Source organism: Streptomyces sp. 796.1, from assembly GCF_047525675.1.
Taxonomy (GTDB): domain Bacteria; phylum Actinomycetota; class Actinomycetes; order Streptomycetales; family Streptomycetaceae; genus Streptomyces.
The window spans coordinates 40,395-98,055 of the sequence record NZ_JBLIWA010000045.1 but is presented as its reverse complement, the minus strand read 5'-3'; the positions used below and the strand labels follow the sequence as shown (position 1 = coordinate 98,055).

Sequence of the window (57,661 nt, the reverse complement as noted above, 5' to 3'; positions counted from 1 at the left end):
GCCGTGGCCTGGGCGGCCGGGGCCTCCACCGGGGCAGCGGGGGCAGCGGCGGCGGCCGGTGCGGCGGTGCTGTTCGGGGCCGCGGCCGGGGTCGCGGGGCCGGTGGCGTCCGCGGTCTGGTCGGCGCCGTTCAGGTCGGCGCCCGCGGCGGGCGGCCCTGCGGGCCGGGAGGCGGCGCGGCGCCGGCGGCGCGGCGGCAGGGTGCCGCTGGGGCTGTCGCCCAGCGTGCCCTCGGCACCGGCGGTCCGGTGCGATCCCTGCGGGTCGTTGGATTCGTTAGGCTCAATTGGTTCGAGCATGCGGGCGGTTCTCCCGTCGCGCTCCCGGGCGCCGCGCCTGGTTCCGGCCACGGCCCCGCGTGATGTGCGCGGTACCGCCATCCGGGGCGCGGGCGCCGCACGGGAGCTGTTGTCTCGCTCGCCGGGTCCTTCTCTTCGGCACCGGCGAAAGTCTCCTGGTCAGTGCGCCTGCCGCAACCGGGTCGCTGCCCATCTACAGCGGCGCTTCGACGACCGTCCCTAGCTGGGACCCTCCGGCGCTCCCCCGCGAGCGGGCGATACTCCCGGCGTGGCAGTCGTGGCGGCGGCCGTGGGTTGGGCGGCCTTGACTGCCTCGCGGTCGGGCGCGAGCGGATCGGTCACCGTGCCGGACTCCTCGTCCAGCAGCCCCTGCGCCAGCCTGGTCACCGCAGCGGGGACCGGCGGCGCCAGGTCGGCCGTTGCACGGAGACCGGACAGCACGTCGTCGGGTCGCACGGCAGGTGTCACATGCCGAACAACCAGCCGCAGTATCGCACAGCCTTCGACGCCCGGCCTATCGGCCTGACCTGGGAGCGCTTCCAATCCGGCGACCGCTGCACGGGCGTCGAAGGTGCGCAACCCGTTTTTCGTACGGCGTTGCACTTCCACGATCTCGGCCGCCAGGAAGGCGGCCACGGCGTCCGCGGCGACGGTGTGCTCGACTCCGTCGAGCCGCAGTTCCCACACCGATGCCTGCAACCGGTCGGCCAGCCCCGAGGTGGCGGCTTCGACGGCGTCGGTGATGTCGAGGCCGTCCGGCAGGGAGGTGTTGAGCAGCGTCCGCACCTGCTCCGGGTCACGCCGCTCGGCGAGCTGGATCTCCAGGTACTCGGCCTCGCTGCCGGTGCCGGTGGGCGCGGCGTTCGCGTACGACACCTTGGGGTGCGGGGTGAAGCCCGCCGAGTACGCCATGGGGACTTCGGCGCGACGCAGGGCCCGCTCGAAGGCGCGCTGGAAATCGCGGTGGCTGGTGAACCGGAGGCGACCGCGCTTGGTGTAGCGCAGTCGGATGCGCTGCACCGCGGGTGCGGGCGGTGGGCCTTCGGGCTGTCGCTTGCCCAGGGGATGTCTCCTTGCGTCGGGCGGGCCTGAGCGTCAGCCCACGAAGGGGGCCGCACCGGCTGTCGCCTGCCCAGTGTCGTCGGGTCCTGCCCACCCCCGCATCGGCGCGGCGGTCGGCGCGTGGACCTTCTCCCTAGGGTACGCGTCGTACGTCGCCCGGCCTCGCGCCGGGTTCGGCGGGGGGTGTTCCCCGCACCGGGACCGCCTCGCGCGCGGCGGGGCGGGTCATCCGACCGTACGGGCGCGGGCGGCCCCTCGGCCGGGGACGGTCACCGCACGGCGGTCGGGGCGCGGGCGGCCCGGCCCCCGGCCCCGGTGGGCGGCAGCAGCCGGTTGCCGATGGGGGCCGATCCGCATGTCCCGGTCGATGTGGGGACAGACACCCCAGTCGAAACGCGGGGCCGGGCAGCGAGCCCGGCCCCGGTCGCGTCGCGCGCCGCCTACGACGGGGAGTTGCCCCCGACCACGGTCAGCGGCAGCAGCTTCTTGCCCGTCGGGCCGATCTGAATGTCGAGGTCGAGCTGGGGGCACACGCCGCAGTCGAAGCACGGGGTCCAGCGGCAGTCGTCGACCTCGGTCTCGTCCAGCGCGTCCTGCCAGTCCTCCCAGAGCCAGTCCTTGTCCAGGCCGGAGTCCAGGTGGTCCCAGGGCAGCACCTCTTCGTAGGTGCGCTCGCGGGTGGTGTACCAGTCGACGTCCACGCCGAAGGCGGGCAGCGTCGCCTCGGCGCACCGCATCCAGCGCTCGTACGAGAAGTGCTCGCGCCAGCCGTCGAACCGGCCGCCGTCCTCGTACACCGCGCGGATCACCGCGCCCACCCGCCGGTCGCCGCGCGAGAGCAGGCCCTCGACGATGCCGGGCTTGCCGTCGTGGTAGCGGAAGCCGATCGAGCGGCCGTACTTCTTGTCGCCGCGGATCTTGTCGCGCAGCTTCTCCAGGCGGGCGTCGGTCTCCTCGACGGACAGTTGCGGGGCCCACTGGAAGGGGGTGTGCGGCTTGGGCACGAACCCGCCGATGGAGACGGTGCAGCGGATGTCGTTGGACCCCGAGACCTCGCGGCCCTTGGCGATCACATTGACCGCCATGTCGCCGATCTGGAGCACGTCCTCGTCGGTCTCGGTGGGCAGCCCGCACATGAAGTACAGCTTCACCTGCCGCCAGCCGTTGCCGTACGCGGTGGCCACCGTTCGGATCAGGTCCTCTTCCGAGACCATCTTGTTGATGACCTTACGGATGCGCTCCGAGCCGCCCTCGGGGGCGAAGGTCAGGCCGGAGCGGCGGCCGTTGCGGGTGAGCTCGTTGGCCAGGTCGATGTTGAAGGCGTCCACCCGGGTGGAGGGCAGCGAGAGGCCGATCTTGTCCTCTTCGTACCGGTCAGCGAGGCCCTTGGCGATGTCGCCGATCTCGGTGTGGTCGGCCGACGAGAGCGAGAGCAGGCCGACCTCTTCGAAGCCGGTCGCCTTCAGGCCCCGGTCGACCATCTCGCCGATGCCGGTGATGCTGCGCTCGCGCACCGGGCGGGTGATCATGCCGGCCTGGCAGAACCGGCAGCCGCGGGTGCAGCCGCGGAAGATCTCGACCGACATCCGCTCGTGCACCGTCTCGGCCAGCGGGACCAGCGGCTGCTTGGGGTAGGGCCACTCGTCGAGGTCCATCACGGTGTGCTTGGAGACCCGCCACGGCACGCCGGAGCGGTTGGGCACCATGCGGGCGATGCGCCCGTCGGGCAGGTACTCCACGTCGTAGAAGCCCGGCACGTACACGCCGCCGGTCTTGGCGAGGCGCAGCAGCAGCTCCTCGCGGCCCCCGGGGCGGCCCTCGGACTTCCAGGCGCGGATGATTTCGGTGATCTCCAGGACGGCCTGTTCGCCGTCGCCGATGACGGCGCAGTCGATGAAGTCGGCGATCGGCTCCGGGTTGAACGCCGCGTGCCCGCCGGCGACGACGACCGGGTGCTCCTCGGTGCGCCGCGCGGCCTCCAGCGGAATGCCCGCGAGGTCGAGCGCGGTGAGCATGTTGGTGTAGCCGAGCTCGGTGGAGAAGCTCAGCCCGAAGACGTCGAAGGCGGCGACCGGGCGGTGGCTGTCCACGGTGAACTGCGGCACCTTGTGCTCGCGCATCAGCTCTTCGAGGTCGGGCCAGACGCTGTAGGTGCGCTCGGCGAGCACGCCGTCGCGCTCGTTGAGCACCTCGTACAGGATCATGACGCCCTGGTTGGGGAGACCGACCTCATAGGCGTCGGGGTACATGAGCGCCCAGCGGACGTCACACTCGTCCCACTTCTTCACGGTGGAGTTCAGCTCTCCACCCACGTACTGGATCGGCTTCTGCACATGCGGGAGCAGAGCTTCGAGCTGCGGGAAGACCGATTCGGCAGACATACCCGGGAACCTTCGTGAGCTGACGGGGGACACGCCCCTGCGCCGACGACGCGGGACGGGTGACCCTCAAGCCTAACCCGCCGCGCGGCAACGCTTCACCCGGTGATCGTCGGGGCGGGCCGCCGATCGCGACGGCGCAGGTCAGAGCGTTTTGCGCGGGTGCGGGGTGAGGGCGGCGGCCCAGACGTCCGGGAGTTCGCGTTCACGGGCGGCGGCCACGGCCTCCTCGCGGCCGTAGATGAGGCCGAGCGTGAAGGTGGACTCGCCCGCCGCGTGGGCCTGGACGGCGAGGTCGCGCAGGGCGGCGCGGGCCATCACGCTGTCCTGGTGGTCGCCGAGCACCTGCTGTACGCGCTGCATGTGGCGGGCCAGTTCGGCGGCGGCCGGGCCGAGCCCCGCCTCGGCCGCCTCGGCCGCGTACCTGGCCCGCTTGGCGGCCTTGCGTGCCACGTGCAGCGCCTCGTCCCGCGTCGCACCCGCGGGCTCCGCGAGCGCGGCTTCCACCTGGCGGGCGAGCCGGTCCACGTCGCGCAGCACCGCGGCGCGGACCACCTTGCGGGGCGGGCGGGCCGCGGCCTTGAGCAGCAGGGGCCGGCCGGCGGCGGAGAGCGGCTGGTCGTGCGGCGCGTACGGCGGGTGCGGCTGCTCGTCCGGCGCGGGCGTCCGGAAGGCGGCGAGCGCGTCCAGCAGCGCCAGGTAGCGGGGGCCGTCCAGCACCTCCACCACCTGCTGGCGGGAGCTCGCCCGCCGGCCGCTCGACCAGATCGTGAGCCGGGCCCTGACCGGGCCGAGCCGCAGCGGCCCCGGGACCGCGTCGAGGGCGGCGGTCAGCCGCTCCGTGAGCACCTCGCGATCGCGGTCCACGCCGAGCGCGCCGGCGAGCCACTTCAACTCCGCGCCCAGCGGATCGGTCACCGACCGGTCCACCACCGTGCGGTACGAGCGGAAGACGCTGCGCAGGCGGCGGGTGGCGACCCGCATCTGGTGCACGGCGTCCGGGGCTTCGAGCCGTACGGCCGGGTCCAGCGCGACGATCGCCGCGATCTGCCGACGTACGGCGGTGAGCACCACGTCCCCGGCGGTGCGGGCGGCGTGCTCGGGCTTGCTGTTCTTCGGCTTGCTGTTCTTGGGCCCCTTGGCCTTCGGCTTGCTGGCCTTGCGCTTGTCGGGCTTGGCCTTGCTGGTCTTGCGCTCGGCGTCCGGGGGCGGTGCCGGTGTCGTCGGGTCGGCCGCCGTGGCGGGTGCCGTCTCGGTCAGGGCACGGGCCAGTTTGGAACCCGTACGGGCCGGCCGCAGGCCGTGCGCGGCCAGGTGGTGGGCGACGGCGTCGAGCAACGCGGCTTCGCCGGCGGCCAGCTCGACCTCCACCTCCCACCAGTGGACGGCCGCGCCGCCTGCCGCGCGGCGCGCGCTGACCTCGTCGGCGCTGACCTCCGCGAGCCGTGCGCCGGCCGCGTCGAGCAGGTGCCACACGGTGCGCCGGGTGCGGAGTTCGACCAGCGGCAGCAGGTCGGCGGCGCGGGTACGGGAGCGGGCCAGGGCGGCGAGTTCGGCGGGCAGCGCGTCGGCGAGCGGGGCCCGGACCTCGTCCCTGACCAGGTCGCCGGCGCCGCCCGAACGCCGGACGCCGCCCGGCAGCGCCGGGAGCTTGAGGTGCCAGCCGGCGTCGGAACCACCGGTGCGGCGGCGCAGCGTCACGCCGTCCGCGGCGAGCCGCTGGTCGGCCGTGTCGTAGTAGGTGGCGTCCAGTGCGCTGACGCCCTGCTCCGCGACGCGGGCGACGCCCGGCAGTTCGGCGAGGCCGGCCAGCGCCGCGCCGTCGATCGGCGCGGCGCCCGGTGCGGCCTCGTACTTCCGCTCGATCTCTCGCACGGTGTGGGCCATGGGGCGCAATGTACGCCGCAGGGCCTGGTCGGGCGAGCCCGTACGGGCGGCCCCTGTCACGGGGCCGGCGGCACCGCGCGGCCCTGTTCCGCCGCCCCGCTCCCCTCTTCTCCCGTTCTCCTCCCGTTCTCCTCCCGTCGCCGGTGGTGGCCGCGCGAGCGGTCGCCGGGCCCGCGTCGGTACGCGGACCGGGCCTGCGGCGGCGCCTGCCGCGGGGCGCCGCCGAGTGCGCGCCGGGGGTGCTGCCCAAAGCTGCCGCCCGGGGTCAGCGCGCCCCCAGGTGGCGGGCGAAGAAGCCCCGCACCAGATGGCGCAGCAACGGGATGGAGCGGGTCGGCGGGGCGGCGCCGACCAGGGCGTTCCGCTGCGCCTCGGTGATCAGCCCGGCCCGCTGCAACTGGGGCGCCAGCGCCGCGTGGTCGGTGAGCGTGGCGTGGTTGGCGGCGGAGAGTTGGCGCCAGGTGGTGCGGCCCCGCGGGTGGCCGAGCATCGCCGACCAGGAGCGCTCGTACTCGGCGTCGCGGAAGCCGTCGGTGCCCACCAGGAGCAGCGGCCGGTCCACCCCGTAGGCGGCCACCGGGAAGAGCGGCCCCGGGCGGCCCGCGGGGGTGCCCGGGTGGCTCAGATGTCCCTCCAGATTGACCGCTGCCCCGATACGCCGGTCGTCGTAGAGCGCCTGCGCCGCGGTGGTGCCGCCCGCCGAGTGGCCGTAGACGCCCACCCGGTGCGGGTCGATCGCCTGGGCCAGACCTCGGGGCAGGGCGCGCCGCCCCGCGCCCGGGGCGGCCCCGGTCGCCGCCGCCAGCAGCCGGTCCAGGACGAAGCGGACGTCGGCGATCCGTACCGCGATCACGGTCGCGAAGAGCTCCGGATCGGCGCGCGGGTCGCCCCGGAACTCCGTCTCGCGGAGCGTGCCGTCCGGGAACTCCACCTCGCTGGCGTCGCCCGGGTGGTCGATCGTGACCACGATCGACCCGTGGCTGGCCAACTCCTCGGCCAGGCAGGTGCCGAGGGTGCGCGGTTCGCCGCCGCCCGGCGTGTAGAGCAGTACGGGGCGCCGCCGGCCGGCCCTGACCGGCGCGTCCCGGCGGGCGTGGGTGAGGGTGGCGGCCCAGTCCACGCCCGTCGCGGGCAGCAGCCCCGGGTGCAGCCGCGGGGCCCAGTCGGCGAACGACGCCGCCGCCCGCGCCGTCATCTGCGGCACCAGCGGCCGGCCGGCGCCGCCGCGGGCCGGGTACCACACGGTCACCATCACCTCGCGGCGCGTGCCCGGCCGCCACGGGTCGGCACGCTCCGGATCGACCAGGTGCAGCACCCGGGCCCCGATCGGATACGGCCCACTCGGCGCCGGCAGCCGCAGCGTGACGTCGACGCTGCGGGGTGCGTTGTGGGGTGCGCTTCTGGAGGTGCTGCCGGGTGCGGCGCCTGGTGTCGTGCCGGATGCGGTGTTGGGTGCGCTGTCGGGCCTCGCGCCCGGCGCCGCGGTGGGCGCCCCGTACGGGGTCGACGTGCGCGCCGGGCCCGCCCCCGCGCGGTCCGTCGCCGGGCGGGCCGTCGCGGCGCCGGCGCAGGCCAGCACGGCGCCCCAGGCCGCTGCGCCGACCACCGCCCGCCGTGCGATGCGGCCCGGCCGCGGGCCGGCACCCGCACCGGGCGGCCCGACCACCGGCACCCCCTCCGCTCCCCCGGCCCGGGCAGCCCCCGCCCGTGGCCCGCCCCCCTGTCGGTGCACCCCGTTCTCGCCGTAGCCCATGCCCCACGCCCCTTCCACATCCGCGTTCGCGTCCGCACCCGCGTCGACTTCCGCGCCCGCACGGTCCGACCGTGCGACCCGGCGCCCCCGGGTGGGGGCACGCCCGGAATACTGGGCCGGGCGCCGGGGCCCGGACGAGCCTTGCGGTCCCCGTCGAAACGCTGGCGCCAGGGCACCGGGAGGCGTAGTGATCCGCATCCACCTCACCGCGGCCGACCTGGCCCGGGTCCGTTTCGCGCCGCGGCCGGCGCCGCTTCTGGAGCTCAACACGGCGCTGCTGACGCTCGGTCACCCGGGTGGGGCGCTGCGGTACGGGCCCTGGCGGGAGCGGCTGCTGCACCGGTTGCCGCGCGCCGTCGAGCCGCTGCGCGACCTGGTCCCGGCCGGCGTGGCACCGTCCTTCCTCGACGTGTTCAGCGACGACCTGCGCGCCGCGCTCGACGCACCGCGCGCCACCCCCGCGCCCCTGGTCCGCGCCGAACTCGCCCGGGTCTACGCCGCCGCACCGGGCCCGCCCCCGCCCTGGGTGCGCGACCTGCACCGCGGCGACGCAAGCGGCTGGCAGGTGCTGCACCGTGCGCAGCGCGCGGCCTTCGACGCGGTCATCGGGCCGGTGTGGCCGCTGGTGCAGGAGATGCACCGGGCGGAGTTCGCCCGCTACGCGCTGACCGCGGCCGAGGCGGGCGTCGGGGCGGCGCTCACCGCGGCCGTGCCCGGCTCCGTACTGCGCGCGGACACCTGGGAGTTGCCCGCCCCGCACCACCTGGAGCTACGGCCGGCGGGCCGGGGGCTCACGCTCCTGCCGACCTTCCACTGGCCCGGCCACCCGCTCGTCGCCGACCTGCCGGAGCAGGACCGGTCGGAGCAGAACCGGCCGCCGTACGTGACGTACCCGGCGGGCCCCGGCATCCCGCTCACGCCGGCGGCGGCCGACGGCTCCGACACGGCGCTCGCCGCGGTGCTCGGCCGCACCCGGCACCGGGCCCTGCTGTTGCTCGCCGACGACCACACCACCGGTGACCTCGCCCGCCGCCTCGGCGTCGGGGCCGCGACCGCGTCCGCGCACGCGGCGGCGCTCCGCGGCGCCGGCCTGATCAGCACGGTCCGCGCCGGCCGCGCCGTACTCCACCGGCGCACCCCGCTTGGCACCCTGCTGATCGGCCGCCACCAGGGCGGCGGGACGCCACCGCGACCGCTGTCGGCCCACCCCTCGTAGCGCACCCGGCCGCCGGCCGGCCCCACGTCACCGCCCCGGCCCACCGGTCACTGGCGCCCCGGGCCCGCCACCCCACACCCGGCCCGTGCCCCGCCACCGGCCCGCAGGCCCGTGCCCCGCAGCCCCACCGCAGGCCGGCGACCCGCTCGCCCGCCGCCGTCGCTCCGGCCGGCGCCCCGCAGTCCCCGCGCCCGTCAACCCGCCCGCTGGGCGATCAGTACGGCTAGCCCGTCCAGGATGCGGTGGAGGCCGAACTCCCACGCCTGGTCCTGGCCGTGTGAGCGGGCCGCCTCGTCGATGGCCGCGGTGACCGCGGGGAAGCGTTCGCCGTGCTCCTGCATCAACGCACCGAGGATCGCGCCGAGTTGGGCCTCGGGGTTGCCTTCGGGGCCGGCCGCCCGGGACTGCTGGGTGATGCCGCGTACGTGCCCGACCAACAGCACGGCCGCATCCATCCGCTCGGCGCCGCCGAGCCCCGTACCGTCCAGTGCGCTCACTGCGCGCTCCATCCAGGACAGTTCCCCGGGGCCCACCACCCGCGGCCCGACGGTGGCCTCAAGCACCCAGGGGTGCTGCCGGAAGCGGGCGAGCAACGCCTGCGCCCACCGCGCGAGTTGCTCCCGCCAGTCGCCGGCCGGCTCCGCCGGTGCCGGGCAGGGGCCGATGGCGGCGTCGACCATCAACGCGACCAGTTCGGCCCGGCCCGGCACGTACCGGTACAGCGCCATCTTCGTGACACCAAGCCGCCCGGCGACCCGCTGCATGGCGAGGTCTGCCAGCCCGTCCGCGTCGGCGATCTCGATGCCGGCGCGGGCGATGCGCTCCAGGTCGAGGGTGGGGCGCGGGCCCCGCGCGGGCCGCGGGCGCGCCCCCCACAGCAGCCGCACCGTCTCGGCGTACTCGTCCGCCACGCCCGTCTCCCCTTCGTCGCCCTCGCGCCTTGCGGCACCCGTTAACTGCGTCTACGGTACACAGTATTCAACAGCGTCCACCGGACACAGTTGCGCTGCACGGCCCACCGGGGCGGTGATCGCTGGCCTCCCCGCGCCCCGCGCCCGTGCGACCCATGCGGCCCGGCTGGTACCGCCCGTACGCCCCATGCGACCCGCAGCCCGTGCCGCCCCATCCCCGACCCCGCAGCACCCAAGGAGCACCCCGTGCCCACGAACGTCCTCATCTCCGGCGCCAGCATCGCCGGACCCGCGCTCGCCTACTGGCTGGGGCGGCACGGCTTCCGCCCCACCGTCGTCGAACTGGCCCCCGCGCTGCGCACCGGCGGGCAGGCCGTCGACTTCCGCGGCGAGACCCACCTCACCGTCCTGGAGCGCATGGGCCTGCTGCCCGAACTGCGCCGCATCCAGACCGGCGGCACCCCGATGCGCTTCGTGGACGAGGCCGGCCGGCCCCTGCTCGACCTGCCGGCCGAGTTCGCCGGCGGCGCCATCGAGGTACTGCGCGGCGACCTGTCCCGGGTGCTGTACGAGCGCAGCGCTCCGTACACCGAGTACGTCTTCGGCGACTCGATCGCCGCCATCGACGAGAGTGCGGACGGCGTACGGGTGACCTTCGCCAGCGGCGTCGTACGCGACTTCGACCTGGTCATCGGCGCCGACGGGCTGCACTCCCGGGTCCGCAGCCTGGCCTTCGGACCCGAGGAGCGCTACGTCAGCCACCTCGGCTACTACGCCGCCACCTGGCAGTTGCCGCGGCCCGCAGAGCCGGTGCTGACCCGGGGTTCGGTCGGCTACAACGTGCCGGGGCGGCTCGCGTCCGTCGGCCCGGACCACCGGGACCCGGGCCTGGCCGGCGCGTTCTTCGTCTTCGCCGCGCCCGAGTTGGCGTACCACCGGCACGACACGGAGCAGCAGAAGCGGCTGGTCGCCGACGCGTTCGCCGGGCTCGGCTGGGTGGTGCCCGAACTCCTTGACTCGCTGCGCCGGGCGCCCGACCTGTACTTCGACTCGATCAGCCGGGCCGACGTGGACACCTGGTCCGCCGGGCGCGTCTGCCTGGTCGGTGACGCCGCCTGCGGGGCCACGATCGGCGGCATGGGCACCGGCACCGCGCTGGTCGCCGCCTACGTGCTGGCCGGTGAGCTCGCCCGCGCGGCGGGCGACCACCGGACGGCCTTCGCGCGGTACGAGGGCCTGCTGCGGAAGTACGCCACCGGTTGCCAGGTCGGTGGTGACCGCACCGGCAAGTTCCTCGCCCCCGGCACCGCCACGGGGCTACGCCTGCGCAACGCGCTGCTGTCCCGCCCGCTGTTCCTGAACGGCATGCTGAAGCTCGGCGAGAAGGTCAGCAGCACCCTGGCGCTGCCCGACTATCCGGTGCCTGACCACCCGGCGGCCGAGCGCCCGGTGCCCGCGCACCCGGACCCCGACCTGCCGGCGGCCGGCCCCCCGCAGCCCACCCCGCACGCCCCCCGATGACCCGCCGCACGCCCCACAAACGACACGCCCCCACACGCCAACGCCCCGGCGCCCCCTCCCCGCCGAACGCGGGAGGGGCGCCGGGGCGCCGGACGGGTACGGCGGGCCCGCGCGGGCGGGGCGCCGTCAGGCCGATATCGGCCGCTGCACCTTGATCGACTGCAACAGGCCGATCGCTATCCAGGCGGCGAACATCGACGTGCCGCCGTACGAGACGAAGGGCAGTGGCAGCCCGGTGACCGGCATGATGCCGAGCGTCATGCCGATGTTCTCGAAGGACTGGAACGCGAACCAGGCGATGACGCCGGCCGCCACGATCGTGCCGTACAGCTCGGGTGCGTTCCTGGCGATCCGGCAGGCGCGCCACAGCACCACGCCCACCAGCAGGATGATGAGCCCGCCGCCGAGGAAGCCGAGTTCCTCGCCGGCCACCGTGAAGACGAAGTCGGTCTGCTGCTCGGGCACGAACTGACCCGTCGTCTGGCTGCCGTTGAACAGGCCGGCGCCGCGGAGCTGGCCCGAGCCGATCGCGATGCGGGCCTGGTTGGTGTTGTAGCCGACGCCGGCCGGGTCGAGCGCCGGGTTGGCGAACGCCGCGAACCGGTCGATCTGGTACTGGTCCAGGATCTTGAGCTGCCAGATCAGCACGATGCCCAGGATGCCGGTGCCGATGATGCCGGCGATCCAGCGGTTGGACGCGCCGGAGGCCAACAGCACCGCCAGCACGATGACGGCCATCACCATCACCGAACCGAGGTCCGGCATCAGCAGCACGATCGCGATCGGCACGGCCGCGATGCCCAGCGACTGGAGCACCGTGCGGTGGTCCGGGTAGGCGCGGTCCCCCGCGTCCACCTTGGCCGCCAGCAGCATCGCCATCCCCAAGATGATCGTCACCTTGGTGAACTCCGACGGCTGGAGCGAGAAGCCGCCGGGCAGTTGGATCCAGGAGTGCGCGCCGTTGACCGTCGAGCCCAGCGGCGACAGCACCGCGAGCACCAGCACCACCGACAGCACGTACAGCACCGGCACCGCGCCGCGCAGCGTGCGGTGGCCCAGCCAGATGGTGGCGATCATCAGCCCGAGGCCGATGCTGGTGTTCAGGGTGTGCCGGAAGAGGAAGGAGTACTGGTCGCCGCCGGTGAGCTCGGTGCGGTTGCGGGTGGCGGAGTAGACCAGCACGGCACCCATCGCGGACAGCGCGAGCGCCGAGAACATCAGCGTCCAGTCCAGCCGCCGCACGATCGAGTCGCGCGCCGTCAGCTTGCCCCAGGCGCCGGGCTCCGGCGAGAACCTGCGTACGAAGAATCCGTCCGATGCGGTCACTGGCCCCGCCTCCCAGCCGCGGCGAGCGGCAGCGTGCCTGCGGTGGGCGCGGTGACCGGCCGGTCACCGGCGTCCAGGGTGGTCACCGGCGTCCGACCGAGCTCACCCGCGGCGAGCACCGGCGCCTCCTCGGTCGGCTTGGCCTTCTTCGGCGGCTTGATGTGCGGCGCCTCGATCGTGCCGTCCTTCTCGATCTTGGGCAGGGTGCGCTGCGGCGTCGGCAGCAGCGCCTTCTTCTTGTCGATCTCGCCCTTGGCGTCCACGCCGTACAGGGCGCTGTAGATGTTGCGCACGGCAGGCCCGGAGGCGCCGGAGCCGGTGCCGCCCTGGGAGATCGTCATGACGATCGTGTAGTCCTTGGTGTACGAGGCGAACCACGAGGTGGTCTGCTTGCCGTAGACCTCGGCGGTGCCGGTCTTGGCGTGCATCGGGATCTTGTCCTGCGGCCAGCCGCCGAACCGCCAGGCCGCCGAGCCGCCCGTGACCACGCCGGCCAGCGCCGCGTCCACCTTGTCCCGGGTGTCGCCGCGCATCGGCAGCTTGCCGTGCGAGGTCGGCTTGACCTCCTTGACCTGCTTGCCGTCCGGGCTGATCACGGCCTTGCCGACGGTCGGGTCGTAGAGCGTGCCGCCGTTGCTGATGGCGCTGTAGATCGTCGCCATCTGTATCGGCGTCACCAGGGTGTCGCCCTGTCCGATGGAGTAGTTGACGCTGTCACCGGCGCGCATCTTCATGCCCTCGGCGCAGTTCTCGCGGGCGACCCGGGTGGCGTAGTCGTCCTTCTTCGACTTCGCCTGCTTGCACCAGACGTCCTTGTTGGCCTTGTAGTAGTCCTTCTTCCACTGCCGGTCAGGCACCCGCCCGGCGACCTCGCCCGGCAGGTCGATGCCGGTCTCCTCGCCGAGTCCGAACTGGTGGGCCGTCTTGTAGAAGTAGTCGCCCGGCTTCTTCTTCGGGTTGTTCCCGCCGTCCTTCTGCCACTGCTTGTACGCGAGGTCGTAGAAGACGGTGTCGCAGGAGACTTCGAGGGCCCGGCCGAGGTCGATCGGGCCGTACCCCTTGGACTCGAAGTTCTTGAAGACCTGGCCGCCGATGTTGAAGGCGCTACTACAGTCGTACTTGTTGTCGAAGGCGTAGCCGGCGTTGACCGCTGCGGTCGCCGAGATGACCTTGAAGATCGAGCCGGGCGCGGCCTGGCCCTGGATGGCCCGGTTGAGCAGCGGGTAGTTGGAGTCCTTGCCGGTCAGCCGCTGGTAGTCCTTGCCGGAGATGCCACCGACCCAGGCGTTGGGGTCGTACGTCGGGTTGGAGGCCATCGACACGATGCGGCCGGTCTTGGACTCCATCACCACCACGGCGCCCGCGTCCGCCTTGTAGTTCTGGTTGGTGTTGCGGTCGTGCTCCTTGCGCGCGGCCTTCATCGCCGCGTCGAGCTCCTTCTCCGCTATGGCCTGTACGCGGGCGTCGATGCTGGTGACGACGGTCGAGCCGGGCACCGCCGCATCGCTCTTGCCCTTGCCGATGACGCGCCCGAGGTTGTCCACCTCGTACCGGGTGACGCCGGCCTTGCCGCGGAGCTGGCTGTCATAGGTGCGCTCCAGGCCCGAGCGGCCGATCTGGTCGGCGCGCAGCAGCGGCGACTCGCTGTCCTCGGCCTTCTTGATCTCGTCGTCGGTGACCGGCGAGAGGTAGCCGAGCACCTGCGCGGTGTTGGCGTCGCCGGGCGCGGCGTAGCGGCGCACGGCGGTGGGCTCGGCGCTGATGCCGGGGAAGTCCTCGGCCCGCTCGCGGATCTGGAGGGCCTGCTGGGTGGTGGCCTCGTCGGTGATCGGGATGGGCTGGTACGGGGAGCCGTTCCAGCACGGCTGCGGCGTCTTGGCGTCGCACAGCCGCACCTTGTCGGTGACCTCCTTGGGCTCCAGGTCCAGCACCTCGGCCAGCCGGGTGAGCACCGCCTCGCCGTCGTCGGCCATCTTCATCAGCTCGGTGCGGCTGGCGGATACCACCAGCCGGGTCTGGTTGTCGGCCAGCGCCACGCCCCTGGCGTCCAGGATGGAGCCGCGCACGGCGGGCTCGATGACCTGCTGCACGTGGTTGTTGTTGGCCTGGTTGCTGTACTCGTCGCCGTTGCGGATCTGCAAGTACCACAGCCGGCCGCCGAGCGTCAGCAGCAGCGAGAAGACCAGGATCTGAATGGCCACCAGCCGGATCGTGACCCGGGTGGTCCGCCCGGTCTCCGGGATGTTGGTCACCGTCGCCCCCTCGGCGGTCGATGCGAGTGGTCCTGTGGGCCCGGGTACGCGGGGTCCTGTCGGCCCGGGTACGCGGCCCCCGTCGGCGCCTGCCGCCTCACAGCCGCTTGACCCCCTTGAGCTTGATGCGGCCCGGCTTGCTCTTGGCCGGCTTGGCCAGCAGGTCGCTGCGCGGGCTGGCGATCTTTGCCGACTTGCCGAGCCTGATGGACTTGCCGAGCCGGGCGGGCTTGCCGGTCCTGGCCGCCTTGCCCCAGCCGGCGCCGCTGCTGCCGGAGCCGGCCGACAGCCAGCCGAGCGCACCCTCGCCGGCACCGCCGGAGGAGCCGCCGCCGTCGCTGAGCGGGTGGCTCTCGGTGCGCCGGGCCAGCGCCATCACCAGCGGTACGACGAACGGCGCCAGCAGCAGGTCGTAGACGGCCGCGGTGAACAGCAACTTGCCGAGCCCGACCTGACGGGCCGCGTCGTCCCCGACCAGCGCGCCGACCGCCGCGTACAGCAGGGTGGCGCCGATCGCCGCGCCGACCACCACCAGCATCGGTCCGGTGGCCGAGCGCAGTTGGCCCTTCTCGGGCTTGGCGAGACCGGCCAGGTAGCCGATGACGCACAGCACCAGCGCGTACCGGCCGGCGGCGTGGTCCGCCGGTGGGGCGAAGTCGATGAGCAGGCCGGCGCCGAAGCCGATCAGCGCGCCGCCGGTGTGCCCGTAGACCAGCGCGAGACCGAGCACGACCAGCAGCAGCAGATCGGGCACCGCGCCCGGTAGCTGCAACCTGGCCAACACGGTGACCTGCACGATCAGCGCGAAGACCACCAGCAGGATGGAGAGCGAGATGCGTTTCACTGGGCTGCGCCTCCGGGCTTGGTGGTCGCGCTCGGGTTGACCGTGACGGTGACCGTGGGGTTGGGCTTCTTCGCCGGCTTGGGCGGCAGCACCTCGTCGCGCGGGTTGGTGCGCGGCGGCTTGACGACGACGCCGACGATGTCGAGCTTGCTGAAGCCCACGTACGGGCGGACCTGGACGCTGCGGGTCAGGTCGCCGCGCGCGGGGTCGACCCGGACCACCTCACCGACCGGCACGCCGGGCACGAACGGCCGGTCGGCGCGGGAGCCGAAGGTGACCATCCGGTCGCCCTTCTTCACCTTGGCCTTGCCGTTGAGGAGTTGGACGCGCAGCGAGCGGTCGCCCTGTCCGGTGGCGAAGCCGAGCTCGCCGGTCTTCTCCAGCCGGGTGCCGACGGTGAAGTCGGGGTCGTTGGCGAGCAGCACGGTGGAGGTCGAGGGGCCGACCGTGGTGACCCGGCCGACCAGTCCGTCACCGTTGATGACGGTCATGTCGCGGGCGAGGCCGTCGTTGCTGCCGGCGTCGATGGTGACCGTCCAGGAGAAGCCCTGGGCGGCTCCTATCGCGATCACCTCGGCGCCCTTGATGCCGTACTGGCCGCGGCCGGCGGTCTTGAGCAGCTTGTCGAGTTCGGCGACGCGCGCGCGGTTGCGGTCGTCGCTGCCCAGCTTGTGCTTGAGCTCGGCGTTCTCCCGTTCCAGGGTGCTGATGCGGTCGTGTCGCTCGTCGGAGTCCCGTACCGCGGCGATGGCGTTGCCGACCGGGTCGACGGCGGTGGCCACGGTGTCCTCGACCGGGCCGAAGACCGTCTGGGCCGCCGTGCGCGGCTTGTCGAGCGGGGAGTCCTCGCCACCGCGGATGTCCACAGTGATCAGAGCGAACGCGATGGCGACCAGCAGCACTAGTAGCAGCCGGCTCTCTCGGGTGTCCCTCACGTACGGCGGCCGTGCCTTCCTCGTTGGACCGGCCGGTCCAAGGCGGCGGCCGGTCGGGGCGTCCTACCTGGATACGAACGCTGTCCCGGGGGACCGCGTCCAGAGTTTTGGGGGGTCTCCACGCATCCCGTTGCGCGGGAGGCGTGCGCACGGCGCAGGGCGCACCCGGTGCCGGTGATGCGACGCGTGGCGTCCTTCGGGACCCGTGCGACTCATTATGCGGGGGTTCCACCGCGCCGGAACGCGGCTACCCGCGCGGCGGAACCCGTTCACCCGACCGTTGGTTCAGCGGCGCGGCTGGGAGTCGAGGACCTGCTGGAGCGCCTCGAACTCCTCCACGCACTTGCCCGAGCCGAGGGCCACCGAGTCCAGCGGGTCCTCGGCGATGTGGATGGGCATGCCGGTCTCGCGGCGCAGCCGCTCGTCGAGCCCGCGCAGCAGCGCGCCACCGCCGGTGAGCACGATGCCCCGGTCCATCACGTCGCCGGACAGCTCGGGCGGGCACTTGTCGAGCGTGGTCTTCACGGCGTCGACGATCGAGTTGACGGGCTCCTCGATGGCCTTGCGCACCTCGGCCGCGGAGATCACCACCGTCTTGGGCAACCCGCTGACCAGGTCACGGCCGCGGATCTCGGTGTGCTCCTCCTGCTCCGACTCGTACGCCGAACCGATGGTGATCTTGATGTTCTCGGCCGTGCGCTCACCGAGCAGGAGGCTGTACTCCTTCTTGATGTGCTGGATGATCGCGTTGTCGAGCTCGTCGCCGGCCACCCGGATGGACTGCGCCGTGACGATTCCGCCGAGCGAGATGACCGCGACCTCGGTGGTGCCGCCGCCGATGTCCACCACCATGTTGCCGGTGGCCTCGTGCACCGGCAGGCCGGAGCCGATCGCCGCGGCCATCGGCTCCTCGATGATGTGCACCTGGCGGGCACCCGCCTGGGTGGACGCCTCGATCACGGCGCGTCGCTCGACCCCGGTGATGCCGCTGGGCACGCAGACCACGACGCGCGGCCGGGCCAGATAGCGGCGCTTGTGGATCTTCAGAATGAAATAGCGGAGCATCCGCTCGGTGATCTCAAAGTCGGCGATAACGCCGTCCTTCAAGGGGCGTACGGCGACGATGTTCCCCGGCGTACGGCCGATCATCTTCTTCGCTTCGGCACCCACGGCGAGAATGCCGCCCGTGTTGGTGTTGATCGCGACAACAGACGGCTCGTTGAGGACGATCCCGCGGCCTCTGACGTAAACCAGCGTGTTGGCGGTCCCGAGGTCGACAGCCATGTCACGGCCGATGAACGACATGTTGTTCCCCATGAGGATGCGTCTGGCCTTCCCAACTGGAGCGAATGCTTAATTGAGGTCGGCGTGATGAGTGCGCTTACGTGGCGCGGAAGGTTCCATCGTAGTCTCGCCCGCCGCAGTGCGGCGCGAGGGTTCCTCCGCCATTGTCGGCGGAACACCGTCCGCCCCCTCCATAGGGGACGTCGTGTCGCGGCGATGCGTTCCCTCGAACGATGGGCATATTCCAGGGGACAACCGAAAAATACGGCAGCCCCCTGGTCAACCGGGTGCACCCGAGGCCATCAGGTCGTTCGGGTGGAGAAACCGATCAGATATCTGCCGTCTCGTCAGACGAGACCGGGAAAGAAAATCTTCATCTCCCGTTCGGCCGACTCCTCGGAGTCGGAGGCGTGAATGAGGTTCTCGCGGACGATGGTGCCGAAGTCGCCGCGGATGCTGCCGGGCGCGGCGGCGATCGGGTCGGTGGGGCCGGCCAGCGTACGGACGCCCTCGATGACGCGCTCGCCCTGCACGACCAGCGCCACGATCGGGCCGGAGGCCATGAACTCCATCAGCGGCTCGTAGAAGGGCTTGCCCACGTGCTCGGCGTAGTGCTGCTCCAGCACCTCGCGCTCCAGGGTGCGCAGCTCCAGCGCGACGAGCTGCCAGCCCGCCTTGCCCTCGATGCGGCCGAGGATCTCGCCCACCAGACCGCGCCTGACCGCGTCGGGCTTGAGAAGGACGAGGGTGCGCTGGCTCATGATCGCGGCTCCTTGCGGATGTGACGGGGGTTATCGCGCCTGAGGCTACAGGGGCTCCCACCATCGGCCGCACCGGGCCTGTCCATGATCGCTTGACGGTACGGGCCCCGGGGCCGGGGGGCCGTCGCGTGGGGGTCGCTCCGTCGGGGCGGTCCGGCCGGGCGCGTACTGACGGGGCGAGGCCTCCCCGCGTGCGGGCCCGGCCGGCCCCGCACGCGCGGAGGGGGCGCGGCCGTCAGCCGCGCCCCCTCCGTCAGAACCGTTGCCCGGCCCCCGGGCGAGTGCCGCGTGTGGGGCCGGATGCCCCGCCGGACTACGCCGGATCGCGCCGGACTACGCCGGATCGGCCGTCGCCCGACCGCCACCCGCGGCGGTGTCGGCCGCGGCCGGTTCCGCATCGACGGGGGCCGACCGCTGCTGCGGGGGCTCGGCCGCGGCCCCACCCGGGCGGGCGGCGGTCTCGGGCGCGCCGGCCCCGGCTCCCCCGTCCGCGGCACCGGCCGCACCTGCCGCCGCACCCTCCGCGGTCTCGCCCTGCCCACCGTCCGCGGTCTGGGCATCCGTCACGGGCTGGCCCGCCGCTTCCGCCTCCGCCAGTTCGCGGGCGCGCTCGTCCATCGCCGCGAACCGCGCCTTCGCCTCGTCGATGTGCCGGCCGTAGTGGATGGAGGCCCACCACAGACCGGTGAAGGCCAGGCCGAGGAAGAACATCACCGGGACGACGAAGCCGCTCAGCACCAGGCCGATCTGGAGCGCCCAGCCGACCTGGAGCGCCCACGGCCGACTCAGCAGGCCGGAGAGCAGGACGCACAGCACCATGGCGATGCCGCTGACCGTCCACACCGTGCCCATGGACAGGTCGGACAGCTTCATCGCGACCAGGCCGGCGAAGCCGATGACGAAGAACTCGCAGATCAGCGTGGACGCACACAGCGTCCGCAGAGTACGCACGGGTCAGTCCCTTCCCAGCAGCAGTCGGGCCTCGCCGACCGTGATCACCGAGCCGGTGACCAGCACGCCGGCGCCGGAGAACTCGCCCTCCTCCTCGGCGAGGGTCACCGCGACGGTCAGCGCCTCGTCGAGCCGCGGCTCGACCTGCACCCGGTCCGGCCCGAAGACCTCCACCGCGACGGCGGCGAGCGCGTCCACGTCCATCGCCCGCTCGTGCGCGTACCGCGTCACGACGACCTCGGCGAACAGCGGCTCGAACGCCTCAAGCACGCCCCGTACGTCCTTGCCGTCGCTGGTGGCGACCACGCCGATCAGCCGGCTGAAGCCGAACGCTTCGGTGACCGCCTCGGCCGTGGCCTGCGCGCCCGCCGGATTGTGCGCGGCGTCGAGGACCACCGTCGGGCTGCGCCGCATCACCTCAAGCCGGCCCGGCGACGAGACGCCCGCGAAGGCGGCCCGCACCGTGTCCAGGTCCAGCGTCCTGGCGTGCTGCGAGCCGATGCCGAAGAACGCCTCGACGGCGGCGAGCGCCACGGCCGCGTTGTGCGCCATGTGGGCGCCGTGCAGCGGGAGGAAGACGTCCGGGTACTCGCCGCCGAGGCCGCGCAGCGTCAGCAACTGCCCGCCGACCGCCACCTCCCGGCCGAGCACGCCGAACTCCATGCCCTCCCTGGCCACCGTGGCGTCCACCTCGACCGCCCGCTTGAGCAGCACCGACGCGGCCTCGACCGGCTGCTGCGCGAGCACCACGGTGGCGCCGGCGGCACCGTCCGTCGTGTCCAGCGCCTTGATGATGCCGGCCTTCTCGACGGCGATCTCCGCGGGCGTGTTGCCGAGCCGGTCGGTGTGGTCCAGCGAGATCGGGGTGACCACGGCGACCGTCGCGTCGATCACGTTGGTCGCGTCCCAGGTGCCGCCCATGCCGACCTCGACCACCGCGACGTCCACCGGCGCGTCGGCGAACGCCGCGTACGCCATCGCCGTCAGCACCTCGAAGAAGGAGAGCCGGAACTCCTGCTGCGCGTCGGTCATCTCCACGTACGGCTTGATGTCGTGGTAGGTCTCGACGAACCGCTCGGCGGAGATCGGCGCGCCGTCCAGGCTGATCCGCTCGGTGATCGACTGGACGTGCGGGCTGGTGTACCGCCCGGTGCGCAGCTCGAAGGCGCCGAGCAGCGCCTCGATCATGCGGGCGGTGCTGGTCTTGCCGTTGGTGCCGGTGATGTGGATCGCGGGGTAGCTGCGCTGGGGCTCGCCCAGGACGTCGAGCACGGCCCTGATCCGCTCGACCGACGGGTCGAGCTTGGTCTCGCCCCACCGGCTGGCCAGCTCCGTCTCGACCTCGCGCAGCGCGCGGTCGACCTCCGGGTCCTGCGGCCTGGTGGGGACGCCGTCGCCCTGGGGCGGTCCGGCCTGCGTCCGCAGCGTGCGGCTGCCCGCCTCGATCACCGCGAGGTCGGGGTCGCGCTCGGTCTCGGCGTCGATGATCTCGTCGAAGGCGTCGAGCCCGTCAGGCTCGGATTCGTCGTTCGGGGGGCGCTCGCTCACGCCGCCAGTCTACGAGGCGGGTCCGACACCGAGCGCGCGCCCGGCCGCCCGTCGTTTGCACCATTAGCAGCCGTATCATCCCTTTTGAAGGGTTCGGCCATACGGCCCCGTCGGCCGCACGGAACGTCCGCCCGTACGAAGCCGCTGGCCGTACGGAGCCGCTGGCCGTACGCCCCCTCCGGCCGTACGACGCCGCTGGTCCCGTGCCGCCGCCAGTCGTACGAAACCTCCGGGCGTACGGAGTCTCCGTCGGCGGTGCGGGCGCCGGGCAGCAGGGACAGCAGCGGAGCGGGGCCGGCCGGCGGCGCGCGGGCCGCCGGTGGAAGGACCAGGTGAAGGACCAGGTGAGGGCTGGATGACAGGCACCCCGTGCGACGACCGGGCCCGGCTCGTTGCCCTGTTGCACACGCTGCCGCTGGCGGCGGTCCTCGCGGACGTCGACGACCGGGTGGTCGGGGCCAACGAGCGGTTCGTCCGGCTGTTCCACCTGGCGGACCGGGTGGACCTGGCGCCCGGCGCCCCGCTCGGCCCGGTCCACGACGCCGTGGCCGAGCTCTACGCGCCGCCGTACCGCGAGCGGTACGCGCGCCCGCACGCGGAGCCCGAGGCGCCGGCCGGCCCGGCCGGGAGCGAGCCGTCCGCCGACGGGTCCCCGGCCGCCGGCGCGCCCCCCGCGGCCGACCCGCCCCGACCCCTGCACCGGGCCGCCGACATACCGCTCGCCGACGGTAGGACCATCCGCCGCCGGCTGGAGCCGGTCCGACAGCACGGCAGGGTGCTCGGCACGCTGTGGACCGTGCAGGACATCACCGCCAACAAGCGCGCCGAACGCGACCTCGAACGCGACAACCGGGCACTCTCCGAGCTGATCCGGCACCGCAGCGCCTTCGCCGCCTCCGCCTCGCACGAGCTGCGCACCCCGCTCGCGGCCATCCTCAGCTTCTGCGAACTCCTCGCCGACCCGGCGTCCGGCGAGCTGACGGGCGAGCAACAGGAGTTCCTCGCCGCCGTCCGGCGCAACGCCGAGCGGATGCACGCCCAGATAAACGACCTGCTCGCGGCCACCACGAGCAGTTCGGCGCAGCTCCAGATGGAGTACGGCTGGGTGCGGGTGCCGCAGTTGCTCGAACGCGCCGTGCTCGACCGCTCGGCCGCCCTCGCGGAAGCGGCCGTCTTCACCTCGCTGACCTGCACCGACGGCCCCGAGCTATGGGCGGACGAGCACCGGTTGCACGCCGTGCTCGCCAATCTGCTGGAGAACGCCGCCAAGTTCACGCCGCCGGGCGGCAGCGTCAGCCTGACCGCCGCGCCAGGCCCCGCCGGTTGGCGGATCGAGGTGGCCGACACCGGCATCGGCGTGCCCGCTGCGTACCGCGAGGAGGTCTTCACCGGCTTCGTCCGCGCGCCCAACGCCCTGCACGGCGGCTACCCGGGCACCGGGATCGGGCTCGCCGTCAGCCGGGACGTCGTACGGCTGCACGGCGGCACCCTCGCGGTCAGCGGGCAGGAGGGCACGGGCGCCGTCTTCGCGATCCACCTGCCGTACGCCGGCCCACTCGGCATCGGCCATCCCACCGGCGGACCGCCCGGGACCGTGGCGGCGGAGACCGCACGAGGGGGTGCGGCATGACCCGGGTGCTCGTCGTCGAGGACGACGCGGACCTGGCGCTCGCGCTGCGCGTCGTCCTCACCCGGGCCGGCTACACCGTGCTCCAGGCCGCGGACGGCCGCTCCGCGCTGCGGCGGCTCTTCGCCGACCGGCCCGCCCTGCTGATCCTGGACATCGGGCTGCCCGAACTCGACGGCTGGCAGGTGCTCGAACGCACCCGGGACCTCACCGACCTGCCCGTCATCCTGCTCTCCGCGTACGGCAGCGAGGCCGCCCGGGTGCGCGGTCTGCGGGCCGGCGCCGACGACTTCCTGCCCAAGCCGTTCGGCAACGACGAACTGCTGGCCCGCGTCGAGGCGCTGCTGCGCCGCACCACCGCCTCCCGCTGGGCCGGCAGCGGCAGCTACGGCGACCAGCGGCTGCGGCTGGTGCCCGAGCGCAGGTCGGCGGTGTGGCACGGGGTCGAGGTGCGGCTGAGCGACATCGAGTTCCGGCTGCTCCAGACCCTGGTCCGCAGCCGCGGCCGGGTCGTCACCACGGAACAGCTCCTGGACCAGGTGTGGGGCGAACCGGAGGGGCGGGGCCGGGAGCGGGTGAAGTTCGCGGTGATGCGGCTGCGGCGCAAGCTCCAACAGGCCACGCGCCCGGAACCCGGTGCGCCGCGCGGGGCCGCCCGGGACCACGGCGGCCTCCCCCACCCGGGCGGCCCGCCCCCGGCCGCCCCGGACCCCACCGGAATCCCCCACCCCGGCGACCCGGCCCCGGACGCCTCGAACCCCACCCGACTCCCCCACCTCACCGGCGCCAACCACCCCACGGACGCGGACCACTCCAGGGGCGCTAACCACCCCACCGGCGCCGACCACTCCACGGGCGCGAACCGCACCGCCTCCCCCGCCGACCCACTGGAGGCGGTGCGCGGCCTCGGCTACCGCTACCGCGAGCCGGGCGACACGGAGCGCGACCCCACGGGGCCCGGGCGCGGCGCCTGAGCGCGCGGCGGGCACCGGCGGGGCCGCGCCGGAACGGGCGGGGGCAGCACGGGCGCAGCACAGCAGGACCTTCGGATGGGCCGAACGCCCCACCCGCGCCCGGGACCTTCGTCCCGAATCGCGCCCGCCCGGCAACCCGCAACCGAGCAGCAACCGAGTGCCATCCGCCGCGACAACCGGCCCCGCCCACACTCCACGGCTGAACCCGTCCCCGGCCCCCATCTGGAGCAGCCGTGCACTCCCTGCCCGCGCGTGGCGTCGCGATCGTCCTCGGCACCCGCCCCGAGCTCGTCAAGCTCACCGACCTCGTGCGCCTCCTGGGCCCCGCGGCCCACCTGATCCACACCGGCCAGCACTACGACGAGGAGCTCTCGGGCCGCTTCCTGTCCGAACTCGGCCTGCCCGAGCCCACCTTCCTGACCGGCGTCGGCGGGCAGAGCCGCGCCGGCCAGATCTCCGCGGCGCTCGCCCAGCTCGACACGCTCTTCACGGCCGAACCGCCGCACGCGGTCGTCGTCCAGGGCGACACCAACGCGGCACTCGCCGGCGCCCTCGCCGCCAACGCCCACGGCATCCCGCTGCTGCACGTGGAGGCCGGGCTGCGCAGCCACGACCGGAACATGCCGGAGGAGCACAACCGGGTGCTGATCGACCGCATCGCCGACGTGCTGTGCGCGGCGACCCCCGAGAACCGGGCCAACCTGCTGGCCGAGGGCGTGCGCGAGGAGCGGATCGCGGTGACGGGCAACACCGTCGTCGAGGCCGTGCACGCCCAACTCCCGCCCGCCGGCGCCCGTTCCGACCTGCTAACCGCGTACGGGCTGCGCGCGGACGGCTACGTGCTGGCCACCGTGCACCGGCCGGAGAACACCGACGACCCGCACGCGCTGCGCGCCGTCCTCGACCAACTGGGCGCCATCGCCGCCGCCGGCACGCCGGTCCTGCTCCCGCTGCACCCGCGCACCCGGGCCCGCATCGCGGCGGCCGGCCTTGCGGGGCTGCTGACGGGCCTGCGGGTGACCCGCCCGCTCGGGTACGGCGACTTCCTGGCGCTGGCCCGGCACGCCGCACTGATCGTCTCCGACTCCGGCGGCATCCAGGAGGAGGTCACCGTCCTCGGCCGGCCACTGATCGTCGTACGCCGCTCCACCGAACGCCCGGAGGCGATGGTGGACTTCGCCGACCTGGTCGAGCCGGGCCCGGCCATCGGCGAGCTGGCCGCACGGCACCTCGCCGAGTCCGCGCGCGGGCTGCGCCGGCTGGCCACCCTGCCGAGCCCGTTCGGCGACGGCCGCGCCTCCGAGCGCATCGTGCACCTGCTGACGGAGCTCACCGCCCGCACGGAGTTCACCGCAGCGGCCTGACCCGCCCCGCGCAGGGCTCCGCGTACGAGCCGTCACGTACGGGCCACGGCGTACGAACCCGCACGCGCATCCGCCGCCGCGTACGAGCCGTCACGCACGAACCACCGCCCACGGGGCTCCCCGTACGGACCGGCACGTACAGCCGGCACGTACGAACCGACACGCGCGCCCCCACCGCCGCCCACCCACGCGCCCGCGCGCCCGGCCGCCGCTCCGTCCCCGTCGCCGACTGACCAGATAAGGGCCCCATGCACCTCGTGCTCCTCCTCTTCCCCTTCGCGCTGCTGCTCTGTTTCCTCCTCTACTGGGCCGGCGCCCGCCACGCCTACCTGCGGCGGCCGGAGCTGGTGCCCGGCGATCCGGGCGAGTTCGACTGGCACTTCTTCGTGCCCTGCCGCGACGAGGAGGCCGTGGTCGGCACCACCGTCGCGCGACTGCGCGCCGACTTCCCCGAGGCCCACGTCTGGGTGATCGACGACGACAGCGACGACCGCACCGCGGAGATCGTCGCCGGCCTCGCCGACGGCGACGTACGCGTGCACCTGGTGCGCCGCGAGCGCCCCGACGCCAGGCTCGGCAAGGGCGCCGCGCTCAACGCCGCGTACGCCCAGCTCGACGAGTTCCTGCCGGCGGGGGCCGACCGGGCGCGGGTCGTCGTCTGCGTCATCGACGCCGACGGCCATCTCGCGCCGCACGCCCTGGAGCGGGTCTCGGGGCCCGCCGCCTTCGGCGACCCGGAGATCGGCGGCGTGCAGGTCAGCGTGCGGATGCGGAACGTGGACGACCGCCGGCCGCTGCCCGACCACGGCAGGCTGCGCAACGCGCTGGCCAGGCTCCTGGTCCGGGTGCAGGACATGGAGTTCTCGGTGTCCAACGCCGGCATGCAACTGCTGCGGACCCGCACCGGTTCGGTCGGCCTCGGCGGCAACGGCCAGTTCACGCGCCTGACCGCGCTCGACCGGATCGCCGCCGCCGAACGGCGCCCCTGGCAGCGCGGCGCCCTCCTGGAGGACTACGAACTGGGCCTGCACATGATCCTCGGCGGCTACCAGATCACCCACGTCGCCGACACCTGGGTCTCCCAGGAGGGCCTGCCGCACGCCCGCCGGCTGCTCACCCAGCGCACCCGGTGGGCCCAGGGCAACCTCCAGTGCCTGCGGTACGCACCCCGCGTGATCGCCTCCCGGCACTACGGCGCCCGGGGCGTCCTGGAGACGCTGTACACCTTCTTCCAGCCGGTCGCGCACCTGCTCACGCTCGCCCTGTGCCTGCTGCTCGGCGTGTCCGTCGGCCTCGACGTCGCGGGCGGCGCGGGAGCCGGGGCCCTCGCCGGCCTGGTCGCGCTGTGGCCGCTGGCCGCCGGCCTCGCCGCGGTCTCCATCGCCCCGTTCCTGCTGTGGGGCCCGGTCTACCGGCGCGACCGCGCCCCCGACCGCTCCCTGGCGGTGTCGCTGGGCTGGGGACTGGCGCTGTGGCTGTACGCGTACCACCTCTTCCCCGCCTCGGCCCGGGCCCTTGGCCGCATGGTCCGCGGGCGCAGCGGCTGGGCGAAGACCCGCAGGAACGCCGAGGCGGTCACGGCAGGTCCGGTCGCCATCGAGAGCTGAACGGAGCGCGTCCGCGGCCCGCGCAGGCGCGCCCCGGCAACGCGAGGGGCCCCGCACCGTGCTCGGTGCGGGGCCCCTCGGCCATCAGTCCAGATCAGCCCGCCACGGCCGCCCGGTCAACGACCCGGCCGGCCGCGCGCGTGTCACGCTTCCGGCAGCCCCGCGAGTTGGGCGGAGATGCGCTCGATGTCCGCCTCGGCCGTCGCCAGCCGGGTACGGATCTTGTCGACCACCGGCTCCGGCGCCTTGGCGAGGAACGCCTCGTTGCCGAGCTTGGCGGTGGCCGCCGCCTTCTCCTTCTCCGCCGCCGCCAGGTCCTTCGTCAGCCGCTTGCGCTCGGCCGCCACGTCGATGGTGCCCGACAGGTCGAGCGCCACGGTCGCGCCCACGACCGGCAGCGAGGCCGTCGCGGTGAAGCCCTCGCCCTCCGGCTGGAGCCGCAGCAGCGCACGGATGGCGTCCTCGTGCGGGGCGAGCCCGGTGCCCGTCAGGTCCAGCCTGGCCGGCACCTTCTGGCCCGGCTGCAACCCCTGGTCGGCGCGGAACCTGCGGACCTCGGTCACGAGCTCCTGGACCACCGTGATCTCCCGCTCGGCCGCCGCGTCGCGGAAGCCGCTGTCGGTCGGCCACTCGGCGACCACCAGCGACTCACGGCCGGTCAGCGCCGTCCACAGGGTCTCGGTGACGAACGGGACCACCGGGTGCAGCAGCCGCAGCGTCACGTCCAGGACCTCGCCGAGCACCCGCCGGGCGGCGTCCGCGGCCGGGCCGCCGGCCTGGAAGGTGGTCTTGGTCAGCTCCACGTACCAGTCGAAGACCTCGTCCCACGCGAAGTGGAACAGCGCGTCGGAGAGCTTCGCGAACTGGTAGTCCTCGTAGAGCGCGTCCACCTCGGCCACGACCGTGTTCAGCCGGGACAGGATCCACCGGTCGGCGGCCGACAGCTCGTCGGGCGCCGGCAGCGGGCCCTGCACCGTCGCACCGTTCATCAGCGCGAAGCGGGTGGCGTTCCAGATCTTGTTGGCGAAGTTGCGGGAGCCCTGCACCCAGTCCTCGCCGATCGGCACGTCGGTGCCCGGGTTGGCGCCCCTGGCCAGCGTGAAGCGGACCGCGTCGGAGCCGTACCGGTCCATCCAGTCGAGCGGGTTGACCGCGTTCCCGAAGGACTTGGACATCTTCTTGCCGAACTGGTCGCGGACCATGCCGTGCAGCACCACGGTCTGGAACGGCGGGGTGCCGTCCATCGCGTACATGCCGAACATCATCATCCGGACGACCCAGAAGAAGAGGATGTCGTAGCCGGTGACCAGGATCGAGTTGGGATAGAACTTCTCGACGCTCTCGGTCTGCTCCGGCCAGCCCAGGGTGGAGAAGGGCCACAGACCGGAGGAGAACCAGGTGTCCAGGACGTCGGTCTCCTGGTGCCAGCCCGGGCCGGTGGGCGGCTCCTCGTCCGGGCCGACGCAGACCATCTCGCCGCTCGGCCCGTACCAGACCGGGATGCGGTGGCCCCACCAGAGCTGGCGCGAGATGCACCAGTCGTGCAGGTTGTCCACCCAGTCGAAGTATCGCTTGGTCATCTCCTGCGGGTGGATGGTGACCCGGCCGTCACGGACCGCGTCACCCGCCGGCTGCGCCAGCGGGCCGACCTTGACCCACCACTGCATGGACAGCCGCGGCTCGATGGTGGTCTTGCAGCGCGAGCAGTGCCCGACCGAGTGCTTGTACGGGCGCTTCTCGGCGACGATGCGGCCCTCGGCGCGCAGCGCGGCCACGATGGCGCTGCGCGCCTCGAAGCGGTCCAGGCCCTCGAAGGGGCCGTGCGCGGTGATCACGCCGCGCTCGTCCAGGACGGCGAGGGTCGGCAGGTCGTGCCGCTGGCCGATCTCGAAGTCGTTGGGGTCGTGGGCCGGGGTGACCTTGACCGCGCCGGTGCCGAACTCCGGGTCGACGTGCGCGTCGGCGACGATCGGGATGCGGCGGCCGGTGAGCGGCAGCTCGATCTCGGTGCCGACCAGGTGGCGGTAGCGCTCGTCGTCCGGGTGGACGGCGACGGCCGTGTCACCGAGCATCGTCTCGGCCCGGGTGGTGGCCACGACCAGGGACGCCTCGCCCTCGCCGTACCGGATGGAGACCAGCTCGCCGTCGTCCTCCTGGTACTCCACCTCGATGTCCGAGATGGCCGTCAGACAGCGCGGACACCAGTTGATGATCCGCTCGGCGCGGTAGACCAGCTCGTCGTCGTAGAGCTTCTTGAAGATCGTCTGGACGGCGCGGGAGAGCCCCTCGTCCATGGTGAAGCGCTCGCGGGACCAGGCGACGCCGTCGCCGAGCCGGCGCATCTGGCCGGAGATCTGCCCGCCGGACTCGCCCTTCCACTGCCAGACCCGCTCCACGAACGCCTCGCGCCCCAGGTCGTGCCGGGACTTGCCGTCCTTGGCGAGCTCCCGCTCGACGACGTTCTGGGTGGCGATGCCGGCGTGGTCCATGCCCGGCTGCCACAGCGTCTCGAAGCCCTGCATCCGCTTGCGGCGGGTGACGGCGTCGATCAGCGTGTGCTCGAAGGCGTGACCCAGGTGCAGGCTGCCGGTGACGTTGGGCGGCGGGATGACGACCGTGAACGGCGGCTTCTCGCTCGCCGCGTCCGCCTCGAAGTAACCACGCTCTACCCAGCGCTCGTACAGCTCCCCCTCTACCTCGGCCGGCGCGTACTGGGTCGGCAGTTCGGGGGCGGCGCTGTTGTGCCCGTCGTGCGGGCGCTGAGTGTTGTCGGTCACGGGCCGATTCTACGGTCCTGGGGTGCGCCGTTACGAACCCGTTGTTCGCCCCGGCGTGAGGGCACCCCGCGGCGTCCGGGAGGATGCTGGCTGAGGCGCGACTGTCGCGCGTGGCCTTCAACACACCGGGGAGTCGCCCTATGAGCCACCACCAGCCGCAGCCCGGGCCCTACGGCGAGCAGCCAGGACCGCACGGCGCCGGCGGTGGCGGTCCCCACACGCCCAACCCCTATGCGGGCCAACCCGGTTACGGCTACCCGGCCGCCCCCACCCAGCCGGGCCAGCAGACCCCACAGCCCCAGCCCGGCGGCTACGGGACCCCGCCGCCCCAGGCCCAGGCCCAGTCACCGGTCCAGCCCCAGCCGCCGGCCGGCGGCTACGGCACCCCCGCACCACAGCCCCAGCCGGGCGGCTACGGCCAGCCGGCGAACCCGTACGCACAGCCCGCCGCCCAGCCCGGCTACGGCCAGCCCACACCGGCCCAACCCGCCCCGCCCCAGGTCGGCGGCTACGGCACCCCCGCGGCCCCGCAGCCCGGCGGTTACGGGCAGCCAGCCCCGAACCCGTACGCGGCGAGCCAGCAGCCCACCGCGTCCTTCCCGCAGGTGAGCGGCGGCTACGCGCAGCCACAGCCCCAGCCGCACCAGCCGCAGACCGGCTACGGGCAGCAGCCGCAGCCCGCCGGCTACGGGCCCGCCACCACCGGCGGGAGCCCGGGCGGCGGCGGGCGGCGGCTCGGGAAGAAGGGGCTGGTCATCGGTGGGGCGATCGCGGTCGTGGTGGCCGCGGTCGGCGGCTTTCTGCTGTTCGCCGGCGACGACGCGCAGAGGTACGAGCTGACCACGCCGCAGACGGTGGCCAGCGACTACCAGCGCGTCGGCGAGGGCAAGGACGAGAGCAACCTCACCCCGGCCGGCAAGGCGCAGTTGCGCGAGATGCCGGTGGTGGAGGACGCCCATCCGATCTCGGCCAACTACCAGACGCCGGGCCAGAAGAAACTCCAGTTCAGCGGCGTGTGGGGGAAGGTGACCGACCCGGAGCGGGCCGCCGACATCGCCCTTGCCGTGATCACCAAGGCGCTCAGCGAGGACGGCACGGCCGAGACCCTGGGCAGCCCGCAGTCCTTCACGCCCGAGGGCTTCGACGGCGACGTGCTCAAGTGCCAGGAGCTGAAATTCACCTCGCCGAAGGGAGCCATCACGGCCCCCGCCTGCGTCTGGGGTGACGACAGCACGGTCGGCGTGACCGTCATGGCCGACCCGGCCGCCCTGGTCACTGGCACGGGCATGACACTGGACGAGGCGGCGGGCCTGGCCGCCGAGGTACGCAACGACGCCCGGGTGGAACGGGGCTGACCCGCCACCCCACCGCAGGGCGGTCACGGGGCGGCGGCGCGTCGGACCCCGGGGCTGACCCGCCGCCCCGTACCGACCACGAAACGACGCAGTACGAACGAGGGAACCCATGAGCCACCAGCAGCCCGGCCCCTACGGCCACCAGCCACCGCAACCTCCGCCGCCCGGGCCCTACGGCCAGGGCGGCGTGGCTGGCGACCCCGGCTACGGCTACCCGCAGCAGCCGCAGCCCGGCCCGTACGGGCAGCCCCAGCCCGGCTACGGCTATCCACCGCAGCCGGGGCCGTACGGGCAGCCGGGCCCGTACGGACAGCCGGGCCCGCCGGTGCCGCCGCCGGGCGGTGGCAACCGGAACAAGGCGATCGGCCTCGCCGTGGGCGCGGTCGTGGTGGTGGCGGCCGTCGTCGGCGGGATCATCGCCTTCGGCGGCGGGGACAGCGACGACTCGGCCAAGAAGGACCAGAAGAAGGAGTCGGTCGTCGAGAGCGGCGACACCGACAGCGGTGACACCGGCGGCAAGGAGGGCACCACCGACCCCGGCGCGACCGGCGGCACCGACGGCCCGGAGCCCGGCCCCACCCAGCCCGCCACCACCCGCTACCAGCTCACCACGCCGAAGATCCTCGCCAGCACCTACACCCGCAAGGGCGCCGGCGACACGGACGACGGCCTCGGCGAGGGCGAGCAGGAGCCGACCGGCTTCACCACCGAGAAGTCGGTGTCGGCCGACTACGTGGGGACGGGCAAGCAGCAGCTCTCCTTCGGCGGGGCCTACGGCACCTCGACCGACCCCGAGGGCAGCGTCGACTGGGTGCTGCGCCAGATGATCGGTGGGGGTGCCAAGCCGAAGACCGCGGCACAGACCTTCACCCCGGTCGGCTTCGACGGCACCATCCTCAAGTGCCAGTTGCTGGAGTCGACGATCCCGATGCAGGTGTGCTCCTGGGGCGACCCCAGCACCGTCGGCGTGGTGCTGGTGGTGGACCCGCTGACCGTCACCAACCCCGGCGCGATCGACCTGAGCCGCACGGCCGACCTCACGGCCCAGGCGTACAAGGACGCCCGCATCCCACGGTGATCCCGCGGCCCGCCCCGGCGCCGGCGAGCCGCGCGGGGCGGGCCGCGGGCGCACCGGGCGACGCGCCTGACACGACGTCAAACGCGCGGGGCGCCCTGCCTGTTGGCCGGGCGCCCCGCGGTTGCGTGCGATGTCCTGAGGTGCGCTACGCGCTCTTCTCGTGCCGCTCGTCCTTGCCGACGATGCGCGGCTCGCGCGGCACCAGGGTCGGGTTGACGTGCGAGTGGACGACCTCTTCGGTGATGACCACGCGGGCCACGTCCTTGCGCGAGGGCACCTCGTACATCACCGACTGGAGGACCTCCTCCATGATGGCCCGCAGGCCACGGGCGCCGGTGCCGCGCAGGATGGCCTGATCGGCGATGGCCTCCAGGGCCGGGCGGTCGAACTCCAGCTCCACGCCGTCGAGTTCGAACAGCCGCTGGTACTGCTTGACGAGCGCGTTGCGCGGCTCGACCAGGATCTGGAGCAGCGCCTCGCGGTCCAGGTTGTGCACCGAGGTGATGACCGGGAGCCGGCCGATGAACTCGGGGATCATCCCGAACTTCACCAGGTCCTCCGGCATGACCTCCTGGAACTGGTCGCTGGCCTCGATCTCCCGCTTGGAGCGGATGGTGGCGCCGAAGCCGATGCCCTTGGCGCCCGCCCGGGACTCGATGATCTTCTCCAGGCCGGCGAACGCGCCACCCACGATGAACAGCACGTTCGTCGTGTCGATCTGGATGAACTCCTGGTGCGGGTGCTTGCGACCGCCCTGCGGCGGCACGGAGGCGGTGGTGCCCTCCAGGATCTTCAGCAGCGCCTGCTGCACGCCCTCGCCGCTGACGTCGCGGGTGATCGAGGGGTTCTCGCTCTTACGGGCCACCTTGTCGATCTCGTCGATGTAGATGATCCCGGTCTCGGCCTTCTTGACATCGTAGTCAGCGGCCTGGATGAGCTTGAGCAGGATGTTCTCGACGTCCTCGCCCACGTAACCGGCCTCGGTGAGCGCGGTGGCGTCGGCGATGGCGAAGGGCACGTTGAGCATCCGAGCCAGCGTCTGCGCGAGCAGCGTCTTGCCGGAGCCGGTCGGCCCGAGGAGCAGGATGTTGGACTTCGACAGCTCGATGCCGTCGTCCCGACTGCTGGCGGCCTCGCCGGCCTGAACGCGCTTGTAGTGGTTGTAGACCGCCACCGAGAGCGCCTTCTTCGCGGCCTCCTGCCCGACCACGTAGCCCTCAAGGAACTCGTAGATCTCACGGGGCTTGGGAAGCTCCTCCCAACGCACCTCGGAGGTCTCCGCGAGCTCCTCCTCGATGATCTCGTTGCAGAGGTCGATGCACTCGTCGCAGATGTACACACCGGGGCCTGCGATGAGCTTCTTCACCTGCTTCTGGCTCTTCCCGCAGAACGAGCACTTGAGCAGGTCGCCGCCGTCACCGATGCGTGCCACGAGGTGCTTCCCCTTCGCCTGGGATCTGCAACGCTTGCGCAGACCCGGGTGCTTGCCTATCGACGGTACCTTGCCGGGGCCCCCGTTCGGGCCCCCCTTGGCCTGACTCGATCCACGTGGGCGTCGAGTGCCCGCCAAGAGGGGCCGAACCCGGCGCGGCGGATCAAACCGAAACGGAACTCTTGCGGGTCGACACGATCTGGTCCACCAGACCGTACGCCAGCGACTCCTCAGCGGTGAGGATCTTGTCGCGCTCGATGTCGTCGCGGATCTTCTCGATCGGCGTCGTGGAGTGCTTGGCCAGCATCTCTTCGAGCTGCGAACGCATCCGCAGGATCTCGTTGGCCGCGATCTCCAGGTCGGAGACCTGCCCGCGCCCGGTCTCGCTGTACGGCTGGTGGATCAGCACCCGCGCGTTGGGCAGCGCCATCCGCTTGCCGGGCGTGCCGGCCGCGAGCAGCACGGCCGCGGCCGAGGCCGCCTGCCCCATGCAGACCGTCTGGATGTCGGGCTTGACGAACTGCATCGTGTCGTAGATCGCGGTCAGCGCGGTGAACGAGCCGCCGGGCGAGTTGATGTAGATCGAGATGTCGCGGTCGGGGTCCATCGACTCCAGGCACAGGAGCTGCGCCATGACGTCGTTGGCGGAGGCGTCGTCGATCTGGACGCCGAGGAAGATCACCCGCTCCTCGAAGAGCTTGGCGTACGGGTCGTACTCGCGCACGCCCTGCGAGGTGCGCTCCACGAAGCGCGGGACCACGTACCGCGACTCGGCGGTCGGGCCCTGGTACAGACCGCTACCGGCGTTGATGTTCATCTGCGTGTTCACCATCCTGATGGCGTTCGGTGGGCTGCTGGGTGTGGAAGCTCGGGCGCCGCTCAGGCCCCGGTGCCGCCGCCGCCCGGAACGCTCGCGGCGGAGGCCATGACGTCGTCGATCAGGCCGTACTCCTTGGCCTCCTCGGCGGAGAACCAGCGGTCGCGGTCGGAGTCACGGGTGATCTGCTCGACGGTCTGGCCGGTGTGGAAGGCGGTCAGCTCGGCCATCCGCTTCTTGGTGTGCAGCAGCCGCTCGGCGTGGATCTTGATGTCCGAGGCCGAGCCCGCCAGGCCGGCGGAGGGCTGGTGGATCAGGATCTCGGCGTTCGGCAGCGCGAAACGCTTGCCCGGGGTGCCCGCGCTGAGCAGGAACTGCCCCATCGACGCGGCGAGGCCCATGGCGATGGTGACCACGTCGTTCGGGATGAACTGCATGGTGTCGTAGATCGCCATGCCGGCCGAGATGGAACCGCCCGGGCTGTTGATGTAGAGGTTGATGTCCTTTTCCGGGTCCGCGGCGAGCAGGAGTAGCTGCGCGGTGATCTTGTTGGCGATGTCGTCGTCGACCGGCTGGCCGAGGAAGATGATCCGCTCCCCGAGCAACCGGTTGTAGACCTGGTCACCGAGGCCGCCACCGACGGTCGGCTCGCCGGCGGCGGAAGGCATCAGATTCGTCACGTATCCACCTGCTCGTTGATTCGACGGCCGCGAGCCGTCTCAGCGTCTTCGTGCGGGCGCGGGGTGCACGGCGCCGTGGAGCGCCCACCCTGCACGCTCCGGGGCTTCCCGCAGCGCCACCCCTGCCCTCGTACTACCGGACCCTAACGCGCAGGTCGGACAACGCCATCCCGCATCAGGAACTGTTCGCTGTGAGCGCAGGCTAGGGAGCGCTGAGCGGCTCGTGGAGCGCCGATCTGCCGGCGCTGCGGCTGCACGTTCGTCAGGGCGCCGACCGTCCGGCGAACGGGCGCACAGCCGCGCCCGGCGGGCAGCCGCGACCTGACCGTGGCCCCGCACCCCCGGGGGTCGTACGCGCGTACGCCGCGGGCGTACGGGTTCGATGCGGGCGCCTGGCGCCGCGCACCGGGCCGGGACGGGCACGGGCCCGGACGCTGGTGCGTCCGGACCCGTGCCATGCCGTCCCGTGCCGGGATCAGGCCGGGGCTCAGCCCTCGGACTTCTCCTCGGCCTTGGCGTCGTCCTTCGCCTCGGCGGCGTCGGCGGAGTCAGCGGCCTCGGTCGACTCGGCGGCCTCGACCGTCTCGCCGGCCTCGTCCTCCTCCTCGTCCTCCAGGTCCACGACCTCGCCGTTGCTGTCGGTGACCTTGGCGGCCTCGACGACGACCGCGAGCGCCTTGCCGCGGGCGACCTCACCGACGAGCATCGGCACCTGGCCGCCCTCGACGACGGCCTGCGCGAACTGGTCCGGGCTCATGCCGGAGGACTGGGCACGGCGCATCAGGTGCTCGGTCAGCTCTTCCTGGCCGACCTGGAGCTTCTCCTTGTTGACCAGCTCATCAAGGATGAACTGGGTCTTGATGCCCTTCTCCGCCTGCTCCTTGGTCTCGGCGTCGAACTCTTCCTCGGTCTTGCCCTGGATCTCCAGGTACTTCTTGAGGTCGAGGCCCATCTGGCCGAGCTGGTGGCTGACCAGGTTGTGCTTGCGGGTCTCGATCTCGTCCTGGAGGAGCTTCTCCGGGATCGGGATCTCGGCCAGCTCCAGGAGGGCGTCGAGCACCTTCTCCTGGGCCTGGGTGGCCTGGTCGTACTTCTTCATCTGCTCAAGCCGCTTGCGGCTGTCGGCGCGCAGCTCGTCCAGGGTGTCGAACTCGCTCGCGAGCTGGGCGAACTCGTCGTCCAGGGCGGGCAGTTCGCGCGACTTGACCTCGGTGACGTCCACCTTGACCTCGGCCTCCTTGCCCTCGGCGGAGCCGCCCTTGAGCTCGGAGGTGAAGGTGGCGGTCCCGCCGGCGGCCAGGCCGGTCACGGCCTCGTCGATGCCGTCGAGGAGCTGGCCGGAGCCGATGGTGTACGCGACGCCCTGCGCGACGCCGTCCTCCAGCACCTCGCCGTCGACCTTGGCCTCCAGGTCGATGGTGACCGTGTCGCCCTCGGCGGCGGCGCGCTCGACCACGGAGGTGGTGGCGAAGCGGTCGCGGAGCTGCTCGACCGACTTGTCGATGTCCTCTTCGGAGACCTCGACCGCGTCGACGGTGACCTCGATGCCGGAGTAGTCCGGGATCTCGATCTCGGGGCGGACGTCCACCTCGGCGGTGAAGGCCAGCAGCTCGCCGTCCTTCAGCTCGGTGATGTCCACCTCGGGCTGGCCGAGGACGTTGAGCTCACCCTCGTTGACCGCGTCGGTGTAGAACTTCGGGAGCGCGTCGTTGACGGCCTCCTCCAGCACCGCACCGCGGCCGAAGCGCTGGTCGATGACCCGGGCCGGGATCTTGCCCTTGCGGAAGCCCGCCACCGTGACCTGCTGGTTGATCTTCTTGTACGCCGCGTCGAGGCTGGGCTTGAGCTCCTCGAAGGGCACCTCGACAGTGAGCCGAACCCGGGTCGGGTTCAGGGTCTCCACGGCGCTCTTCACGGTTCGGTCTCCTTGGGGCTGACTTCTGGGGGTTTCTGCATCGGGTGCCGCAACTGTTGCTGCACCTGGTGTGCGTGCCTGCGCGCGACCACAGCTTGTGGGGACTGCGGCGACGCTGCGGATCACGCCCCTTGGCGAAGCGGCCCGCCGGGTGACCGGGGGCCGTCCTACCAGGGGATACCAGGGGCGGGCCCATTCCCGTCATCACAGACACAGGCGCGCAGCTTGCATAGTAACCGCAAGCGCGAGCATCCCCCCAACGGGATCATGCCCGTTCACGGCCGCCCCTCCGGCCCCGGGTCGGGCCGCTGGTGGCAGGCGCCCGGTGGGCGGGCCGGGGCCGCGCGGGCCGCCCGCAGGGGCCGGGCGCCGGGCCGCGGGTCACCGCGGCACCTGAACGGTGCCGGTCGATGACGCTGGTGGCTGGTGTTGATGGATGCTGCTGGTCGGGGTGGCCGGATTCGAACCGACGACCTTCCGCTCCCAAAGCGGACGCGCTACCAAGCTGCGCCACACCCCGTCGGTGCGACACGTAGGGTACATGCCGATCGGACTCCTGGCTGCCACTTATTCGCGGACCCGAGAAGAGTGTGCGAAAGCCGGGGCTGACCCGCTACGATGCACCTCGTGCCACGGCCGGACCCGCCGAGGTCCACACAGAGCGGCCCTTACGGCGGCTGGTGTGGGGCGAGGGGGACACGGTCACCCGGCACAGGACGTTCACCTCTCGCAGGTGGCGCGCGGGCGTAGCTCAATGGTAGAGCCCCAGTCTTCCAAACTGGCTACGCGGGTTCGATTCCCGTCGCCCGCTCCACTTCTTCGCCTACGGCCCGGCACGCGGAATCTTCCGCCGCCGGGCCGTCGGCGTTCCTGCCGGCGTTCGCGGGGGTCCGTCGGCGTTCGCACGGGGCGCCGGGACCGGGTCCAGCGGGGTTACGGGCGCACGCGGCCACGGGACGCTGACGCCGCGGCGACACCTTGCCCGTACGCATCGGTACGCGCCCCGCCGCGGCCGGATACGGGCACGGGCGCAGCCACGGGCTCGGACACAGGTGTGGGTGCGGCAACGGGCGGCGACGCGGAGTCCGTTGCCGTGTCCGTTGCTGCGTGCGCTTCCCCTTGTGCGAGCGGCCCCGGGTGTGGAGACTCCAGAGACCTCGCGCCCGGCCCGCGCCAGCCGCCCGGCACGGTTCGCCCACGGACGCCGATCGGTGCTGCCGAGCTGCCCGGCGCCACACCGTGCCGCGACCGGCGCCCACCGGCCACGACCGGCAGCAGCGAACGCCTGCCCAGCACTGGTCAGCGCCGGGCAGGGTCGATCGGAGGGGGCGTCATCGCACGCGTCAGGGCAAGGCGACGCCGTCCAGCGCCGTCACCGCCCCGGCCGTCCGCGCCGCTGCCCCACGGGGCGCCCTGCTGGGCGCGCGGCGGGGCACGGGCGTGCGCCGGTTAGAACTCGATGTCGCTGATGCTGTCGGCGACGTTGTCCAAGAACTCTTGGATGTCCGGGGAGGCATCGGTGGATGCCAGCAGGAATCCGAAGAGGATGGAGACGAGCATGGGGACAGCCTTGATCTTTCCCGCCCTGAAGATAAACACCAAAATTATGCCAACTAGCAGCACAACAGACAGGGAAATAACCACGACTGATCCCTCGCCCTCGGTCGCAACACGTCTCCGGCCCGGGGAGGAGCGCGGCCCCGCACACCCCCACCTGAACCATCGTGCCACCAAGTGAGTGATGGTTGGGGCCAGGTGACGAATCATTGGCCAACCGCGTATGCCGCGCGGAGGGCCCGTCCGGGCGTCGTCACGGTGGCGCGAATCGCTTCCTGGAGTGAGGCGGGGCCCAGTTTTCGGGCGTACCGGGCGGTCCGGCGGGCGTCGACCGGCGGCTCAACGCCGCATAAATTCGGCCGAATCCCCTACGTTGGTGGCCCTTACAAACACATTGCTTCCGGGAACTCTGCATATTTTCGACAGCAGATGCGCCGCCCTCCATGCGGAACATTCACCAAGGAATTCCACGAAAGACGGCACAGCTCTAGATATCCCAGCAAAGACAACAAAATGCCGCGAAAGCCCCTGGGTTGAGGGCGCGGGGAGTGCCGCCCGGGGCGGCCCGCCGGGGCCGGCGGATCCGGCCTGTCCGCTGTTGAACCATGCGCAACGGAAACGAACAGCAAAGTTTTGAACCGTGGGCCGTGGCCACTATGGCGCCTCATCGATCTCGGACTCCCTGCTGAACGGCGCACGGCCGGGGCGCAGGGGCGGGCCGCGTCGCCGGGGGTGCGGCCGGCCGCGCGGTGGCCGCTCCCCGGTGCGCGTTTCCACGACCGTCGTCCAACCACCGGACGCCGAGGCGCGCGACGGCGGCGCGACGAGGGCCGGGAGCCGGCCGCGGAGAACGCGGACGGGATACGCGGGCCCGCGCGGACAGGTGCGGTGACCGCACGGGCCCCTCAGGTGGTCGGATCGGGGAAGCCCAGGAGTTCGCGGGTGCGGGCGTACTTCGCGGTCAGCCGCTCGCGGGTGGCGGGGTCGAGCCTGGCCAGCCGCTCCGGGTCCGCGTTGTGGGCCACGTCGGCCTCCTTGATGAGCAGGGCGCCCGGGGTGGCGCGCAGCCGGGTCGCGTACGCCTCAAGGATCTCCCCCGGGCGCCGGGTCATCGCGTCGACCAGCGCCTTGGTGTGCGGCGTCAGCGGTGCCGTGGCCAGCCAGCCGTCGGGGACGACCCCGTCCTCGACCGCGTCGTGCAGCCAGGCCGCCGCGATCTGTTCGGCGCTGCCGCCGCGGCTGCGCACCCCCTCCGCAACCGCCGCCAGGTGCTCCGCGTACGGGCGGCCCGCCTTGTCGCACTGCCCGGCGTGTGCCTCACGGGCCAGCGCCTCGACCTCCGCCAGCGTCAACACCGACATCGTCAACTCCTCGTTCCTTCGCCCGCTGGGCCCGTACCCGCCTCGCCGCGCCGCGGGCCGTGGACGGCGCGTACCCGGGCGGTGCACGAGGGGTGCACCGCCCGGGTACCCAGTTTCACCGGTGGGCCCCGGGGGGGGCGGCCGGTGGGGCGCTACTGGCGCTGGCCCGCGCCGCTCAGGGCCGTCTGGCGCAGGGCCAGGCGGGCCGGCAGGGCGGTGGAGGCCAGGCCGAGCAGGACGGCGGCGCCGGCGATGGAGGCGTACAGGCCGGCCGGGATGTGCGGGGCCTGGCCGGTGATGCCGTGGGTCATCGGGTTGAGCGTGATCAGCGCGATGGCGGTGCCGATGGCCACGCCGGCGCCGCCGACCAACAGGGCCTCCCAGCGGACCATGCCGAGGATCTGCCGCCGGGTCGAGCCGACCAGGCGCAACATGCCCAACTCCCGGCGCCGGTCCAAGACCGTCATGACGAGGGTGTTGGCGGCGGCGACGGCGGCGAATCCGCCCAGGACGACGGCCATGGTGGTGTTGGCCCAGGCGTTGAGTTCGCTGTCCTTGTCCTGGGCCGCCGCGTACCCGTCGGGGTCGGTGACCTCGCCGAGCGGGGCGAGGGCCGCGGCCACCTTCGCCGGGTCGCCGCCCGGGGCCCGCTTGACCAGGACGTCGCTGTCGAACCCGGAGGTCACGTGCGGGGCGAGCGTCGAGCGCGCCAGGGTGAGCTGGGCCAGCCCGAGGCCCCGCCCGTAGGTGGCGACCACCTCGGGGCGGCTGACCGTGCCGTCGGGCAGCACGATCCGCAGCCGCTCGCCGACCTCGACGCCGGTCGCGTCGGCCAGCAGGTGGTCGACGGCGACGGTGCCGGGGCGGCCGATGGCGGCCTGGTCGCCGCTGCGCAGGTCCAGGTCCTGGACGGCGCGCAGTTGGCTGCCGGTGCCGGAGATCCCCTGGGTGGGGACGTTGATCAACATGCGGCTCTCGCCGGAGCCGGTCTGTACGAGGGCGCCGGTGCGCAGCAGGCCGACGGCGGTGGCCACGCCCGGGGTGCGGGCGGCGCGGGCCGCGGTGCCGGCGGGCAGCCCGTCGGGCGAGCTGATGACGTGGTCGGCGACGACTCCGGCGCGGCGCTGGTCGGATGCCGCGTGCGCCTGGCTGGTGTGCAGGAACACCAGGGTCGAGGAGAAGGCCATGGCCAGCACGATGGGGGTGAGGGCGGAGGCGAGTCGGCGGGAGTTGGCGCGGGTGTTGGCCGCCGCGAGGTGGGCGGCGGGGCCGCCGAGGCGCAGCGGCAACCCGATGAGCCAGGCGCAGAGCCGGGCGATGATCGGCCCGAGCAGGCTGACCGCGAGCATGAAGAGCATGACGACGCCGAGTGCGAGGTTGGCCGCGTCGTCGCCGCTCTCCTCGGCCGCGACGCCGGCCAGCGTGATGGCGCCGACCAGCGCGCCGGCGCCCATGACGGTACGGATGACGCCGGGCTTGAAGCGTTCCACCGCGGCCTCGCTGAGCGCCTGGCCCGGCTTGATCTTCGCGGGGCGGCGGGCCGCGAGCAGCCCGGCGCACACCGCGGCGAGCAGCCCGGCGCCGACCGCGCACAGCAGCGGCAGCCAGGTGACGTGGAGTTGGACGCCGTCGGGGATGGCGCCCTTGTCGCGGAGTTGGTCGAACCACCAGTGCGCCAGGGCGATGCCGGGCAGGCAGCCGAGCGCGCCGGCCAGCGGGGCGACCAGCAGGGCCTCGGTCGCCACCGAGCGGCGCAGTTGCCGCGGGGTGGCGCCGATGGCGCGCAGCAGGGCGAACTCGCGGGAGCGCTGGCTGACGCAGAGCGCCACGGTGCCGGCGGTGGTGAAGATCGCGACGAGCGTGGCGACGCCGCCGAAGCTGCCGCCGACGCCGACGAGGACGTCCTTGGCCCCGGCGACGCCGGGCTCTTCCACACCGCCGCGGTCGTCGCCGGTGTGCACCTTGGCCTTGCCGGCCACGGCCCGCTCGACCTGGTCGGCCAGGTCGCCGGTGCTGGTGCCCGGCTTCGGGAGGACGGCGATCGCGTCGATCTTGCCGGGGTGGCCGGAGAGCGCGTCGGCGCGCTGGTCGGTGAGCCAGGCGGTGGGCGCGTTGACGGCGGCCCTGGCGTGCGGCGCGGCGATGCCGGTAACGCGGACCCGGTGGGCGCCGTCGGCGCTGGTCACGGTGGTGTGGGAGCCGACGGTCAGGCGCGCCGCGCGGGCGGTGGCCGCGTCGAGCACGACCTCGTCCGCGGCGCGCGGGGCGGCGCCGCTGGCGAGCTTGGTGCCGGTGAAGGCGGTGGAGCCCCAGCCGTGCGCGGTGACGGTGCCGGCGGTGGTGCGCAGCGGGTAGCTGAGGTCGGGGATGGCGGCGGCGACGCCGGGGGCCCGGGAGACCTTCGTGACCAGGCGGGCGTCGAGCCGCGCGGTGTCGGGCAGCAGCGTGCCCTCCTGGTCGCCGGCGCCGGTCTCGTAGTGGGCCTTCTGCTCCGCCGCTGCGACCACGGGGGCGTCCGCGTACCGCTGGGGCGGCGCGGCTGCCCGTACGCCGCTCTCCAGCAGGATGCCGCAGGCCGAGACGATCAGGGCGGCCATCATCAGGGCGACGAAGGTGCCGGCGAAGGAGGCGGGCTTGAAGCGGATGGCCGCCCGGGCCAGGCCGTTGGTGAGGGAGCGCGCCATCATGCCACCGCCCCTGCCGTCGCGTGGTGCGGGGCCTTGCGGGTGCGTGCGGTGAGGGAGGTCATCCGGGCGGCGATCTGCTCGGCGCTGGGCCGGGTGAGCTGGTCGGCGATGGCGCCGTCGGCGAGGAAGAGCACGCGGTCGGCGTAGCTGGCGGCGGTCGGGTCGTGGGTGACCATGACGACGGTGGCGGCGAGCGCGTCCACGGCGTGCCGCAGCAGGGCCAGCACCTCGGCCGCGGTGCCGGTGTCCAGGGCGCCGGTCGGCTCGTCGGCGAAGACCACGTCGGGCCGGGTGACCAGGGCGCGGGCGATGGCCACGCGCTGTTGCTGGCCGCCGGAGAGCTGGCCGGGGCGGCGGCCGGCGTGGGCGTCGAGGCCGACCTGGGCGAGCACCTGGGCGGCGGCCGTGCGGTCGGGGCGGCGGCCGGCGAGCCGCATCGGGAGCAGCACGTTCTGTTCGACGGTGAGCGAGGGCAGCAGGTTGAACGCCTGGAAGACGAAGCCGAGGCGGCTCCGGCGCAGCGCGGTGAGCTCGTTCTCCTTCATGCCGGTGATCTCGGTGCCGCCGAGCCGCACCGAGCCTTCGGTGGGCCGGTCGAGTCCGGCGGCGCACTGGAGGAAGGTCGACTTGCCCGATCCGGAGGGGCCCATGACGGCGGTGAAGCTGCCGCGGGGCAGGGCGAGGTCGATGCCGCGCAGGGCGTGCACGGTGCCGGAGCCGCGCCCGTACTGGCGGCGCACGCCGCGCAGTTCGACGGCCCAGTCACCGGTGGGCGCGCCGGGCGCGGCCGGCGGCGGGCCGGCGGGGGCCGGGTGGGTGTGGGGCCGGGGCGGTGCGCCGTACGGGGCGTTGGGTGCGGTGCCGTACGCCGGGCCGGGGCCCGTTCCGTGCGGAGCGGCGTGGGCGGCGCCAGATGCAGCGCCGTACGGGGCGCCGTAGGCCGGCGCAGTGCCGGGGGCGGGTGGGACGGGGCCGGGGGTGGGTCGGCCGGGCGTCGGGTGCCCCGCATCCGGCTTGGTGCGACGCCTGTTCCGCAGCCCCATCGTCTGTCCCGTCCTTCGCTGTTGCGGCGCGTGCACCCGGCGGTGCGCAGCGCCTGTGTCCCGGGTGTGGTCGGCACCCGGCTGACGTGGTCTTTCAACACCTCGAACCTACGGATGGCGGGCACCTCGCGGCCATGGCGGTCACCGGCGGATCGGGGGTGGGGAAAACCCGACGGCCGATGCGGGGGATCGGTCCCGGAGCCGGTTCGGGCGAGGGCGCGTACGTTTGTGGAGTGGGACATTCCGGTCTGACGGCAGGGTCGAATAATCGTTTGGTAAACTAATTACATACGACTTCTTGACTCCCCCTTGACCTCACCGTCGGGCCAACCTCTGGAGGAGCCATCGGACACGCGGACACCCTCATCGCCATGGGCGGGGCGTTCCTCGCCGCCGCGGTGCTCGCCCGCCTGGGCGCGCGCATCGGGCTGCCCACCATTCCCCTGTTCATCCTGGCCGGCATCCTGCTGGGCCCCAACACGCCGGGCATCGTCCTGGTGGAAGACCCGCACGAGTTCGAGATGCTCTCGGCGCTCGGCCTGGTCCTGCTGCTCTTCTACCTCGGTCTTGAGTTCCACATGGACGACCTCAAGACCGGTGGCCGCAAGATGGCCATCGCGGGCGGCGCCTATCTCACGCTGAACGTGGGCGCCGGTCTCGTCTTCGGCTTCGCGCTCGGCTGGGGCACCTCCGAGGCGCTGGTGCTCGCCGGTGTGCTCGGCATCTCCTCGTCGGCGATCGTGACGAAGGTCCTGGTGGACCTCGGGCGGATCGGCAATCCGGAGACCAAGCCGATCCTCGGCATCATCGTGGTCGAGGACATCTTCCTCGCGCTCTACCTGGCGGCGCTCCAGCCCGTGATCTCCGGCGCCGACAGCCTGTCGTCGGCCGCGCTCGACGCGGGCAAGGCGTTCGGCTTCCTGCTGGTGCTCGCCGCGCTGGCGCGCTGGGGCATCGACCTGATCGGCCGGCTCTTCGCCACCCGTGACAACGAGCTGCTGGTGATCTCCTTCCTGGGGGCCGCGGTCTTCGTGGCGGGCGTCTCCGAGTGGTTCGGCGTGGCCGATGCGATCGGCGCGTTCATGGTCGGTCTGATGCTCGGCAGCACCGCGTCCGGCAACCGCATCCGCAAGCTCGTGCACCCGCTGCGCGACGCCTTCGGCGCGATCTTCTTCTTCGCCTTCGGCCTCTCCATCGACCCCGGTGACCTGCCGAAGGTGCTCGGCCCGGTGGCCATCGCGGTGGCCGTGACGATCGTGATGAACGTGGCGGCGGGCCAGGTGGCCGCGCGGCTGTACGGGTTCGGCGCCCAGCCCGCGGCGAACATCTCCACCGCGCTGCTGGCCCGGGGCGAGTTCGCGCTGATCCTCGCGACCATGGCGGCGGGCGCGGGCCTGGACGACCGGCTCTCCCCGTTCATCGCCGGCTACGTGCTGATCCTCGCCGTCCTCAGCCCACTGGCGGCGGCCAACGCGCACCTGCTGGCCCGCTTCCTCCCCGGCGGCGACCGGCCCGAGCCGCCCAAGGCCGGCGCGCTCCAAGGCAAGGGCAAAGGCGCGGGGACCGACCCCGAGTAGGCGGCGACGGATGACCGACGCGAGGAGGCCGGGCGCAGCGAGAACGCGCCCGGCCTTTCGCGTACGTGGATGCGTGGCGTACGTGGATGCGTGTGGCGTACGTGGGCGCTGCGCGCAGGTGAGCTTGGCGTACGTGGGCGCCCGCGACGGCGTCTAGTCGCGGCAGATCAGCAGCAGGGCCCGGTCGTCGTTGACGTCCTTGGCCACCGATTCGATCAGGTGCCAGGCCGCGCCCTGGAAGCCGCTGCCCACGTACCGGTCGGCCGCTCCGGTCAGCCGGTCGATGCCGTCGGCGATGTCCCGCTCGGCGGTCTCCACCAGCCCGTCCGTGAAGAGCATCAGCACGTCGCCGGGGCGCAGGCTGCCCTTGACCGGGTCGAACTGCGCCCCGTCGTAGACCCCGAGCAGCGGCCCCTCGGCCGCCACCTCCTCCCACCGCCCGGAGCCGGCGCTCAGGTGCAGCGCGGGCGGGTGGCCGGCTGAGTACAGCTCGTAGTCGCCGCTGTCCAGGTCGAGCACCAGGTGGATGGAGGTCGCGAAGCCCTCGTCCCAGTCCTGGCGCAGCAGGTAGCCGTTAGCCGCGGGCAGGAAGCCGTGCGGCGGCAGCGAGCCGAGCAGCCCGCCGAACGCCCCGGAGAGCAGCAGCGCACGCGACGCGGCGTCCATGCCCTTGCCCGACACGTCGGTGAGCACCACTTCCAGGGTGCGGTCGCCGCCGGTGCGGGCCGCGACCACGAAGTCGCCGGAGAAGGACTGGCCACCGGCCGGGCGCAAGGACATCTCGCGGTGCCAGCCGCGCGGCAGCGAGGGCAGCTTGCTCTGCACCCGGATGCGTTCGCGCAGGTCGAAGAGCATGGTGCCGCCGCCGCGCCAGGGCACCCCGACCCGGCTGCGGAACTGGGCGATCAGCAGTCCGAGGAAGCCGACCGCGGCCACCACCAGGATGGTGCCGGCCGTCACCCGGTCCTCGCCGCCGATGTACGACTGGACCAGCGCCGCCTCGATGATCAGGGCCGCGGCCGAGGTCGCGTACAGCGCGAGCAGGCTGGCCGGGCGCAGCAGCAGGCCGCCGGCGACGATCGGCAGCACCAGGGCGGCCGGGTCGCACCAGTCGGGCCAGGCGATGGTGCCGGCGGCGATCGCGGGGACCGAGACGAGCAGGACGGCGAGGGCCAGCCAGTCGGAGCCGTCCCCGCGGAAGTAGTCCACCCCCGCCTTGCGCACGCTGGTGCGGGCCCGGTGGAGCGCCTTGCGCATCCGGGCCGTCGGGGTCTCCACACTTCCGGTCATCGCATCGGGACCTTATCCACCCGCCACCATGCTCCGCACATTTCTCCGTCTCCGACGCTTCGCATGGTCGCCCCGACGTCAGGTTGTCGGCTACGCCCCCATTCACCGGCCAAGAAGGGAATCTTAAGCGAAATGCGTTCGCCTGTGCGGGTACGAGGCGGATGGGCCGATGCGTAGCGAGGGGATCACCCCATGCTGCGGACGATCGCGTACGGCGTGTGGTAGGGGCCCGGGCGGTCGGCGAGCGTACGGCGGGCCGGCTGCGCGGGCGGCACAAACGGCCCGAAATCGGCGGGTGGGCGCCGGGGCCGAGGCTCAGGGGCGGCGTTGGCAGCCCGGGCACCAGAAGAGGTTGCGGGCGGCGAGTTCGGCGGTGCGGATCTCGGCGCCGCAGAGGTGGCAGGGCTGGCCGGCCCGGCGGTAGACGTACACCTCTCCCCCGTGGTCGTCCACCCGGGGCGGGCGGCCCATGGCCTCGGGCAGGTGCTCGGGCCGCACCGTGTCGATGCGGTTGTTCCGGACGCCCTCGCGCATCAGCACGATCAGGTCGGCCCAGATCGCGTCCCACTGGGCGCGGGTGAGGTCACGGCCGGCCAGGTACGGGTCGATGCCGTGCCGGAACAGCACCTCGGCGCGGTACACGTTGCCCACGCCGGCGATCACCTTCTGGTCCATCAGGAGCGCGGCGACGGTGGAGCGGCTGCGGGCGATGCGCCGCCAGGCGGCGTCCCCGTCCGCGCTCGGGTCGACGTCCGCCGCGCGGCGGGCCCCGGCCGGCGGGCCGACCACCCGCAGCGGGTCGGGGCCGAGCCGGTCGTGTATCGCCTGCTTCTCGCCGTCGGTGATCAGGGCGCAGGTCGTCGGGCCGCGCAGGTCGGCGTGGGCGGTGGGGCCCACCAGCCGCAGCCGCACGGTGTCGGTGGCCGGCGGCGCCGGGACCGGGCCGAAGCCGAGCTTGCCGAAGAGGCCGAGGTGGATGTGGACCCAGCCGGCGGCGGCGAAGCCGAGGAAGAGGTGCTTGCCGTGGGCGTCGGCCGCGGTCAGCGGCTGGCCGTCGATCAGTGCCGCGGCGTCGGCGAACTTCCCCTGGGGGCTGCTCGCCGCGAGCGGCCGGTCGGCGAAGCGCTCCCGGTAGTCCGCGGCGAGACGGTGGATCGTATGCCCCTCAGGCACGCTGGGTTCCTCCGGCGCACGCGGCGGCGAACGGCGGCCGTCCGCCGCCGCCCACCGGGCGTACGCGCTGGTCAGGGGCCGGACGGGACGCCGGCCCCGGGGGTTGGGGCTGGGTAATCGGAGCGGGCTCCCCGGGCGCGCGGAGCAGGGCCCTGCGCCCGGGGAGCCGGTCGCTCAGGGCTGCTGCGGGTGGTGGTCCGGGATGGCCGGCAGGGTGCCGGTCAGCTCGTACGCCGAGAGCATGTCGATGCGGCGGGTGTGCCGCTCCTCGCCCGAGTACGGGGTCGTCAGGAACGCCTCGACGAAGCCGGTGGCCTCCTGCTCGGTGTGCATCCGGGCGCCGATGCTGAGCACGTTGGCGTTGTTGTGCTCGCGGCCGAGGCGGGCGGTCTCCTCGCTCCAGGCCAGCGCCGCACGCACGCCCTTCACCTTGTTCGCGGCGATTTGCTCGCCGTTGCCCGAGCCGCCGATGACGATGCCGAGGCTGCCCTCGTCCGCGACGGTGCGCTCGGCGGCGCGGAGGCAGAACGGCGGGTAGTCGTCCTGGGCGTCGAAGATGTGCGGGCCGCAGTCGACGGGCTCGTGGCCGGCTGCGGTGAGCCACTCCACGAGGTGGTTCTTCAGTTCATAGCCGGCATGGTCGGAGCCGAGGTACACGCGCATGAGCAGAGTGTGGCACGGGCGGCCCCGGGTAGGAGCGCACGGGTCTGGAAGATCGCGATCCGACGCACAACGATTTGGAATCGCGTCTTCCACTCGACTTCACCCTGAGTTTGAATGCCGAAGCCGCACATCGCACCAGCAAAGCGAAGGAACGCGCAATGAGCACGCAGTCGCCCCCCGTCAAAGAGGACGGGGACCAGGGCGCTTCCAGAGCCCAGGACGCAGCATCCGGTGACGGCCTGAAGGCCGGCCTGAAGAACAGACACCTGTCGATGATCGCGATCGGCGGCGTCATCGGCGCCGGCCTGTTCGTCGGCTCGGGCGCCGGCATCGCCAAGGCCGGCCCCGGCATCCTCATCTCGTACGCGATCGCCGGTCTGCTGGTGGTCCTGGTGATGCGGATGCTCGGCGAGATGGCGGCGGCCGACCCCTCGTCGGGCTCGTTCTCGGCGTACGCGGACCGCTCGCTCGGGCGCTGGGCGGGCTTCACCATCGGCTGGCTGTACTGGTTCTTCTGGGTCGTGGTGCTCGCCGTGGAGGCGACCGCGGCGGCCGGCATCCTCACCGACTGGGTGCCCGCGGTGCCGCAGTGGGCCTGGGCGCTGCTGGTGATGGTGGTGCTGACGGCGACCAATTTGGCCTCGGTCGGCTCGTACGGCGAGTTCGAGTTCTGGTTCGCCGGCATCAAGGTGGTGGCGATCGCCGCGTTCATCGTGATCGCCGGGCTCGCCGTGTTCGGCGTGCTGCCGGGCACCGACGCGGTCGGCACCGAGAACCTGACCGGCAACGGCGGCTTCCTGCCCAACGGTCCCGGCACCATCCTCTCCGGCATGTTGCTGGTCGTCTTCTCCTTCATGGGGAGCGAGATCGTCACGCTGGCCGCCGGCGAGTCGGCCGAGCCGGCGAAGATGGTCAGCCGGGCGACCAACAGCGTCATCTGGCGGATCGGCATCTTCTACCTGGGCTCGATCCTGCTGGTGGTCACGCTGCTGCCGTGGGACTCCAAGGCCCTGGTGGACGAGGGCCCTTACGTCGCCGCGCTGAACAAGATCGGCATCGATCACGCCGGGACGATCATGGACGTGATCGTGGTGACCGCGGTGCTCTCCTGTCTGAACTCCGGCCTGTACACCGCGTCCCGGATGGCGTTCTCGCTCGGCCAGCGCGGGGACGCGCCGGCGTCCTTCGCCCGGGTGGACAAGCGGGGCGTGCCGGCGGTGGCGATCTGGTCGTCGGTGGCCTTCGGCTTCGTCGCGGTGATCTTCAACTACACCTCGCCCGACACCGTCTTCGAGTTCCTGCTGAACTCCTCCGGCGCGGTCGCCCTCTTCGTGTGGCTGGTGATCTGCTTCTCGCAGTTGCGGATGCGACCGGTCATCGAGCGCGAGATGCCCGAGCGGCACACGGTGCGGATGTGGCTCTACCCGTACCTCACGTACGCCACGATCGCGCTCATCGTCTTCATCCTCGGCTACATGCTGTACGACGACGACGGCCGCGAAATGATGGTGCTCTCGCTGGTGGTCGGCGCATTGGTACTGGTCACCAGCCTGGTGCTGGACCGCAGGCGGCGGCGCGCGGCGACGGTGCCGAGCCAGCGCTCCTGAGCCGGGCGGCGGCCCCCGACCCGCGCCGCGCCGGGGCCGCCCGCTCCCGGACATGCCGACGCCCCTGTGACCGATGAGGTCGCAGGGGCGTCGGCGTGTTCGCGGGCTACGCGTGCGGCGCGGGCTGATGCCGGGCCGTACGGGCCGACCGGCGCGGGCCCGCGGCCTGCTCGGCGGACCCGGGTGAGGGCCCGGGCGGCGGTCCCGCGGCGCGGCGCCGGTTCGGTCAGCCGCGCCGGTCGAGCAGTCGCCAGGCGGTCGGCAGCAGCCCCATCGCGAGCGCCACCTTGAGCGCGTCGCCGAGCAGGAACGGGGTGAGGCCGGCCGCGACCGCGTCCGAGAGCGAGATGTCCAGGGACAGGGCCAGGTACGGCACGCCGACGGCGTAGATGATCGCGGAGCCGACGGCCATCGTGCCGACCGTGCGGACCATGCCGCGGTCGCCGCCGCGGCGGGCCAGCGCGCCGACCGCGGTGGCGGCGAGCATCATGCCGATGACGTAGCCGAAGGACGGCGCGGTGGCGCCCGATGCGCCCTCCGCGAACCAGGGCATGCCCGCCATGCCGACCAGCGCGTACACCAGGAGCGAGAGCAGCCCGCGGCCGGCGCCGAGCGAGGCGCCCACCAGCAGGGCGGCGAAGGTCTGGCCGGTGACCGGCACCGGCGAGCCCGGCACCGGGACGGCGATCTGGGCGGCGATGCCGGTCAGCGCGGCGCCGCCGACGACCAGCGCCGCGTCGCGGACCCGGGCCCGCCCGGCGGTGGGCGTGTGCAGCAGGTCGGCCAGGACCGCGCCGGGCCTGGTGGTGGCAGTGGTGAGCGTGCTCAACGTTTCTCCCCGATTGGATGGGCGGTACAGCGGAACAGGGCGACGTTAACCCAGCCCTTATCGCCCGCTCACCGTGAAATGACCACAAGGCGGTCGGCGTGGCCTTGGCGGGTCCGGTACCTGCCAAGGCGCCCCCGCAACACGCTGCGACATCGCCGTTTTCGCTGGTCGCGTGATGCTCATCACGAAGCGGGCGGGAGCGCCCCGATCGTTTTGCGGTGGGCCGCACGGGCCGGTGACACTGTGGGCTCCCGCCCCCACGAGAGTACGAGCACCATGCACGACAGTCCCCCCTCCGGCCCGAGTGGCACCGCAGAGCCGCTGGTCGGCGGGCTCAAACCGCGGCACATGACCATGCTCGGGCTCGGCGGGGTGATCGGGGCGGGGCTGTTCGTCGGCTCCGGCGCCGGGATCGCGGTGGCCGGGCCCGGCATCGTCCTCTCGTACCTGATCGCCGGCGCGCTCGCGATGCTGGTGATGCGGATGCTGGGCGAGATGTCGGCGGCGCTGCCCGCCTCCGGCGCGTTCTCGGTGCACGCGGAGCGGGCGCTCGGGCGCTGGGCCGGCTTCTCGGTGGGCTGGCTCTACTGGTTCCTGCTGGTGGTGGTGTTGGCGGTGGAGGCCACGGGCGCGGCGGGGATCGCGCACGGCTGGGTGCCCGCGGTGCCGCAGTGGACGTGGGTGCTGCTGTTCATGGTGGTGTTCACGGCGGCGAACCTGGTGGCGGTCAAGAACTTCGGCGAGTTCGAGTTCTGGTTCGCCACCTTGAAGGTCGGCGCGATCATGCTCTTCCTCGTGCTGGGGCTGCTGGCGATCTGCGGGCTGCTGCCGGAGACCGAAGCGGTGGGCCTGGCCAACCTGACCGGGCACGGCGGCTTCCTGCCCGAGGGGTGGGGCGGGGTGGTCTCCGGGGTGCTGGCGGTGGTCTTCGCCTTCGGCGGCCTTGAGGTGGTCACCATCGCGGCGGCCGAGTCGGACGACCCGGCGCACGCGGTGGGCCGTGCGGTGCGCAGCGCGGTGTGGCGGATCGTCTTCTTCTACATCGGCTCGATGCTGGTGATCGTGACCGTGCTGCCGTGGACCGCGATGGAGCCCGGCAAGAGCCCGTACGTGGCGGTGCTCGACCACATCGGGGTGCCGGCGGCCGGGCAGATCATGAACGTGGTGGTCTTCGTGGCGCTGCTGTCGGCGCTCAACGCCAACCTCTACGGCTCCTCGCGGATGGTCTTCTCGCTCGCCGAGCGGGGCGAGGCGCCGCGCGCCCTGTTGCGGGTCACCGCGGGCGGGGTGCCGCGGCGCGCGGTGTTCGCCTCGGTCGCCTTCGGATTCGTCTCCGTGCTGCTCAATCTGAAGTGGCCGGATTCCATCTTTCACTACCTGCTGAACGCGGTCGGTGCGGTGCTGCTCTTCGTCTGGGCGCTGATTGCCCTTTCGCAACTGCGGCTGCGGGCTCGGATGACACCGGACGAGGTGGCTGCGCTGCCCCTGCGGATGTGGGGTTTTCCCTGGTTGACGCGGGTGGCGCTGGGCGCGATGGCGGTGGTCCTGGTACTGATGCTGACCGACCGCGATGCGCGCCCGCAACTGCTGTGGTCGACTGGAGCGACGGCTCTCGTGCTGGTGGTGGCAGGGGTACGGGAGTGGTCCAGTCGGCGCGAAAAGGATGAACGCCTACCAACCTGACGACCGGTCGGGTACGGAGCGTCACCACCCGGTCTGGATATCGGACAGGGCTGTCCGAACTGTTGTCCTGAGCGAACACCGACCCCACACTGGGGCCTTCATGTGCACCTCAGGGCTCTCACGGACTGGATCGATATCAGCATGAACTCGACACCCGCGCCCTCTGCGCCGGAGGGCGAGCCGCCCGGCTCGGTGACGGACGGCAACGGAACCAGCGGCTCCAAAGGCGTTGTTCTAGGCCACGGCCTCAAGCAGCGACATCTGTCGATGATCGCGCTGGGCGGTGTGATCGGCGCCGGCCTGTTCGTCGGCTCCGGTGCGGGGATCGCGGCGGCGGGGCCCGCCATCGTGTGCGCGTACGCGGTCTCCGGCCTGTTGGTCATGCTGGTCATGCGGATGCTGGGCGAGATGGCCGCGGCCAATCCGGCCTCCGGCTCCTTCTCGGTGCACGCCGAGCGCTCGCTCGGGCCGTGGGCCGGGTTCACCGCCGGCTGGATGTTCTGGCTGCTGCTGTGCGTCGCGGTGGCGGTCGAGGGCATCGGCGCCGCCAACATCATGGTCGACTGGTTTCCGGACACCGAGTCCTGGATGTGGGTCGCCCTGTTCATGGTGATGTTCACCGTCACCAACCTGGCGGCGGTGAGCAACTTCGGCGAGTTCGAGTTCTGGTTCGCCACCCTGAAGGTGCTGGCCATCGCGGCCTTCCTGGTGCTGGGCGTGCTGGCCATCATCGGCGCGCTGCCCGGCACCGACGCGCCGGGCACCGACAACCTCACCGGTGACGGCGGCTTCCTGCCCAACGGTGTGGACGGCCTGGTGGTGGGCCTGTTGGCCTCCGTGTTCGCCTTCGGTGGCCTGGAGACGGTGACCATCGCAGCCGCCGAGTCCGAGCACCCGCGGCAGGGCGTGGCGAAGGCGGTGCGCACCGCGATGTGGCGCATCGGCCTCTTCTACGTCGGCTCGATGGTGATCATCGTGACGCTCATCCCGTGGGACAAGGCGGCGATCGTCAACGAGGGCCCGTACGTCGCGGTCCTCGACCACCTCGACATCCCGGCGGCCGGCGAGACGATGAACGTGATCGTGCTGATCGCGCTGCTCTCGGCGATGAACGCCAACATCTACGGCGCCTCCCGGATGGCGTACTCGCTGGTCGCCCGCGGGCAGGGCCCGACGATCCTGAGCCGGGTCACCGGCGGCGTGCCGCGGCACGCGGTGGTCGCGTCTGCCGCCTTCGGCTTCCTCGCGGTGCTGTTCAACTACTGGTGGCCGGACACCATCTTCAAGTGGCTGCTGAACATGGTGGGCGCCGCGGTGCTCGTGGTCTGGGGCTTCATCGCCGCGGCCCAGCTCAAGATGCGGCAGCAGTTGGAGCGCGAGGCGCCCGACAAGCTCATCGTGCGGATGTGGCTCTTCCCGTACCTGACCTGGGTCGCGCTGGCCGGTACGGCGGGCGTGCTGCTGCTGATGCTGCGCGAGGACGACACCCGTACGCAGCTCTTCTTCACCGCCTCGCTCGCGGTGATCTTCGCCATCGTCGGCTACGTGCGGCAGCGCGCCGCGGCGGCCGGCGGCCCGGGCAGTGGTTCGGGCAGCGGCACGGGCGGCGGCGCCGGGCCGCTGGCCAAGGACGCGTCCGGCAGCTAACCGGACCGCACATCGACCGGCGCCCGCCGACGGGTCGCCAGCACTCCCGCGAGGCGGGGTGGTTCCTCAGACCGGGGAACCACCCCGCCTCAGCCTTTTGGACCAGGTCAGCGCCGCTCCATGGCGCGAAATGGTCTTGCTGGTAGCGTGCACTTGCAAGTTAATTGCAATAAGCAGTCGGAGGGCTCGGCATGGCCATCTACACACTTCCTGAACTTCCGTACGACTACGCGGCGCTGGCCCCGGTGATCAGCCCCGAGATCATCGAGCTGCACCACGACAAGCACCACGCCGCCTACGTCAAGGGCGCCAACGACACTGTGGAGCAGCTCGCGGAGGCCCGGGACAAGGACCAGTGGGGCGCGATCAACGGCCTGGAGAAGAACCTGGCCTTCCACCTGTCCGGGCACATCCTGCACAGCATCTACTGGCACAACATGACCGGTGACGGCGGCGGCGAGCCGCTGGAGGCGGACGGCGTGGGCGACCTGGCGGGCGCCATCACCGAGTCGTTCGGTTCCTTCGCCAAGTTCAAGGCGCATCTGACCAAGGCCGCCGCCACCACCCAGGGTTCGGGCTGGGGCGTGCTGGCGTACGAGCCGGTCAGCGGCCGACTCGTGGTCGAGCAGGTCTACGACCACCAGGGCAACGTCGGTCAGGGCTCGGTGCCGATCCTGGTCTTCGACGCCTGGGAGCACGCCTTCTACCTCCAGTACAAGAACCAGAAGGTGGACTTCATCGAGGCGATGTGGCAGGTCGTCAACTGGCAGGACGTCGCCAAGCGCTACCGCTCGGCCACCGAGCGGGCGCAGAGCCTGCTGCTCGCCCCCTGACCCCGCGCGGCGCCGGGCACCGGCTCGATCCGGCCCGCCCCGGCGTGATCGGTCTGCTCCGGTCCGGACCGACCCGTCCCGCCTGGGCCCACCTGGCCGGTGAGGCCGGTGCCCGCGCCGCCGCACCCCGCCGAGCCGGCGCCCCAGACCTCCTGCTCACGTGATCGTCTTCTCACCCTTCACGTAGGCGGGCGGAAATGAAGAGAGCAAGGCCCCCACGCGGTCGACTCGCGTGGGGGCCTTGTGCGTGCCCGACCCTGCCACGTACCACCGGCCCCCGTCACCGCTCGGGCCCCACGCCGGCGCGTTCCCCGGCATGGCCGGCCACCATTCCCTCCCTTTATGAGCTCCGTGCAGCACGCATGAAATGATTCCTACTGACCTACACATGAGACGAAGACGAGGGAGTCCCGTCGTGCCCGGTGAGAACCTGACCCGTGAAGAGGCCCGCACCCGGGCCCAGCTACTCACCGTGGACGCGTATGACATCGCGCTCGACGTGCGCAGCGCCCTCGGCCCCGACGAGAGCGCCGGGGCGGTGCGCACCTTCCGCTCCACCACGACCATCAGGTTCCGCTCGGCGACGGTGGGCGCCGCCTCCTTCGCCGACCTGCTGGCGCCCTCGATCACGGCGATCACGCTGAACGGGCGGGCGCTCGACCCGGCCGAGGTCTACGACGGTGCCCGGATCGCGCTGGCCGACCTGGCGGCGGAGAACGTGCTGACGGTGGACGCGCAGTGCGCGTTCAGCAAGACCGGCCAGGGCCTGCACCGCTTCGTGGACCCCGAGGACGGCGAGGTCTACCTCTACACGCACTTCGAGCCGGCCGACGCCCGCCGGGTCTTCACCAACTTCGAGCAGCCCGACCTGAAGGCGCCCTTCACCTTCGCGGTGACCGCGCCCGAGGGCTGGACCGTGCTCAGCAACGGCGACCTGGACGGCGAGCCGACCCCGACCGACGGCGGCGGCACCCACACCCGCTTCGTGCCGACCAAGCCGATCTCCACGTACATCACGGCCGTCGTCGCCGGCCCGTACCACTACGAGCACGCCCACTACAGCCGCACCTTCGCCGACGGCAGCACCCTGGAGATCCCGCTCGGCGCGCTCTGCCGCAAGGGGCTGGCCAAGCACTTCGACGCGGACGACATCTTCACCGTCACCAAGCAGGGCTTCGACTTCTTCCACGACCGGTTCGACTTCCCGTACCCGTTCGGCAAGTACGACCAGGCGTTCGTGCCCGAGTACAACATCGGTGCGATGGAGAACCCGGGCTGCGTCACCTTCCGCGAGGAGTACGTCTTCCGCGGCAAGGTCACCCAGACGTCCTACGAGGCCCGCAGCAACACCCTGCTGCACGAGATGGCCCACATGTGGTTCGGCGACCTGGTCACCATGGAGTGGTGGGACGACCTGTGGCTGAAGGAGTCCTTCGCCGACTTCATGGGCGCGTACGCACTGGTGGGCGCCACCCGCTTCACGGACGGCTGGATCACCTTCGCCAACCGCCGCAAGAGCTGGGCCTACCGCGCCGACCAGCTCTCCTCCACGCACCCGATCACCGCCGACATCCGGGACCTGGAGGACGCCAAGCTCAACTTCGACGGCATCACGTACGCCAAGGGCGCCTCCGCGCTCAAGCAGCTCGTCGCCTACGTCGGCGAGGAGGCGTTCCTTGAGGGCGCCCGCCGCTACTTCAAGCAGCACGCGTACGGCAACACCACCCTCGGCGACCTGCTCACGGTGTTGCAGGAGACCTCGGGCCGCGACATGGCCGCCTGGTCCGCGGCCTGGCTCCAGACCGCCGGCGTCAACGTGCTGACCCCGCAGGTCACCTATGACGCGGCCGGCAAGATCACCGAGCTGTCGGTGCGGCAGGAGGCGGCGACCGACTACCCGACGCTGCGCCCGCACCGGATCGCGGTCGGCCTCTACCGGCGCGCCGGCGGCGAGCTCAAGCGGTACGCGCAGGCCGAGGTGGACGTGGCCGGCCCCGGCACCGCCGTGCCCGACCTGGTGGGCGTGGAGCGGCCGGACCTGATCCTGCTCAACGACGAGGACCTGACGTACTGCAAGGTCCGCTTCGACGAGGGCTCGCTGGCCACCCTGCGCGGGCACCTGGGCGAGTTGTCGGACCCGATGGCGCGCGCCCTGTGCTGGTCGGCACTGTGGAACCTGACCCGCGACGGGCTGATGCCGGCCCGCGACTTCCTCTCCCTGGTCGAGACGTTCGCCGGCACGGAGAGCGACATCGGCGTGTTGCAGATGGTGCAGTCCTGGGCGGGGTACGCACTGGCGCACTACGCGACGCCGGCCTCGCGCGAGGCGGCCGGGCAGGCGCTGGCCCAGGCGGCGCTGCGGGAGCTGCGGCAGGCGGTGCCCGGCAGCGGGCACCAGTTGGCGTGGGCCCGCTTCTTCGCCGGCCTGGCCAGCGGCGAAGGCGACCTCCAGTTGCTGAGCGGGCTGCTGGCCGGCGGGGCCAAGATCGACGGCCTCGACGTGGACCAGGAGCTGCGCTGGGCGTTCTTGGCCACGCTGGCCGCGCACGGCGCCGCCGACGCCGCGCAGATCGACGCCGAACTGGCCCGCGACGACACCGCGTCCGGCAAGCGGCACCAGGTGCGCTGCCTGGCCGCGCGCCCGCTGGCCGAGGTCAAGGCGGCGGCGTGGGAGTCGGTGGTGGACCGCGACGAGCTGTCCAACGCGCTGGTGGAGGCGACCATCGCCGGCTTCACCCAGTCGCACCAGCGCGAACTGCTCGCCCCGTTCGCGCCGCGCTATCTGGCGGCCCTGGAGCGGGTGTGGCAGGAGCGTTCCATCGAGATCGGGATGTCCGTGGTCACGGGGCTGTTCCCGCTGGTCCAGGGCGACCAGGCGACGCTGGACGCCGTCGAGGGCTGGCTCACCGCGCACCCGGACGCGGCACCGGCGCTGCGCCGCCTGGTCGCCGAGGGCCGCGACGACCTGGCCCGCGCGGTGCGGGCACAGGCTTGCGACGCGGTGTGAGGACGGCTCGCGGGACGGCGCGGGGGCGGCTTGCGGCGCGGCTTGGGTGCGTACGGCCGGCTGCGGTACGCGACTTGTCGCTGATGGCGCGTTGCTGACGCGCTGACGGCGCCGCGCGATGACCGTCCGGTGGCGGCAGGAGGACTCCTC

At 72.7% G+C, this 57,661-nt stretch carries 40 protein-coding genes, 2 tRNA genes and 1 pseudogene; 15 read left to right on the top strand and 28 right to left on the bottom strand.

The window, feature by feature from the left end; translation table 11 throughout:
- The 5 genes from ACMA1D_RS26785 to ACMA1D_RS26765 form a co-directional block, all read right to left on the bottom strand.
- A partial coding sequence (locus tag ACMA1D_RS26785) for a hypothetical protein (protein WP_414726570.1) occupies window positions 1–299 on the bottom strand: 299 nt, incomplete at its 3' end.
- 219 nt (window positions 300–518) lie between these two features.
- Window positions 519–1,319 carry a TIGR03936 family radical SAM-associated protein gene (locus ACMA1D_RS26780; RefSeq protein ID WP_414726569.1) on the bottom strand — a complete coding sequence of 267 codons (801 nt, stop codon included), beginning with the start codon at window positions 1,317–1,319 and terminating at the stop codon, window positions 519–521.
- Window positions 1,320–1,801: 482 nt separating this feature from the next.
- The gene (locus ACMA1D_RS26775) at window positions 1,802–3,742 is read right to left on the bottom strand and encodes a TIGR03960 family B12-binding radical SAM protein (protein WP_414726568.1); all 1,941 of its coding nucleotides are present in this window, start codon (window positions 3,740–3,742) and stop codon (window positions 1,802–1,804) included.
- 141 nt (window positions 3,743–3,883) lie between these two features.
- Window positions 3,884–5,626, bottom strand: coding sequence for a CHAD domain-containing protein (locus tag ACMA1D_RS26770; protein WP_414726567.1), 1,743 nt, complete (start codon window positions 5,624–5,626; stop codon window positions 3,884–3,886).
- Between the two features lie 265 nt (window positions 5,627–5,891).
- A complete protein-coding gene (locus tag ACMA1D_RS26765) occupies window positions 5,892–7,298 on the bottom strand; it encodes an alpha/beta hydrolase (RefSeq protein WP_414726566.1) in 1,407 nt (468 codons plus the stop codon).
- Window positions 7,299–7,566: 268 nt separating this feature from the next.
- On the opposite strand from ACMA1D_RS26765, the gene ACMA1D_RS26760 reads away from it, so the two are divergent.
- Entirely contained in the window at window positions 7,567–8,595 is a 1,029-nt protein-coding gene (locus ACMA1D_RS26760; protein WP_414726565.1) for an ArsR family transcriptional regulator, read from the top strand.
- 194 nt (window positions 8,596–8,789) lie between these two features.
- Here ACMA1D_RS26760 and ACMA1D_RS26755 read toward each other — a convergent pair whose 3' ends face one another.
- Window positions 8,790–9,506: a TetR/AcrR family transcriptional regulator gene (locus ACMA1D_RS26755; protein ID WP_414726564.1), complete on the bottom strand. Its 717-nt coding sequence runs from the start codon at window positions 9,504–9,506 to the stop codon at window positions 8,790–8,792.
- Between the two features lie 246 nt (window positions 9,507–9,752).
- Here ACMA1D_RS26755 and ACMA1D_RS26750 point away from each other — a divergent pair, with 246 nt between their 5' ends.
- On the top strand, window positions 9,753–11,027 hold the full coding sequence (locus ACMA1D_RS26750; protein WP_414726563.1) for an FAD-dependent monooxygenase: 1,275 nt from the start codon (window positions 9,753–9,755) through the stop codon (window positions 11,025–11,027).
- A 126-nt stretch (window positions 11,028–11,153) separates the two neighbouring features.
- On the opposite strand, the gene rodA is transcribed toward ACMA1D_RS26750, so the two are convergent.
- The 8 genes and pseudogenes from rodA to folC all read right to left on the bottom strand — a co-directional run bounded on the left by rodA (window position 11,154) and on the right by folC (window position 20,928).
- Window positions 11,154–12,353, bottom strand: a complete 1,200-nt coding sequence (gene rodA / locus ACMA1D_RS26745; RefSeq protein WP_414726562.1) for a rod shape-determining protein RodA — start codon at window positions 12,351–12,353, stop codon at window positions 11,154–11,156.
- Window positions 12,350–14,605, bottom strand: a complete 2,256-nt coding sequence (gene mrdA, locus ACMA1D_RS26740; RefSeq protein WP_414726561.1) for a penicillin-binding protein 2 — start codon at window positions 14,603–14,605, stop codon at window positions 12,350–12,352. Before mrdA ends, rodA begins: the two co-directional genes overlap by 4 nt.
- A gap of 97 nt (window positions 14,606–14,702) precedes the next feature.
- Window positions 14,703–15,449 (bottom strand): rod shape-determining protein MreD, encoded by a 747-nt coding sequence (gene mreD, locus ACMA1D_RS26735; RefSeq protein ID WP_414726560.1) that lies wholly within the window; start codon window positions 15,447–15,449, stop codon window positions 14,703–14,705.
- Window positions 15,446–16,384, bottom strand: coding sequence for a rod shape-determining protein MreC (mreC, locus tag ACMA1D_RS26730; protein WP_414726559.1), 939 nt, complete (start codon window positions 16,382–16,384; stop codon window positions 15,446–15,448). The genes mreD and mreC overlap by 4 nt, the downstream gene beginning before the upstream one ends.
- A gap of 285 nt (window positions 16,385–16,669) precedes the next feature.
- On the bottom strand, window positions 16,670–17,689 hold the full coding sequence (locus ACMA1D_RS26725) for a rod shape-determining protein (protein ID WP_349993836.1): 1,020 nt from the start codon (window positions 17,687–17,689) through the stop codon (window positions 16,670–16,672).
- Window positions 17,690–18,015: 326 nt separating this feature from the next.
- A complete protein-coding gene (ndk, locus tag ACMA1D_RS26720) occupies window positions 18,016–18,429 on the bottom strand; it encodes a nucleoside-diphosphate kinase (RefSeq protein WP_349993828.1) in 414 nt (137 codons plus the stop codon).
- Between the two features lie 573 nt (window positions 18,430–19,002).
- A pseudogene (locus ACMA1D_RS26715) lies at window positions 19,003–19,371 on the bottom strand (DUF4233 domain-containing protein); the annotation flags it as partial.
- Between the two features lie 12 nt (window positions 19,372–19,383).
- Window positions 19,384–20,928, bottom strand: coding sequence for a bifunctional tetrahydrofolate synthase/dihydrofolate synthase (gene folC, locus ACMA1D_RS26710; protein WP_414726558.1), 1,545 nt, complete (start codon window positions 20,926–20,928; stop codon window positions 19,384–19,386).
- A 355-nt stretch (window positions 20,929–21,283) separates the two neighbouring features.
- Here folC and ACMA1D_RS26705 point away from each other — a divergent pair, with 355 nt between their 5' ends.
- From ACMA1D_RS26705 to ACMA1D_RS26690, 4 genes are all read left to right on the top strand, one after another.
- Complete coding sequence (locus ACMA1D_RS26705) at window positions 21,284–22,558, top strand: ATP-binding protein (RefSeq protein WP_414726557.1); 1,275 nt, start codon at window positions 21,284–21,286, stop codon at window positions 22,556–22,558.
- The gene (locus ACMA1D_RS26700; RefSeq protein WP_414726556.1) at window positions 22,555–23,529 is read left to right on the top strand and encodes a response regulator transcription factor; all 975 of its coding nucleotides are present in this window, start codon (window positions 22,555–22,557) and stop codon (window positions 23,527–23,529) included. Before ACMA1D_RS26705 ends, ACMA1D_RS26700 begins: the two co-directional genes overlap by 4 nt.
- Window positions 23,530–23,762: 233 nt before the next feature.
- Entirely contained in the window at window positions 23,763–24,893 is a 1,131-nt protein-coding gene (gene wecB / locus ACMA1D_RS26695; protein ID WP_414726555.1) for a non-hydrolyzing UDP-N-acetylglucosamine 2-epimerase, read from the top strand.
- A gap of 248 nt (window positions 24,894–25,141) precedes the next feature.
- On the top strand, window positions 25,142–26,500 hold the full coding sequence (locus tag ACMA1D_RS26690; protein ID WP_414726554.1) for a glycosyltransferase: 1,359 nt from the start codon (window positions 25,142–25,144) through the stop codon (window positions 26,498–26,500).
- A gap of 143 nt (window positions 26,501–26,643) precedes the next feature.
- Here ACMA1D_RS26690 and ACMA1D_RS26685 read toward each other — a convergent pair whose 3' ends face one another.
- Window positions 26,644–29,277, bottom strand: coding sequence for a valine--tRNA ligase (locus ACMA1D_RS26685; protein WP_414726553.1), 2,634 nt, complete (start codon window positions 29,275–29,277; stop codon window positions 26,644–26,646).
- 140 nt (window positions 29,278–29,417) lie between these two features.
- Here ACMA1D_RS26685 and ACMA1D_RS26680 point away from each other — a divergent pair, with 140 nt between their 5' ends.
- Both ACMA1D_RS26680 and ACMA1D_RS26675 read left to right on the top strand, forming a co-directional pair.
- Window positions 29,418–30,632 (top strand): hypothetical protein, encoded by a 1,215-nt coding sequence (locus ACMA1D_RS26680; protein WP_414726552.1) that lies wholly within the window; start codon window positions 29,418–29,420, stop codon window positions 30,630–30,632.
- Between the two features lie 109 nt (window positions 30,633–30,741).
- Window positions 30,742–31,710 carry a hypothetical protein gene (locus tag ACMA1D_RS26675; protein ID WP_414726551.1) on the top strand — a complete coding sequence of 323 codons (969 nt, stop codon included), beginning with the start codon at window positions 30,742–30,744 and terminating at the stop codon, window positions 31,708–31,710.
- Window positions 31,711–31,855: 145 nt separating this feature from the next.
- Here the strand turns inward: ACMA1D_RS26675 and clpX are convergent, their stop codons facing one another.
- The 5 genes from clpX to ACMA1D_RS26650 all read right to left on the bottom strand — a co-directional run bounded on the left by clpX (window position 31,856) and on the right by ACMA1D_RS26650 (window position 37,074).
- Entirely contained in the window at window positions 31,856–33,142 is a 1,287-nt protein-coding gene (gene clpX / locus ACMA1D_RS26670) for an ATP-dependent Clp protease ATP-binding subunit ClpX (RefSeq protein ID WP_176161603.1), read from the bottom strand.
- A gap of 163 nt (window positions 33,143–33,305) precedes the next feature.
- Window positions 33,306–33,959, bottom strand: coding sequence for an ATP-dependent Clp protease proteolytic subunit (locus ACMA1D_RS26665; RefSeq protein WP_414726573.1), 654 nt, complete (start codon window positions 33,957–33,959; stop codon window positions 33,306–33,308).
- A gap of 62 nt (window positions 33,960–34,021) precedes the next feature.
- Window positions 34,022–34,639 (bottom strand): ATP-dependent Clp protease proteolytic subunit, encoded by a 618-nt coding sequence (locus ACMA1D_RS26660; RefSeq protein WP_349995027.1) that lies wholly within the window; start codon window positions 34,637–34,639, stop codon window positions 34,022–34,024.
- Window positions 34,640–35,126: 487 nt separating this feature from the next.
- Complete coding sequence (gene tig, locus ACMA1D_RS26655; RefSeq protein WP_414726550.1) at window positions 35,127–36,554, bottom strand: trigger factor; 1,428 nt, start codon at window positions 36,552–36,554, stop codon at window positions 35,127–35,129.
- 443 nt (window positions 36,555–36,997) lie between these two features.
- A tRNA-Pro gene (locus tag ACMA1D_RS26650) sits at window positions 36,998–37,074 on the bottom strand.
- A 220-nt stretch (window positions 37,075–37,294) separates the two neighbouring features.
- On the opposite strand from ACMA1D_RS26650, the gene ACMA1D_RS26645 reads away from it, so the two are divergent.
- A tRNA-Gly gene (locus ACMA1D_RS26645) sits at window positions 37,295–37,368 on the top strand.
- Window positions 37,369–38,003: 635 nt separating this feature from the next.
- Here ACMA1D_RS26645 and ACMA1D_RS26640 read toward each other — a convergent pair.
- The 4 genes from ACMA1D_RS26640 to ACMA1D_RS26625 all read right to left on the bottom strand — a co-directional run bounded on the left by ACMA1D_RS26640 (window position 38,004) and on the right by ACMA1D_RS26625 (window position 42,908).
- Entirely contained in the window at window positions 38,004–38,198 is a 195-nt protein-coding gene (locus ACMA1D_RS26640) for a hypothetical protein (protein WP_414726549.1), read from the bottom strand.
- Window positions 38,199–39,016: 818 nt separating this feature from the next.
- Complete coding sequence (locus tag ACMA1D_RS26635; RefSeq protein WP_414726548.1) at window positions 39,017–39,472, bottom strand: HD domain-containing protein; 456 nt, start codon at window positions 39,470–39,472, stop codon at window positions 39,017–39,019.
- Between the two features lie 152 nt (window positions 39,473–39,624).
- Window positions 39,625–42,156, bottom strand: coding sequence for an FtsX-like permease family protein (locus ACMA1D_RS26630; protein WP_414726572.1), 2,532 nt, complete (start codon window positions 42,154–42,156; stop codon window positions 39,625–39,627).
- Window positions 42,156–42,908 (bottom strand): ABC transporter ATP-binding protein, encoded by a 753-nt coding sequence (locus ACMA1D_RS26625; protein WP_414726571.1) that lies wholly within the window; start codon window positions 42,906–42,908, stop codon window positions 42,156–42,158. Before ACMA1D_RS26625 ends, ACMA1D_RS26630 begins: the two co-directional genes overlap by 1 nt.
- 665 nt (window positions 42,909–43,573) lie before the next feature.
- Here ACMA1D_RS26625 and ACMA1D_RS26620 point away from each other — a divergent pair.
- On the top strand, window positions 43,574–44,779 hold the full coding sequence (locus ACMA1D_RS26620; protein WP_414726547.1) for a cation:proton antiporter: 1,206 nt from the start codon (window positions 43,574–43,576) through the stop codon (window positions 44,777–44,779).
- A gap of 153 nt (window positions 44,780–44,932) precedes the next feature.
- On the opposite strand, the gene ACMA1D_RS26615 is transcribed toward ACMA1D_RS26620, so the two are convergent.
- From ACMA1D_RS26615 to ACMA1D_RS26605, 3 genes are all read right to left on the bottom strand, one after another.
- A complete protein-coding gene (locus ACMA1D_RS26615; protein ID WP_414726546.1) occupies window positions 44,933–46,069 on the bottom strand; it encodes a PP2C family protein-serine/threonine phosphatase in 1,137 nt (378 codons plus the stop codon).
- A gap of 315 nt (window positions 46,070–46,384) precedes the next feature.
- Complete coding sequence (locus tag ACMA1D_RS26610; RefSeq protein WP_414726545.1) at window positions 46,385–47,242, bottom strand: Fpg/Nei family DNA glycosylase; 858 nt, start codon at window positions 47,240–47,242, stop codon at window positions 46,385–46,387.
- 174 nt (window positions 47,243–47,416) lie between these two features.
- Window positions 47,417–47,905, bottom strand: coding sequence for a ribose-5-phosphate isomerase (locus ACMA1D_RS26605; protein ID WP_414726544.1), 489 nt, complete (start codon window positions 47,903–47,905; stop codon window positions 47,417–47,419).
- 158 nt (window positions 47,906–48,063) lie between these two features.
- Between ACMA1D_RS26605 and ACMA1D_RS26600 the strand changes: the two genes are divergently transcribed.
- The gene (locus tag ACMA1D_RS26600) at window positions 48,064–49,512 is read left to right on the top strand and encodes an amino acid permease (protein ID WP_414726543.1); all 1,449 of its coding nucleotides are present in this window, start codon (window positions 48,064–48,066) and stop codon (window positions 49,510–49,512) included.
- A 226-nt stretch (window positions 49,513–49,738) separates the two neighbouring features.
- On the opposite strand, the gene ACMA1D_RS26595 is transcribed toward ACMA1D_RS26600, so the two are convergent.
- Entirely contained in the window at window positions 49,739–50,341 is a 603-nt protein-coding gene (locus tag ACMA1D_RS26595; protein ID WP_414726542.1) for a biotin transporter BioY, read from the bottom strand.
- Window positions 50,342–50,617: 276 nt separating this feature from the next.
- Here ACMA1D_RS26595 and ACMA1D_RS26590 point away from each other — a divergent pair, with 276 nt between their 5' ends.
- The 4 genes from ACMA1D_RS26590 to pepN all read left to right on the top strand — a co-directional run bounded on the left by ACMA1D_RS26590 (window position 50,618) and on the right by pepN (window position 57,511).
- Window positions 50,618–52,024, top strand: coding sequence for an amino acid permease (locus ACMA1D_RS26590; protein WP_414726541.1), 1,407 nt, complete (start codon window positions 50,618–50,620; stop codon window positions 52,022–52,024).
- A gap of 141 nt (window positions 52,025–52,165) precedes the next feature.
- Window positions 52,166–53,671 carry an amino acid permease gene (locus ACMA1D_RS26585; RefSeq protein ID WP_414726540.1) on the top strand — a complete coding sequence of 502 codons (1,506 nt, stop codon included), beginning with the start codon at window positions 52,166–52,168 and terminating at the stop codon, window positions 53,669–53,671.
- A 191-nt stretch (window positions 53,672–53,862) separates the two neighbouring features.
- Window positions 53,863–54,504, top strand: a complete 642-nt coding sequence (locus ACMA1D_RS26580) for a superoxide dismutase (protein ID WP_414726539.1) — start codon at window positions 53,863–53,865, stop codon at window positions 54,502–54,504.
- Window positions 54,505–54,919: 415 nt separating this feature from the next.
- Entirely contained in the window at window positions 54,920–57,511 is a 2,592-nt protein-coding gene (pepN, locus tag ACMA1D_RS26575; protein WP_414726538.1) for an aminopeptidase N, read from the top strand.
- The last annotated feature ends 150 nt before the right edge of the window (window positions 57,512–57,661 follow it).

What these genes read in the sequence shown, in the direction of transcription:
- ACMA1D_RS26775 (WP_414726568.1), bottom strand. Translation starts at nt 3,742, where the DNA reads ATGTCTGCCGAATCGGTCTTCCCGCAGCTCGAAGCTCTGCTCCCGCAT.
- ACMA1D_RS26770 (WP_414726567.1), bottom strand. Translation starts at nt 5,626, where the DNA reads ATGGCCCACACCGTGCGAGAGATCGAGCGGAAGTACGAGGCCGCACCG.
- ACMA1D_RS26725 (WP_349993836.1), bottom strand. Translation starts at nt 17,689, where the DNA reads ATGTCGTTCATCGGCCGTGACATGGCTGTCGACCTCGGGACCGCCAAC.
- ndk (WP_349993828.1), bottom strand. Translation starts at nt 18,429, where the DNA reads ATGAGCCAGCGCACCCTCGTCCTTCTCAAGCCCGACGCGGTCAGGCGC.
- ACMA1D_RS26705 (WP_414726557.1), top strand. Translation starts at nt 21,284, where the DNA reads ATGACAGGCACCCCGTGCGACGACCGGGCCCGGCTCGTTGCCCTGTTG.
- ACMA1D_RS26700 (WP_414726556.1), top strand. Translation starts at nt 22,555, where the DNA reads ATGACCCGGGTGCTCGTCGTCGAGGACGACGCGGACCTGGCGCTCGCG.
- ACMA1D_RS26690 (WP_414726554.1), top strand. Translation starts at nt 25,142, where the DNA reads ATGCACCTCGTGCTCCTCCTCTTCCCCTTCGCGCTGCTGCTCTGTTTC.
- ACMA1D_RS26680 (WP_414726552.1), top strand. Translation starts at nt 29,418, where the DNA reads ATGAGCCACCACCAGCCGCAGCCCGGGCCCTACGGCGAGCAGCCAGGA.
- ACMA1D_RS26675 (WP_414726551.1), top strand. Translation starts at nt 30,742, where the DNA reads ATGAGCCACCAGCAGCCCGGCCCCTACGGCCACCAGCCACCGCAACCT.
- ACMA1D_RS26665 (WP_414726573.1), bottom strand. Translation starts at nt 33,959, where the DNA reads ATGAACATCAACGCCGGTAGCGGTCTGTACCAGGGCCCGACCGCCGAG.
- ACMA1D_RS26635 (WP_414726548.1), bottom strand. Translation starts at nt 39,472, where the DNA reads ATGTCGGTGTTGACGCTGGCGGAGGTCGAGGCGCTGGCCCGTGAGGCA.
- ACMA1D_RS26630 (WP_414726572.1), bottom strand. Translation starts at nt 42,156, where the DNA reads ATGGCGCGCTCCCTCACCAACGGCCTGGCCCGGGCGGCCATCCGCTTC.
- ACMA1D_RS26620 (WP_414726547.1), top strand. Translation starts at nt 43,574, where the DNA reads ATGGGCGGGGCGTTCCTCGCCGCCGCGGTGCTCGCCCGCCTGGGCGCG.
- ACMA1D_RS26615 (WP_414726546.1), bottom strand. Translation starts at nt 46,069, where the DNA reads ATGACCGGAAGTGTGGAGACCCCGACGGCCCGGATGCGCAAGGCGCTC.
- ACMA1D_RS26605 (WP_414726544.1), bottom strand. Translation starts at nt 47,905, where the DNA reads ATGCGCGTGTACCTCGGCTCCGACCATGCCGGCTATGAACTGAAGAAC.
- ACMA1D_RS26600 (WP_414726543.1), top strand. Translation starts at nt 48,064, where the DNA reads ATGAGCACGCAGTCGCCCCCCGTCAAAGAGGACGGGGACCAGGGCGCT.
- ACMA1D_RS26590 (WP_414726541.1), top strand. Translation starts at nt 50,618, where the DNA reads ATGCACGACAGTCCCCCCTCCGGCCCGAGTGGCACCGCAGAGCCGCTG.
- ACMA1D_RS26585 (WP_414726540.1), top strand. Translation starts at nt 52,166, where the DNA reads ATGAACTCGACACCCGCGCCCTCTGCGCCGGAGGGCGAGCCGCCCGGC.
- ACMA1D_RS26580 (WP_414726539.1), top strand. Translation starts at nt 53,863, where the DNA reads ATGGCCATCTACACACTTCCTGAACTTCCGTACGACTACGCGGCGCTG.